At 70.0% G+C, this 56,387-nt stretch carries 55 protein-coding genes (1 of these 55 running past the window's edge); 41 read left to right on the forward strand and 14 right to left on the reverse strand.

The window, feature by feature from the left end; genetic code table 11:
- From J7I98_RS08700 to J7I98_RS08715, 4 genes are all read left to right on the forward strand, one after another.
- Positions 1-895 (forward strand): vitamin B12 dependent-methionine synthase activation domain-containing protein (locus tag J7I98_RS08700; RefSeq protein ID WP_285438008.1); only part of this gene is annotated, 895 nt, incomplete at its 5' end.
- Positions 896-994: 99 nt separating this feature from the next.
- On the forward strand, positions 995-1,696 hold the full coding sequence (locus J7I98_RS08705; RefSeq protein WP_214920031.1) for an HAD family phosphatase: 702 nt from the start codon (positions 995-997) through the stop codon (positions 1,694-1,696).
- Positions 1,697-2,194: 498 nt separating this feature from the next.
- Positions 2,195-3,796 (forward strand): ABC transporter substrate-binding protein, encoded by a 1,602-nt coding sequence (locus J7I98_RS08710; protein ID WP_214920032.1) that lies wholly within the window; start codon positions 2,195-2,197, stop codon positions 3,794-3,796.
- A gap of 81 nt (positions 3,797-3,877) precedes the next feature.
- Entirely contained in the window at positions 3,878-5,467 is a 1,590-nt protein-coding gene (locus J7I98_RS08715; protein ID WP_214920033.1) for an ABC transporter substrate-binding protein, read from the forward strand.
- 38 nt (positions 5,468-5,505) lie between these two features.
- Here the strand turns inward: J7I98_RS08715 and J7I98_RS08720 are convergent, their stop codons facing one another.
- The gene (locus J7I98_RS08720; RefSeq protein WP_214920034.1) at positions 5,506-6,177 is read right to left on the reverse strand and encodes a response regulator transcription factor; all 672 of its coding nucleotides are present in this window, start codon (positions 6,175-6,177) and stop codon (positions 5,506-5,508) included.
- 13 nt (positions 6,178-6,190) lie between these two features.
- A complete protein-coding gene (locus J7I98_RS08725) occupies positions 6,191-7,111 on the reverse strand; it encodes a RecB family exonuclease (RefSeq protein ID WP_214920035.1) in 921 nt (306 codons plus the stop codon).
- Positions 7,112-7,240: 129 nt separating this feature from the next.
- Here J7I98_RS08725 and J7I98_RS08730 point away from each other — a divergent pair, with 129 nt between their 5' ends.
- From J7I98_RS08730 to J7I98_RS08740, 3 genes are all read left to right on the forward strand, one after another.
- A complete protein-coding gene (locus tag J7I98_RS08730; protein ID WP_214920036.1) occupies positions 7,241-8,488 on the forward strand; it encodes a site-2 protease family protein in 1,248 nt (415 codons plus the stop codon).
- Positions 8,489-8,559: 71 nt separating this feature from the next.
- Positions 8,560-9,468, forward strand: a complete 909-nt coding sequence (locus tag J7I98_RS08735) for a tRNA (adenine-N1)-methyltransferase (RefSeq protein ID WP_214920037.1) — start codon at positions 8,560-8,562, stop codon at positions 9,466-9,468.
- A 161-nt stretch (positions 9,469-9,629) separates the two neighbouring features.
- On the forward strand, positions 9,630-10,193 hold the full coding sequence (locus tag J7I98_RS08740; RefSeq protein WP_214920038.1) for a hypothetical protein: 564 nt from the start codon (positions 9,630-9,632) through the stop codon (positions 10,191-10,193).
- A gap of 4 nt (positions 10,194-10,197) precedes the next feature.
- Here J7I98_RS08740 and J7I98_RS08745 read toward each other — a convergent pair whose 3' ends face one another.
- A complete protein-coding gene (locus tag J7I98_RS08745) occupies positions 10,198-10,518 on the reverse strand; it encodes a ferredoxin (RefSeq protein ID WP_214920039.1) in 321 nt (106 codons plus the stop codon).
- Positions 10,519-10,760: 242 nt separating this feature from the next.
- Here J7I98_RS08745 and arc point away from each other — a divergent pair, with 242 nt between their 5' ends.
- From arc to prcA, 5 genes are all read left to right on the forward strand, one after another.
- A complete protein-coding gene (arc, locus tag J7I98_RS08750) occupies positions 10,761-12,527 on the forward strand; it encodes a proteasome ATPase (protein ID WP_214920040.1) in 1,767 nt (588 codons plus the stop codon).
- A gap of 247 nt (positions 12,528-12,774) precedes the next feature.
- A complete protein-coding gene (gene dop / locus J7I98_RS08755; RefSeq protein ID WP_374225093.1) occupies positions 12,775-14,286 on the forward strand; it encodes a depupylase/deamidase Dop in 1,512 nt (503 codons plus the stop codon).
- 120 nt (positions 14,287-14,406) lie between these two features.
- Complete coding sequence (locus tag J7I98_RS08760) at positions 14,407-14,625, forward strand: ubiquitin-like protein Pup (RefSeq protein ID WP_214920041.1); 219 nt, start codon at positions 14,407-14,409, stop codon at positions 14,623-14,625.
- 168 nt (positions 14,626-14,793) lie between these two features.
- The gene (gene prcB, locus J7I98_RS08765) at positions 14,794-15,639 is read left to right on the forward strand and encodes a proteasome subunit beta (RefSeq protein ID WP_214920042.1); all 846 of its coding nucleotides are present in this window, start codon (positions 14,794-14,796) and stop codon (positions 15,637-15,639) included.
- 35 nt (positions 15,640-15,674) lie between these two features.
- The gene (gene prcA / locus J7I98_RS08770) at positions 15,675-16,421 is read left to right on the forward strand and encodes a proteasome subunit alpha (protein ID WP_214920043.1); all 747 of its coding nucleotides are present in this window, start codon (positions 15,675-15,677) and stop codon (positions 16,419-16,421) included.
- 55 nt (positions 16,422-16,476) lie between these two features.
- On the opposite strand, the gene J7I98_RS08775 is transcribed toward prcA, so the two are convergent.
- Positions 16,477-17,577 (reverse strand): LacI family DNA-binding transcriptional regulator, encoded by a 1,101-nt coding sequence (locus tag J7I98_RS08775; RefSeq protein ID WP_214920044.1) that lies wholly within the window; start codon positions 17,575-17,577, stop codon positions 16,477-16,479.
- 64 nt (positions 17,578-17,641) lie between these two features.
- Here J7I98_RS08775 and J7I98_RS08780 point away from each other — a divergent pair, with 64 nt between their 5' ends.
- The 13 genes from J7I98_RS08780 to J7I98_RS08840 all read left to right on the forward strand — a co-directional run bounded on the left by J7I98_RS08780 (position 17,642) and on the right by J7I98_RS08840 (position 31,082).
- Positions 17,642-18,913, forward strand: coding sequence for an MFS transporter (locus J7I98_RS08780; protein ID WP_214920045.1), 1,272 nt, complete (start codon positions 17,642-17,644; stop codon positions 18,911-18,913).
- A gap of 9 nt (positions 18,914-18,922) precedes the next feature.
- Positions 18,923-20,284: a Pup--protein ligase gene (pafA, locus tag J7I98_RS08785; protein ID WP_214920046.1), complete on the forward strand. Its 1,362-nt coding sequence runs from the start codon at positions 18,923-18,925 to the stop codon at positions 20,282-20,284.
- Between the two features lie 150 nt (positions 20,285-20,434).
- Positions 20,435-21,385 carry an FKBP-type peptidyl-prolyl cis-trans isomerase gene (locus J7I98_RS08790; protein ID WP_214920047.1) on the forward strand — a complete coding sequence of 317 codons (951 nt, stop codon included), beginning with the start codon at positions 20,435-20,437 and terminating at the stop codon, positions 21,383-21,385.
- 51 nt (positions 21,386-21,436) lie between these two features.
- The gene (locus J7I98_RS08795; protein ID WP_214920048.1) at positions 21,437-21,811 is read left to right on the forward strand and encodes an FKBP-type peptidyl-prolyl cis-trans isomerase; all 375 of its coding nucleotides are present in this window, start codon (positions 21,437-21,439) and stop codon (positions 21,809-21,811) included.
- Between the two features lie 117 nt (positions 21,812-21,928).
- Positions 21,929-22,885 carry a YafY family protein gene (locus J7I98_RS08800; RefSeq protein ID WP_214920049.1) on the forward strand — a complete coding sequence of 319 codons (957 nt, stop codon included), beginning with the start codon at positions 21,929-21,931 and terminating at the stop codon, positions 22,883-22,885.
- A gap of 16 nt (positions 22,886-22,901) precedes the next feature.
- The gene (locus tag J7I98_RS08805; RefSeq protein ID WP_214920050.1) at positions 22,902-23,858 is read left to right on the forward strand and encodes a YafY family protein; all 957 of its coding nucleotides are present in this window, start codon (positions 22,902-22,904) and stop codon (positions 23,856-23,858) included.
- Positions 23,859-23,872: 14 nt separating this feature from the next.
- Positions 23,873-24,127 (forward strand): phage terminase large subunit family protein, encoded by a 255-nt coding sequence (locus J7I98_RS08810; RefSeq protein ID WP_214920051.1) that lies wholly within the window; start codon positions 23,873-23,875, stop codon positions 24,125-24,127.
- A 17-nt stretch (positions 24,128-24,144) separates the two neighbouring features.
- Positions 24,145-24,342, forward strand: a complete 198-nt coding sequence (locus J7I98_RS08815) for a hypothetical protein (protein ID WP_214920052.1) — start codon at positions 24,145-24,147, stop codon at positions 24,340-24,342.
- Positions 24,343-24,553: 211 nt separating this feature from the next.
- Positions 24,554-24,853, forward strand: a complete 300-nt coding sequence (gene tatA, locus J7I98_RS08820; protein ID WP_214920053.1) for a Sec-independent protein translocase subunit TatA — start codon at positions 24,554-24,556, stop codon at positions 24,851-24,853.
- 110 nt (positions 24,854-24,963) lie between these two features.
- A complete protein-coding gene (gene tatC / locus J7I98_RS08825) occupies positions 24,964-25,875 on the forward strand; it encodes a twin-arginine translocase subunit TatC (RefSeq protein ID WP_214920134.1) in 912 nt (303 codons plus the stop codon).
- An 85-nt stretch (positions 25,876-25,960) separates the two neighbouring features.
- Complete coding sequence (locus tag J7I98_RS08830) at positions 25,961-28,786, forward strand: RNA helicase (protein WP_214920054.1); 2,826 nt, start codon at positions 25,961-25,963, stop codon at positions 28,784-28,786.
- Positions 28,787-29,016: 230 nt separating this feature from the next.
- Complete coding sequence (locus tag J7I98_RS08835) at positions 29,017-30,399, forward strand: cytochrome P450 (RefSeq protein ID WP_214920055.1); 1,383 nt, start codon at positions 29,017-29,019, stop codon at positions 30,397-30,399.
- Positions 30,400-30,431: 32 nt separating this feature from the next.
- Positions 30,432-31,082 carry a TetR/AcrR family transcriptional regulator gene (locus J7I98_RS08840; RefSeq protein WP_214920056.1) on the forward strand — a complete coding sequence of 217 codons (651 nt, stop codon included), beginning with the start codon at positions 30,432-30,434 and terminating at the stop codon, positions 31,080-31,082.
- On the opposite strand, the gene J7I98_RS08845 is transcribed toward J7I98_RS08840, so the two are convergent.
- The 3 genes from J7I98_RS08845 to J7I98_RS08855 all read right to left on the reverse strand — a co-directional run bounded on the left by J7I98_RS08845 (position 31,083) and on the right by J7I98_RS08855 (position 33,905).
- Entirely contained in the window at positions 31,083-32,030 is a 948-nt protein-coding gene (locus J7I98_RS08845; protein ID WP_214920057.1) for an ADP-ribosylglycohydrolase family protein, read from the reverse strand. It lies immediately after the preceding gene.
- Between the two features lie 61 nt (positions 32,031-32,091).
- Positions 32,092-32,934 (reverse strand): siderophore-interacting protein, encoded by an 843-nt coding sequence (locus J7I98_RS08850; protein ID WP_214920058.1) that lies wholly within the window; start codon positions 32,932-32,934, stop codon positions 32,092-32,094.
- Between the two features lie 65 nt (positions 32,935-32,999).
- The gene (locus tag J7I98_RS08855) at positions 33,000-33,905 is read right to left on the reverse strand and encodes a 5'-3' exonuclease (protein WP_214920135.1); all 906 of its coding nucleotides are present in this window, start codon (positions 33,903-33,905) and stop codon (positions 33,000-33,002) included.
- Positions 33,906-34,214: 309 nt separating this feature from the next.
- On the opposite strand from J7I98_RS08855, the gene J7I98_RS08860 reads away from it, so the two are divergent.
- Both J7I98_RS08860 and J7I98_RS08865 read left to right on the forward strand, forming a co-directional pair.
- Positions 34,215-34,796: a helix-turn-helix domain-containing protein gene (locus J7I98_RS08860; RefSeq protein WP_214920059.1), complete on the forward strand. Its 582-nt coding sequence runs from the start codon at positions 34,215-34,217 to the stop codon at positions 34,794-34,796.
- A gap of 13 nt (positions 34,797-34,809) precedes the next feature.
- Positions 34,810-35,517 carry a helical backbone metal receptor gene (locus J7I98_RS08865; RefSeq protein ID WP_214920060.1) on the forward strand — a complete coding sequence of 236 codons (708 nt, stop codon included), beginning with the start codon at positions 34,810-34,812 and terminating at the stop codon, positions 35,515-35,517.
- Here the strand turns inward: J7I98_RS08865 and J7I98_RS08870 are convergent.
- Positions 35,456-36,595: a TDT family transporter gene (locus tag J7I98_RS08870; protein ID WP_214920061.1), complete on the reverse strand. Its 1,140-nt coding sequence runs from the start codon at positions 36,593-36,595 to the stop codon at positions 35,456-35,458. The two genes, J7I98_RS08865 and J7I98_RS08870, sit on opposite strands and share 62 nt — an antisense overlap.
- Positions 36,596-36,767: 172 nt before the next feature.
- Here J7I98_RS08870 and J7I98_RS08875 point away from each other — a divergent pair, with 172 nt between their 5' ends.
- Both J7I98_RS08875 and J7I98_RS08880 read left to right on the forward strand, forming a co-directional pair.
- Positions 36,768-37,646, forward strand: a complete 879-nt coding sequence (locus tag J7I98_RS08875; protein ID WP_251020368.1) for a LysR family transcriptional regulator — start codon at positions 36,768-36,770, stop codon at positions 37,644-37,646.
- Between the two features lie 75 nt (positions 37,647-37,721).
- Positions 37,722-38,054, forward strand: a complete 333-nt coding sequence (locus J7I98_RS08880; protein WP_214920063.1) for a hypothetical protein — start codon at positions 37,722-37,724, stop codon at positions 38,052-38,054.
- A 14-nt stretch (positions 38,055-38,068) separates the two neighbouring features.
- On the opposite strand, the gene J7I98_RS08885 is transcribed toward J7I98_RS08880, so the two are convergent.
- The 3 genes from J7I98_RS08885 to J7I98_RS08895 all read right to left on the reverse strand — a co-directional run bounded on the left by J7I98_RS08885 (position 38,069) and on the right by J7I98_RS08895 (position 41,151).
- Positions 38,069-38,785, reverse strand: coding sequence for a gamma-glutamyl-gamma-aminobutyrate hydrolase family protein (locus J7I98_RS08885; protein ID WP_214920064.1), 717 nt, complete (start codon positions 38,783-38,785; stop codon positions 38,069-38,071).
- A gap of 33 nt (positions 38,786-38,818) precedes the next feature.
- Positions 38,819-40,300 (reverse strand): ethanolamine permease, encoded by a 1,482-nt coding sequence (gene eat / locus J7I98_RS08890; protein ID WP_214920065.1) that lies wholly within the window; start codon positions 40,298-40,300, stop codon positions 38,819-38,821.
- Positions 40,301-40,425: 125 nt separating this feature from the next.
- Positions 40,426-41,151: a FadR/GntR family transcriptional regulator gene (locus J7I98_RS08895; protein ID WP_214920136.1), complete on the reverse strand. Its 726-nt coding sequence runs from the start codon at positions 41,149-41,151 to the stop codon at positions 40,426-40,428.
- 142 nt (positions 41,152-41,293) lie between these two features.
- On the opposite strand from J7I98_RS08895, the gene J7I98_RS08900 reads away from it, so the two are divergent.
- Genes J7I98_RS08900 through J7I98_RS08910 form a run of 3 tightly spaced genes read left to right on the forward strand, consistent with a single transcriptional unit; the run spans position 41,294 to position 44,860 of the window.
- A complete protein-coding gene (locus J7I98_RS08900; RefSeq protein WP_214920066.1) occupies positions 41,294-42,658 on the forward strand; it encodes a glutamine synthetase family protein in 1,365 nt (454 codons plus the stop codon).
- Positions 42,659-42,666: 8 nt separating this feature from the next.
- Positions 42,667-44,043, forward strand: a complete 1,377-nt coding sequence (locus J7I98_RS08905; protein ID WP_251020353.1) for an aldehyde dehydrogenase — start codon at positions 42,667-42,669, stop codon at positions 44,041-44,043.
- A gap of 4 nt (positions 44,044-44,047) precedes the next feature.
- Positions 44,048-44,860, forward strand: coding sequence for a 3-oxoacyl-ACP reductase (locus J7I98_RS08910; RefSeq protein ID WP_214920067.1), 813 nt, complete (start codon positions 44,048-44,050; stop codon positions 44,858-44,860).
- 63 nt (positions 44,861-44,923) lie between these two features.
- Here J7I98_RS08910 and J7I98_RS08915 read toward each other — a convergent pair whose 3' ends face one another.
- Positions 44,924-46,126 carry an amino acid deaminase/aldolase gene (locus J7I98_RS08915; RefSeq protein ID WP_214920068.1) on the reverse strand — a complete coding sequence of 401 codons (1,203 nt, stop codon included), beginning with the start codon at positions 46,124-46,126 and terminating at the stop codon, positions 44,924-44,926.
- 895 nt (positions 46,127-47,021) lie between these two features.
- On the opposite strand from J7I98_RS08915, the gene J7I98_RS08920 reads away from it, so the two are divergent.
- Both J7I98_RS08920 and mycP read left to right on the forward strand, forming a co-directional pair.
- On the forward strand, positions 47,022-47,903 hold the full coding sequence (locus tag J7I98_RS08920; protein ID WP_214920138.1) for a hypothetical protein: 882 nt from the start codon (positions 47,022-47,024) through the stop codon (positions 47,901-47,903).
- Complete coding sequence (gene mycP / locus J7I98_RS08925) at positions 47,900-49,105, forward strand: type VII secretion-associated serine protease mycosin (RefSeq protein WP_214920069.1); 1,206 nt, start codon at positions 47,900-47,902, stop codon at positions 49,103-49,105. The genes J7I98_RS08920 and mycP overlap by 4 nt, the downstream gene beginning before the upstream one ends.
- Here mycP and J7I98_RS08930 read toward each other — a convergent pair.
- Positions 49,080-50,033 carry a serine hydrolase gene (locus J7I98_RS08930; protein ID WP_214920070.1) on the reverse strand — a complete coding sequence of 318 codons (954 nt, stop codon included), beginning with the start codon at positions 50,031-50,033 and terminating at the stop codon, positions 49,080-49,082. The two genes, mycP and J7I98_RS08930, sit on opposite strands and share 26 nt — an antisense overlap.
- A 95-nt stretch (positions 50,034-50,128) precedes the next feature.
- On the opposite strand from J7I98_RS08930, the gene J7I98_RS08935 reads away from it, so the two are divergent.
- Positions 50,129-50,878 carry an SseB family protein gene (locus J7I98_RS08935; RefSeq protein ID WP_214920071.1) on the forward strand — a complete coding sequence of 250 codons (750 nt, stop codon included), beginning with the start codon at positions 50,129-50,131 and terminating at the stop codon, positions 50,876-50,878.
- On the opposite strand, the gene J7I98_RS08940 is transcribed toward J7I98_RS08935, so the two are convergent.
- Entirely contained in the window at positions 50,869-51,231 is a 363-nt protein-coding gene (locus J7I98_RS08940) for a DUF1844 domain-containing protein (RefSeq protein WP_214920072.1), read from the reverse strand. The two genes, J7I98_RS08935 and J7I98_RS08940, sit on opposite strands and share 10 nt — an antisense overlap.
- Before the next feature lie 394 nt (positions 51,232-51,625).
- Here J7I98_RS08940 and infC point away from each other — a divergent pair, with 394 nt between their 5' ends.
- From infC to pheS, 6 genes are all read left to right on the forward strand, one after another.
- Complete coding sequence (gene infC, locus J7I98_RS08945; RefSeq protein ID WP_214920139.1) at positions 51,626-52,291, forward strand: translation initiation factor IF-3; 666 nt, start codon at positions 51,626-51,628, stop codon at positions 52,289-52,291.
- 122 nt (positions 52,292-52,413) lie between these two features.
- Positions 52,414-52,608: a 50S ribosomal protein L35 gene (gene rpmI / locus J7I98_RS08950; RefSeq protein ID WP_214920073.1), complete on the forward strand. Its 195-nt coding sequence runs from the start codon at positions 52,414-52,416 to the stop codon at positions 52,606-52,608.
- A 102-nt stretch (positions 52,609-52,710) separates the two neighbouring features.
- Complete coding sequence (gene rplT / locus J7I98_RS08955) at positions 52,711-53,097, forward strand: 50S ribosomal protein L20 (protein WP_214920074.1); 387 nt, start codon at positions 52,711-52,713, stop codon at positions 53,095-53,097.
- Positions 53,098-53,248: 151 nt separating this feature from the next.
- On the forward strand, positions 53,249-54,103 hold the full coding sequence (locus J7I98_RS08960; RefSeq protein ID WP_214920075.1) for an RNA methyltransferase: 855 nt from the start codon (positions 53,249-53,251) through the stop codon (positions 54,101-54,103).
- A 131-nt stretch (positions 54,104-54,234) separates the two neighbouring features.
- Positions 54,235-55,365 carry an ATP-binding protein gene (locus J7I98_RS08965; RefSeq protein WP_214920076.1) on the forward strand — a complete coding sequence of 377 codons (1,131 nt, stop codon included), beginning with the start codon at positions 54,235-54,237 and terminating at the stop codon, positions 55,363-55,365.
- A 114-nt stretch (positions 55,366-55,479) separates the two neighbouring features.
- Positions 55,480-56,387: the 5' portion of a phenylalanine--tRNA ligase subunit alpha gene (gene pheS, locus J7I98_RS08970; protein ID WP_214920077.1), read on the forward strand. Its footprint extends 232 nt past the window's final position; only the first 908 of its 1,140 coding nucleotides appear in the window; the start codon lies at positions 55,480-55,482; its stop codon lies off the right edge, out of view.

The raw sequence follows: 56,387 nt of genomic DNA on the forward strand, positions 1-56,387 counted from the left end.
CGAACTCAAACAACGCCGTGTGCCCAAGCGGGACACGCCGGTCCTCGATGTCCAGGAGCCCGAGGGCGCGTCGCGCTCCGACGTCTCCACCGACAACCGGATCCCGGAGCCGCCCTTCTGGGGCACCCGGGTCGTCAAGGGCATCGGCCTCAAGGAGTACGCCTCCTGGCTCGACGAGGGCGCGCTGTTCAAGGGTCAGTGGGGCCTCAAGCAGGCCAGGGCCGGGGACGGGCCGACGTACGAAGAGCTCGTCGAGACCGAGGGCCGCCCCCGCCTGCGCGGCTGGCTGGAGCAGCTCCACACCAGGAACCTGCTGGAAGCCGCCGTCGTCTACGGCTACTTCCCCTGCCACTCCAAGGGCGACGACCTGATCCTCCTCAACGACGACGGCTCCGAGCGCACCCGCTTCACCTTCCCGCGCCAGCGCCGCGGCCGCCGCCTGTGCCTGGCGGACTTCTTCCGCCCGGAGGAGTCGGGCGAGCCGGATGTCGTGGGCCTTCAGGTCGTCACCGTCGGCTCCAAGATCGGCGAGGCCACGGCCGAGCTGTTCGCATCCAACTCCTACCGTGACTACCTCGAACTGCACGGCCTGTCTGTGCAGTTGGCGGAGGCGCTCGCCGAGTACTGGCACGCCCGCGTACGAGCCGAGCTCGGCTTCGGGGGCGAAGACCCGGCCGATGTCGAGGACATGTTCGCGCTCAAGTACCGCGGCGCGCGCTTCTCGCTCGGGTACGGCGCCTGCCCGGACCTGGAGGACCGCGCGAAGATCGCCGAGCTGCTCCAGCCCGAGCGGATCGGGGTCCACCTCTCGGAGGAGTTCCAGCTCCACCCGGAGCAGTCCACCGACGCGATCGTCATCCACCACCCGGAGGCGAAGTACTTCAACGCGCGATAGGGACGGACCAGTCGTAGACTGGTGGGTCCAGCGCAGGCCGGTCGCCTTCCCCACTGGGAAGACGGCCGGCCTTCTCGTCCCTTCAGGAGGTGTGCCCGGATGACCAGCACGGTCCCCGCGCCCAGTACCCGTACAGCGGAAGGCTCTGCCCTCCAGGCCGTCTTCCTCGACATGGACGGCACCCTGGTCGACACCGAGGGCTTCTGGTGGGACGCCGAGGTGGAGGTCTTCGCGGCCCTCGGCCATCCGCTGGACGAGGCATGGCGCGACGTGGTGGTCGGCGGGCCCATGACGCGCAGCGCCGGCTACCTCATCGAGGTCACCGGCGCCGACATCACCCTCCCCGAGCTCACGGTGCTGCTCAACGACCGCTTCGAGCGGCGCATCGAACGCGGCGTACCCCTGATGGCGGGCGCTGCCCGGCTGCTCGCCGAGCTGGCGGCGCACGAAGTGCCGACCGCCCTGGTGTCCGCCTCGCACCGCCGCATCATCGACCGCGTCCTGGAGTCCCTCGGCCGGGAGATGTTCACGTTCTCGGTCGCGGGCGACGAGGTGGTCCGTACGAAGCCGCACCCCGAGCCGTATCTGCACGCCGCGACGCGGCTCGGCGCCGACCCGATGAGATGCGCGGTCGTCGAGGACACGGCGACGGGCGTGGCGGCCGCGGAGGCGGCGGGCTGCCGGGTGGTGGCCGTGCCGTCCGTCGCACCGATCGCGCCCGCGCGCGGCCGGGCCGTCGTGGGATCGCTCGAAGAGGTCAATCTCGCCTTCCTCAGGACCTTGATCACACGAATGAACTGATCCCGCACCGAGCGTGCATCCCTGAACGGAACGGAAACTCTGGGCATCGGGCCGTGCGTTGTGCGTGACACATGGGATGAGAAATTCACAGTGGATCAACGGCATTGATTGAGTGACCTTTGTCACTCTGAATGCCGTCGTCGAGGCCGTGCGGGGCTTCCCAGTCGCTCCGTGGTCCCGTTTTCGGCTCCCTTGTGTCCCTATTGGTGAGGTCCTGTACGAATCATTCCCGCCCAGGGCGGCGCCGTCCCGCCGTTCATGATCAACGGTCGGCGGCGGGCCGCCCGGTGCCCGGTCCAGCCGCAGCGGCGATTCGCACTAATCTCATCGCGAGAACTTCGCCGCAAACATCACGTGCCTCAGCGCTCGATCAGCTGCTGAGACCACCGACCCCGATCGCTCTGATCCCGGCCCGATCGCTCCGCCCCGACCGGGCGGCCGCGGCGGAGTGTCCCGTACACCGCTGAACTCAGTGCCGGATGAGGGAGAACGTCCAGGATGAACCGCAAGACTCTGGTGCTGCCGGCCGTGATCGGCCTGCTCGCCCCCGTGCTGGCCGCGTGCGGCGGGCCGGACATCGGGGGTAAGGGCGGCGACGCCATTGTTGTGGGCACCACGGACCAGTTCTCCGCCACGAAGGAAGCCCCCGCTCCCTTCGACCCGGCCTTCGCCTACGACGCCGGTGCCTGGAACGTCCTGAGGCAGACCCTCCAGACGCTGATGCGCGCGCCGCGCGGCGGCGGCGAGCCGGTGCCCGACGCGGCCTCCAAGTGCGGCTTCACGGACACCCAGAACGAGAGCTACCGCTGCACCCTGCGCAGCGGGCTGACGTTCGCGGACGGCGACGCCGTGACGGCCGAGGACGTGAAGTTCTCCATCGAGCGCGTCCTGAAGATCAAGAACGACAACGGTCCCGTCGCCCTGCTCTCCAACATCGACATGATCGAGACCAACGGCGACAGCGGAATCGTCTTCCACCTCAAGACGCCGGACGCCACCTTCCCGTACAAGATCGCGACGCCGGCCGCCGGCATCGTCGACTCCGACACGTACAAGGCGAAGCAGCTCCGCGACGGCGTCGAGGTCGACGGCTCGGGCCCGTACACGCTGGAGACGGAGACCGAGGGCGGCAAGGTCGTCAAGGCGGTCTTCACCAAGAACTCCGAGTACAAGGGCGACTTGAAGTTCCAGAACGACAAGGTCGAGCTCCGGTCGTTCCCGGACGCAGCGTCCATGGAGAAGGCCCTGCGGGACGGCGAGATCAGCCTGATGACCCGCACCCTCGACCAGGACCAGATCAAGAAACTCTCGGAGAACCCGGTCGAGGGCATCGACCTCATAGAGATGCCCGGCCTGGAGATCCGCTACCTCGGCTTCAACACCGAGGACTCCGTCGTGAAGAGCAAGGCGGTGCGCCAGGCGCTGGCCGCCGTGATCGACCGGGGGCAGCTGGCGAGCAAGGTCTACCCGGCCACGGCCGAACCGCTGTACTCGATCATCCCGAACACGATCGTCGGGCACCAGAACTCGTTCTTCAACAAGTACGGCGAGCCGAACCGGCAGAAGGCCGCGGGGTTCCTGCGCGCGGCCGGCATCAACACCCCGGTGAAGCTGACGCTGAACTACACGACCGACCACTACGGGACCGCCACGAAGGCGGAGTTCGAGGTGCTGCAGGAGCAGCTCAACGCCTCGGACCTCTTCGACGTCACCATCGAGGGCACCGAGTGGTCGAAGTTCCGTGAGAACCAGAAGCGCGGCGAGTACGCCGTCTACGGAATGGGATGGTTCCCCGACTTCCCGGACGCCGACAACTACGTCGCGCCGTTCCTGGACAAGGACAACTTCCTCAACTCCCCGTACGTGAGCGTCGAGACCCGGAACAAGCTCATTCCGGAGTCGCGACGTGCCACCGACCGGGGCTCGGCTGCGAAGCCGTTCGAGCGGATCCAGGAAATCGTCGCCAACGACGTACCGGTTCTGCCGCTGTGGCAGGGCAAGCAGTACGTCGCCGCGCGCGACGACATCACGGGCGTCGAGTGGGCGATCAACTCCTCGTCGGACCTGCAGTTGTGGGAGTTGGGCCGCGGCGTCTCCTGACGCCGGCAGTGCATTACCCGGCAGCGAAGACCGCGCCGCCGGCGGGCAATTCAGTTCTGTGAATCTGTGAGGCAAGGTTCTGTGAAAAGGCGTAACCAGTGGCTGACGGCACCGCTTGCGGCGGGTCTGGCGGCGGGTCTGCTCAGCGGTTGTGGCACCGAGGAGGGCGGCTCGGGGGGCACGGGTGACGCGGTGGTCATCGGGATGTCGGACGAAGTGCTGGCCACCGATCCGGCTTCGGGTTACGACCCGGGCTCCTGGCTGCTGTTCAACAATGTCTTCCAGTCCCTGCTCAGCTTCCCCAAGGGCAGCTCCGTGCCGCAGCCCGAGGCGGCCGAGCAGTGCGGCTTCGAAAAGGGCGGCAGCACTGTCTTCCAGTGCACCCTGCGCAGTGGCCTGAAGTTCAGCAACGGCAACAGCCTGACCTCGAAGGACGTCAAGTTCTCCTTCGAGCGCTCGCTGAAGATCAACGACAAGGCCGGCCCCGCGGCCGTCATGCTCGCCTCCATCGACACGGTCGAGGCGCCGGACGAGCGCACTGTCGTCTTCAACCTCAAGGTTCCCGACGCCACCTTCCCGAGCAAGATCGCGTCGGGCGCCGGCTCCATCGTCGACCACCGTGAGTACCCCGCCGACAAGCTCCGTACGGACAACAAGGCCGTCGGCTCGGGCCCGTACAAGCTGGACTCCTTCGGCGAGAAGGAGGCTGCCTTCTCGGTCAACGGGAGCTACAAGGGCAGCGCCAAGGTCAAGAACTCCGGCATCGCCATGAAGCTCTTCCACGGTGACCAGAAGGCCCTGGCCGCCTCCCTCAAGCAGGGTGACGTCGACATCGCCTACCGAGGCCTCACCGCCGGGGACATCGCGGAGCTCGACAACGCGGTGGCGAGCAACGACAAGGGCATCGACGTCATCGAAGGCACCAGCGCCGAGGTCCAGCACCTGGTCTTCAACATGAACGACCCGGTCGTCGGCAAGCTCGCGGTGCGCAAGGCCATCGCGTACCTCGTCGACCGCGACGCCCTGGTCCGGGACGTCTACCAGTCCACGGCCGAGCCGCTGTACTCGATCGTCCCGGCCGGCATCGGCGCCCACAACACGGCGTTCTTCGACACCTACGGCGGGACCCCGCAGCCCGACAAGGCCGAGAAGGCCCTGCGCGCGGCGAACATCACCGAAAAGGTGAAGCTCACGCTCTGGGCCACGCCCAGCCGCTACGGACCCGCCACGGTCCACGAGTTCGAGACCATAGCCAAGCAGCTCAACAAGAGCGGGCTCTTCGACGCGAAGGTCGAATCGGTCGGGATCGAGCAGTACGACAAGGACATCGCGGCCGGCAAGTACGGCGTGTACGTGAAGGGCTGGGTCCCCGACTACCCGGACCCGGACAACTTCACCCAGCCGTTCTTCGGCAAGGACAACGTCCTCGTCAACAACTACCAGAACAGCGAGATCACCGGCCGGATCATCCCGAAGGCCGCCGCCTCGGCCGACCGCACCAAGGTCGACGCGGACTTCGGCAAGCTCCAGGACACCGTTGCCGCGGAGCTGCCGATCATCCCGCTGTGGCAGGGCAAGCAGTACGCCGTGGCCCAGGACAGCATCTCGGGCCTCGAGTGGACCCTGGACACCTCGACGGTCTTCCGTTTCTGGGAGATCAGCAAGAACTGACGGCCCTCAACAGCCGGCCGGGCCGGGTCCGGCGTCCGCTACTGGGCGCCGGGCCTGACCAGGCCACTCTCGTACGCATACACCGCGGCCTGCACCCGGTCGCGCAGCCCCAGCTTCGTCAGCACATGACCCACATGCGTCTTGACGGTCGTCTCGCTCACGAAGAGATCAGCGGCGATCTCCGCATTGGACAGACCACGGGCCACCAGCTTGAGCACCTCGACCTCGCGGTCGGTCAGCGTGTGCAGCGTGTCCGGAACCTGCTCATCGCCGGACGGCAGATGATCCGCGTACTTGTCGAGCAGCCGGCGCGTGATGCTCGGCGCCAGCATCGCCTCGCCCGCCGCGACCACCCGGATCGCCTGCACGAGCTCATTGGCGGGCGCGTCCTTCAGGAGGAACCCGCTCGCACCGGCGCGCAGCGCCTCCACCACGTACTCGTCGAGGTCGAAGGTGGTCAGCACGAGCACCTTCGCCGGACCGTCGCGGCCGGGACCGGTGATCTGACGGGTCGCCTCGACACCGTCCATCCGAGGCATCCGGATGTCCATCAGGACCACATCGGGCTGCAGCGCCCGGACCTGGTCGAGTGCCTGCAGACCGTCTCCGGCCTCGCCGACGACCGCGAGATCCTGCTCGGCCTCCAGAATCATCCGGAAGCCGGTGCGCAGCAGCGGCTGGTCGTCGACCAGTAGGACGCGGATAGCCACGAAGTCTCCTTCTCTAGACCGGGCCCATTCTGCCCTGGACGTCCTGTGCCGGTTCGGCCGGGCGGTCCCGCACGGGTTCGTCCGGGCGATCGGACGCCGGGGCGATGCTCAGCGGATAGACCGGCGGCGTGCCGCCGAACTCCGGGCACACCGCCTGGTGATCGCACCAGCCGCACAGCTTCGTCGGACGCGGCCGCCAGTCACCCGTCTCAGTCGCTTCCTTGATCGCGTCCCACAGCGCCAGCAGCTTGCGCTCCACCCGCTCCAGGTCCGCCTCGACCGGGTCGTACGTCAGGACGTCGCCACTGCCGAGGTACACCAGCTGCAGCCGGCGCGGCACGACGCCCTTCCACCGCCAGATCACCAGCGCGTAGAACTTCATCTGGAACAGCGCGCCCTCGGCATACTCCGGCCGGGGCGCCTTGCCCGTCTTGTAGTCGACGATCCGCACCTCACCGGAGGGCGCCACATCGACGCGGTCGATGATGCCGCGCAGCCGCAGCCCCGACTCCAGCTCCGTCTCGACGAAGAGCTCACGCTCGGCGGGCTCCAGACGCGTGGGGTCCTCCAGCGTGAACCACCGCTCGACCAGCTCCTCGGCCTCCACCAGCCAGCGCGACAGCCGCTCGCCCTCCGGATCCTCGGCGAACAGCTCCGTCAGCTGGGGCTTCGACTCCAGCAGCCTGTCCCACTGCCCGGGCACCATCGCTCTCGCGCGCCCCGCCGTACGCTCCGCCGCCGGGTCGTCGAAGAGCCGCTCCAGCACCGCGTGCACCAGCGTGCCCCGCGTCGCCGCCGCGCTCGGCTTCTCGGGCAGCTTGTCGATCACCCGGAACCGGTACAGCAGCGGACACTGCATGAAATCGCTCGCCCGCGAAGGGGACAGCGACATGGGGCGCTGGGCGGCGTCGGCCCGACCGGGACTCGTAGTCATGACTCAAGACCCTACGGCCCGCCACTGACACTCCTCCGCATACCATCGAGCGCAGACCCCTCTCTCGCTGCATGGCCGGGTGACCGCCCGGCGCAGCGGCGAGTGAATGCGTACCGACGAAGGGAACCCGTGAACGACAGCGGCGAGAGCGGACGGCCGCAGGCCGGCGCAGGGGGAACGGGACCCGGCGCCTCGCCCGACGGCAAGAAGCCGCAGCGCCCGCGCGAACCGGGCGGCGGCCTTCTGATGGGCCGCCCGTTCGGAGTGCCGGTCTACGTCGCGCCCAGCTGGTTCCTCGTCGCGGCGCTCATCACCTGGGTCTTCGGCGGTCAGCTCGACCGCGTACTCCCCGAGTTGGGCAACGTCCGCTATCTGGTCTCCCTCTTCTTCGCCGTCGCGTTCTACGCCTCCGTACTTGTCCACGAGCTGGCCCACACCGTCGCAGCGCTGCGCTTCAAGCTGCCGGTGCGCCGCATCCAGCTGCAGTTCTTCGGCGGGGTGTCGGAGATCGAGAAGGAGTCGGAGACCCCGGGGCGCGAGTTCATCCTCGCCTTCGTCGGCCCGCTGCTCTCGCTCGTCCTCGCGGGAGTCTTCTACGCCGGCATGAGCGCGGTCGAGCCCGGCACCGTCCCCGGCGTCCTGCTGGCCGGCCTGATGATCTCCAACCTCATCGTGGCCGCCTTCAACCTGCTCCCCGGCCTGCCGCTGGACGGCGGCCGGATGCTCCGCGCCGTCGTCTGGAAGATCACCGGCAAGCCGATGAGCGGCACCATCGCCGCCGCCTGGGTCGGCAGGGCGCTCGCCGTCGCCGTCCTCATCGGTCTCCCGCTCCTCACCCACACCGGCGCCCTCGGCAACTCCACCGAGGACATCGGCGGCATGGAGACCGTCACCGACGCACTGCTCGCCGCCATCCTCGCCGCGATCATCTGGACCGGCGCCGGCAACAGCCTCCGCATGGCAAGGCTCCGCGAACACCTCCCCGACCTGCGCGCCCGTACGCTCACCAGGCGCGCGGTCCCCGTCGAGTCGGCCACCCCGCTCTCCGAGGCCCTGCGCCGCGCCAACGAGGCCGGCGCCCGCGCCCTGGTCGTCGTCGACAGCCAGGGCGAGCCCACCGGCCTCGTCCGCGAAGCGGCCATCGTCGGCGTCCCGGAACACCGCAGGCCCTGGGTCGCGGTGAGCGGCCTCGCGCAGGACCTCACGGACGACCTGAAGGTCGCGGCCGAGCTGGCCGGCGAAGCCCTCCTGGAGCGCCTGAGGGCCGCCCCCGCCACCGAGTACCTGGTCGTAGAGGAGACGGGCGAGATCTACGGCGTCCTGTCCACCGCCGACGTGGAACGCGCCTTCGTGGCGGCCATGGCCCGCCCGCAGTAGCCGGGCCCCCGGACCCGCCCGACGGCGGGAGGCGGCGAATCGGCCCCCGAAAAGACCGGTAGGCTGGTCACATGTCCGAACCGACCGGTGCCGCCCGACGTCGCGGCCCCTTCAAGGTCGGGGACCAGGTCCAGCTCACCGACCCCAAGGGACGCCACTACACGTTCACTCTCGAGGCCGGGAAGAATTTCCACACCCACAAGGGTTCCTTCCCCCACGACGAGTTGATCGGTGCTCCCGAGGGCAGTGTTGTCCGTACCACGGGAAACGTCGCCTACCTCGCGCTGCGCCCCCTGCTCCCCGACTATGTCCTGTCCATGCCTCGCGGTGCCGCCGTGGTCTACCCCAAGGACGCGGGGCAGATCCTGGCCTTCGCCGACATCTTCGCCGGCGCCCGCGTCGTCGAAGCGGGCGTCGGGTCCGGCTCGCTGAGCAGCTTCCTGCTGCGCGCCATCGGCGACCAGGGCATGCTGCACTCCTACGAGCGCCGCGAGGACTTCGCCGAGATCGCCACGCAGAACGTGGAGCGCTACTTCGGCGGCCCGCACCCCGCCTGGCAGCTCACTGTCGGCGACCTCCAGGACAACCTGTCCGACACGGACGTCGACCGCGTGATCCTCGACATGCTCGCCCCGTGGGAGTGCCTGGACGTCGTCTCCAAGGCGCTCGTCCCCGGCGGCATCCTCTGCTGCTACGTGGCCACCACCACGCAGCTGGCCCGCACCGTCGAGTCCATCCGGGAGATCGGCTGCTTCGCCGAGCCGACCTCCTGGGAGTCGATGATCCGCAACTGGCACGTCGAGGGCCTTGCCGTCCGCCCCGACCACCGGATGATCGGCCACACCGGTTTCCTGCTCACCGCCCGCCGCCTCGCGGACGGAGTGGAGGCGCCGCTGCGCCGCCGCCGTCCCGCCAAGGGCGCGTACGGCGAGGACTACACAGGCCCCGGCAGCGAGAGCGGGTCCGCCTCCCGAGGCTGACCCGACAACGAGCAAGCGCCGCCGCCGAGTTCCCCGACCGACCGGGGAACTCAGCGGCGGCGCTTTTCTGTTGCGGTACGGACCCCGGCGTTCCGCTCTGCTGTGACGTATGGCACGATGCTCGCCACCCCACCGGTACTGCCCCACAGGAGACAGCTCGCGTGCAGACCTCCGCCGTCCCGGACCTCGCACACACCCGGCCCCGCCCGGTGCACTGGCTTGCCACGGCCACGGCGATGGCCGCGGTCGTCGCGGCAGCCGGTTTGCTCCAGCCCGAGGCCGCCACCGCATCCCAGGCCGCCCCCGGTGCGGGCCCGGCCAGGGTCTCAGCCGCACCCGACGCGTCGAGTGCGACGTATCCGCTGGAGTGCCGCGGCCGCGGCGTGAAGCCTGTCGTGGTCAAGAAGGGCTCGGGCGATCTCGACGGCGACGGCCGGCCCGAGACCGTGGCGGTCGTGCGCTGCGCATCGGGAATCGGCACCCCGTCGAGCGGCGTCTACGTACTCACGGGGCCGGCACGCGTCGTGGCGACCCTGGTGGACCCGGCGGACGGGCTGAGCGTCAGCGATTTCGCCGTGCGCGAAGGCACGGTCGCGGCGACGCTGCTCGGCTACTCGTCGCCGGACGTCCCGCGCTGCTGCCCGGACAAGCAGGAGAAGGTCAAGTGGCAGTGGAAGGGCGGCAAGTTCGCCCGGTCCGTGCAGTCGGATGCGCGCAGTATGTGATCCGTCACTCTGCGTCGGGGCCGTAGACCTCTACCCTGTCCGAAACGCGGCGTACGTGGATGCAGTCGCCCGGGCACTCCTTCGCCGAGTCCACAACGTCGCGGAGAAGCGGCAGCGGTACGGGCGTTGTGGCGCCGGGGCTCTGCAACAGCTCGTCGTCGGCGCTCTTCACGTACGCCAGGCCGTCGATGTCGAGCTCGAAGACGTCGGGGGCGTACTGCACGCAGATTCCGTCGCCGGTGCAGAGGTCCTGGTCGATCCACACCTCGAGCGGGTCGCCGGTCTGCGCGCCTTCGACGGTGGGAGCCTTCTGCTGCACGGTCATTTCTCCTGCCGTTTCCTGCGCGGTTGTAGCAATTGGAGCCAGCCCTGACGGGTGTTGAACGCTTCGACGATACAACCGCCCGCTTTCCGATGTTGATGGGTGGGTATTCCCCAGAGGTGAGGGAGTACGCAAGGGTGAAGATCGGACACACCCCGACCGTCTTTGTGATCTAGGGGTTTCAACCAGCACCCGCCCAGGTAGGGTCAGGAAGCGTCCAGCTCCCCTTGGAGGAGGTGAGGACCGTGGCAGCCCACGACGACGACATCAACCGCGGCATCCGGCCGGGGCGAGGGTCTGAGGACCCCGCCGGCCAGGTTGCCTATCTCGAGCAGGAAATCGCCGTCCTGCGCCGCAAGCTCGCCGACTCTCCGCGTCACACGAGGATTCTCGAAGAGCGGATCGTCGAGCTGCAGACCAACTTGGCAGGCGTGTCCGCTCAGAACGAGCGGCTCGCCAACACGCTCCGCGAGGCCCGCGACCAGATCGTGGCTCTCAAGGAAGAAGTCGACCGGCTCGCGCAGCCGCCGGCCGGCTTCGGTGTCTTCCTCATGGCGAATGAGGACGGCACGGCCGACATCTTCACCGGTGGCCGCAAGCTACGGGTGAACGTCAGCCCCAGTGTGGAGCTCGAAGAGCTCAGGCGTGGCCAGGAAGTCATGCTCAACGAGGCCCTCAATGTGGTCGAGGCCATGGAGTTCGAGCGGGCCGGGGAAATCGTCACTCTCAAGGAGATCCTTGAGGACGGCGAGCGAGCCCTGGTGCTCGGGCACACCGACGAGGAACGGGTGGTGCGGCTCGCCGAGCCGCTGATGGACGCGACCATCCGCCCTGGTGACGCCCTCCTGCTGGAACCCAGGTCCGGCTACGTCTACGAAGTCATCCCGAAGAGCGAGGTCGAGGAGCTCGTCCTCGAAGAGGTCCCGGACGTCGACTACACCAAGATCGGCGGCCTGGGCAACCAGATCGAGCTGATCCGCGACGCGGTCGAGCTTCCGTACCTCTACCCCGACCTCTTCAAAGAGCACGAACTGCGGCCCCCGAAGGGCATCCTGCTCTACGGTCCGCCCGGTTGCGGCAAGACGCTGATCGCGAAGGCCGTCGCCAACTCCCTTGCCAAGAAGGTCGCCGAGGTGACCGGGCAGCCCGCGGGGAAGAGCTACTTCCTCAACATCAAGGGCCCCGAGCTCCTCAACAAGTACGTCGGTGAGACCGAGCGGCACATCCGCCTCGTCTTCCAGCGTGCCCGGGAGAAGGCGAGCGAGGGTACCCCCGTCATCGTCTTCTTCGACGAGATGGAGTCCCTCTTCCGCACCCGTGGCTCCGGTGTCAGCTCGGACGTGGAAAACACCATCGTTCCGCAGCTGCTCGCCGAGATCGACGGTGTGGAGGGCCTGGAAAACGTCATCGTCATCGGCGCCTCCAACCGTGAGGACATGATCGACCCGGCGATCCTGCGGCCGGGCCGGCTCGACGTGAAGATCAAGATCGAGCGTCCGGACGCCGAGGCGGCGAAGGACATCTTCGCGAAGTACCTCACGTCCACGCTGCCGCTGCACGCGGACGACCTGTCCGAGCACAGCGGCTCCAAGGACGCCGCGGTGCACGGCATGATCCAGTCGGTCGTCGAGCAGATGTACGCGGAGTCCGAGGAGAACCGCTTCCTCGAGGTCACGTACGCCAACGGCGACAAGGAAGTCCTGTACTTCAAGGACTTCAATTCCGGCGCGATGATCCAGAACATCGTCGACCGGGCCAAGAAAATGGCCATCAAGGCCTTCCTCGACCAGAATCAGAAGGGCCTCAGGGTCTCCCACCTCCTCCAGGCTTGCGTGGACGAGTTCAAGGAGAACGAGGACCTGCCGAACACCACGAACCCGGACGACTGGGCCAGGATCTCCGGAAAGAAGGGCGAGCGGATTGTATTCATCCGCACCCTTGTCACCGGAAAGCAGGGCGCGGACACCGGACGCTCCATCGACACCGTGGCAAACACCGGGCAGTACCTGTAGAAGGCAGACCGGCTGCGGGTGCCCGCACGGGCATCCGCAGCCGGTTGCTTTCTCCGGCACGGTGGCCACCACATCGACAACACAGAGCAATGACGGAATTGATCTCCCCACCAGCGCAAAGGCGTTCTAGGCTCTTCGGTACCGCCGGGTCGCGCAGTGCGGAGACGGGCACCGCACACGCACCGGAGAACCAGCGGTACTTGAGTGCCGCCCCCGTCCGGGGGCGTCGCCGGGCAAGGAGGGCCGCATGACCGTACGGCGAGTAATGGGCATCGAGACGGAGTACGGGATCTCCGTCCCCGGCCACCCGAACGCCAATGCCATGCTCACCTCATCTCAGATCGTCAACGCTTACGCGGCGGCGATGCACCGGGCGCGGCGTGCCCGGTGGGACTTCGAGGAGGAGAACCCGCTGCGGGACGCGCGAGGCTTCGACCTCGCCCGGGAAGCCGCCGACAACAGCCAGCTCACCGACGAGGACATCGGCCTCGCCAATGTCATCCTCACGAACGGCGCCCGGTTGTACGTCGACCACGCGCACCCCGAGTACAGCTCCCCGGAGGTCACCAATCCGCGGGACGCGGTCCTGTGGGACAAGGCCGGCGAGCGGATCATGGCGGAGGCCGCGATGCGCGCCGCCCAGCTGCCCGGGGCGCAGCCGATCCACCTCTACAAGAACAACACCGACAACAAGGGCGCGTCGTACGGCACGCACGAGAACTACCTGATGAAGCGGGAGACCCCGTTCTCGGACATCGTCCGCCACTTGACGCCGTTCTTCGTGTCCCGGCAGGTCGTGACCGGCGCGGGGCGCGTGGGAATCGGCCAGGACGGCCACGAGCACGGCTTCCAGCTCAGCCAGCGGGCCGACTATTTCGAGGTCGAGGTGGGCCTCGAAACCACACTCAAGCGCCCCATCATCAACACCCGCGACGAGCCGCACTCCGACGCCGAGAAGTACCGCAGGCTGCACGTCATCATCGGCGACGCGAACCTCTCCGAGATCTCGACGTACCTGAAGCTGGGCACGACGGCCCTGGTTCTTTCGATGATCGAGGACGGCTTCATCAATGTCGACCTCGCGGTCGACCAGCCCGTACGCACGCTGCACCAGGTCTCGCACGACCCGACGCTGCAGCGGCTGATCACGCTGCGCAGCGGCCGGACACTCACCGCAGTCCAGCTTCAGATGGAGTACTTCGAGCTGGCTCGCAAGTACGTCGAGGAGCGGTTCGGCGCCGACGCCGACGACCAGACGAAGGACGTCCTGACCCGCTGGGAGGACGTCCTGAACCGGCTGGAGAACGACCCGATGAGCCTGTCCGGGGAGCTGGACTGGATCGCCAAGCGGGAGCTCCTGGAGGGCTACCGCAGGCGCGACGCCCTGGACTGGGACGCCGCAAGGCTCCACCTGGTCGACCTGCAGTACGCCGACGTACGCCCCGAGAAGGGCCTGTACAACCGTCTGGTGGCCCGCGGCAAGATGAAGCGGCTGCTGGACGAGAACAGGGTCGAACAGGCCCGGACGAAGCCTCCTGAGGACACCCGGGCATATTTCCGCGGCCGCTGCCTGGAGCAGTACGCCGACGACGTCGCGGCGGCCTCCTGGGATTCGGTCATTTTCGACCTGCCGGGACGGGACTCGCTCCAGCGGGTGCCCACGCTGGAACCGTTGCGCGGTACACGCAATCACGTCAAGGAGCTCCTTGACCGCTGCCGGACCGCGGAGGACCTGGTCCGCGTGCTCTCGGGCGGCTGAAAGGGGCAGCGCCGGGGAATCATGGAGGTGGGCCCCGGACGTTGTGGAAACTGCGGGGCCTTTGTCGGACCCTGCTTGTAGGGTCTGATCTTGTACGTCACACCGAGCGGGGTGAGGGATATGGCGACCAAGGACACTGACGGCGGACAGCAGAAGGCCACACGTTCCACCGAGGCCACCGAGGAGCAGGCGCAGGACGCGCAGGCTTCGGAGGACCTCAAGGAGCGCCAGGAAAAGCTGTCGGACGATGTCGACTCCGTACTGGACGAGATCGACGACGTCCTCGAAGAGAACGCCGAGGACTTCGTGCGTTCCTTTGTCCAAAAGGGCGGAGAGTAACTCCCCCCAACTTCGTTGGGGACACCCCCGGTTGTCCGTCCCGGGGCCGTGGGCCGAGGCCGGCCGCACCGGGACGGATGACCGGCGGGCGTACGGGTATGGTCCGTGCAAGTTTGAAAGATCGGCCCGGCCCGAGTGGCGGGCCGCCGCCTATCCGGAAGGAAACGCGTGGAAGCCAACCCTCGTAGCACCGGGCGTCTGCCGGCTGCCTTCCTGACGCCCGGCTCGTCGTCATTCATGGACTTCCTGGGCGACCACTCGCCCGAGATGCTGCCGGGAAAGCGCGTCCTGCCGCCCGTGAAGGGCGTCATCGAGGCGCCGCACGGCACCACCATCGTCGCCGCCGCGTTCCCCGGCGGCGTGGTGCTCGCCGGTGACCGGCGGGCCACCATGGGCAACATGATCGCGCAGCGCGACATCGAGAAGGTCTTCCCGGCCGACGAGTACTCGGCCGTGGGGATCGCGGGCACGGCGGGCTTGGCCGTGGAAATGGTCAAGCTCTTCCAGCTGGAGCTCGAGCACTTCGAGAAGGTCGAGGGCGCCCAGCTCTCCCTGGAGGGCAAGGCCAACCGGCTCTCCACGATGATCCGCAGCAACCTGGGCATGGCCTTGCAGGGCCTGGCCGTCGTCCCGCTCTTCGCGGGCTGGGACGTCGACCGCGAGAAGGGCCGCATCTTCTCGTACGACGTGACGGGCGGCCGGTCCGAGGAGCACGGCTTCGCGGCCACCGGTTCCGGTTCGATTTTTGCCCGCGGGTCGATGAAGAAGCTGTTCCGTGACGATCTGACGGAGCAGCAGGCGACCACTCTGGTGGTCCAGGCGCTGTACGACGCGGCCGACGACGACTCGGCGACCGGCGGCCCCGACGTGGCCCGCCGTATCTACCCGATTGTCACCGTCATCACCGAAGACGGCTTCCGGAAGCTGACCGAGGCGGAGTCCTCCGAGCTCGCCCGAGCGATCCTCGAGCGCCGGCTGGAGCAGCCCGACGGCCCCCGGGCCGCGCTTCTCTGATGAATTCTCCACTGACAGAAAGGGACGGATAGCCGGTGTCGACGCCGTTCTATGTCTCACCCCAGCAGGCCATGGCCGACCGGGCGGAATACGCCCGGAAGGGCATCGCCCGCGGTCGCAGCCTTGTCGTGCTGCAGTACGCCGACGGCATCGTATTCGTCGGCGAGAACCCGTCCCGTGCGCTGCACAAGTTCAGCGAGATCTACGACCGGATCGGTTTCGCGGCCGCCGGCAAGTACAACGAGTACGAGAACCTGCGTATCGGCGGCGTCCGGTATGCCGATCTCCGTGGATACACCTATGACCGCGAAGACGTGACGGCCCGTGGGCTCGCCAATGTCTACGCGCAGACGCTGGGCACCATCTTCTCCAGTGCGGCCGAGAAACCGTACGAGGTGGAGCTGGTCGTCGCCGAGGTCGGGGCCGAGCCCGAGGGCGACCAGATCTACCGGCTGCCGCACGACGGCTCGATCGTCGACGAGCACGGCTCGGTCGCGGTCGGCGGCAACGCGGAACAGATCAGCAGCTTCCTCGACCAGCGCCACCGCGACGGTATGACGCTGGCAGAGGCGCTCAAGCTCGCCGTGCAGGCCCTCTCGCGGGACACCAACGGCAGCGAGCGGGAGATCCCCGCCGAGCGTCTCGAGGTCGCGGTCCTGGACCGCACGAGGCCGCAGCAGCGGAAGTTCAAGCGCATCGTCGGCCGTCAGCTGTCCCGCCTGCTGGAGGCGGACGGCGACGCGGCCGCGCCGACCGAGGCGCCTTCGGACACCGAGGAGTAACGCCGCACGGCTCGTCCTGTGCCCCGACCGCCCAGCCGGCCGGGGCACAGCCATGTCAGGCTCGGGCGGTGGAACCGCGGACGACCAGCTCCACCGGGAGGTCTCCGCCCTCGGGCTCGCGGCCGTCCAGGACGGCCAGCAGCGCCGCCATGCCCCGCTCGCCGACCTGCTCGGCGGGCAGCCGCACGGTGGTGAGTTCGGGCTCCACGGCCGTCGCGAGCGCGAGGTCGTCGAAGCCGGTGACCGAGACGTCCTCGGGCACCCGCAGACCGAGCCGCCGCACCGCCTTGCAGGCGCCCGCGGCGAGGATGTCGTCGTCGCAGACGAGCGCGGTCGGCCGGGGCCCGGGACCGGTGAGCGCCAGTTCGGCGGCCTCCCTCGCGCTGTGTACGTCGAGGGGCGCGGGCACGGTGCGTACCTCCGCGTCCGGGGCCGCGCGCAGCGCTTCGCGGAGCGCCCCGGCCCGTACATCGAAGGTCCAGGAGTCCACGGCCGAGGCGAGATGGACGAACCGGCGGTGGCCGAGGCCGAGCAGATGCTCCGTCACCTGCCGCATCCCGTCCGCGATGTCGAGGTTCACGTGCGCGGCGGCGCCCGGGTCCGCAGGGTCGCTGTCGAGCATCACGAGCGGCAGCCCCGCGCCCCGGATCGTGGCGAGCGCGCCGGCGGCCATCGAGGACGCGATGACGCCGTCCAGCGCGGCCCGCGCCGACGCGAAGGGGTCCCTGGCGGGGCCCGTACCGTCGGGGGAGGGGTAGAGGACGACGCCGAAATCGTGCTCGGCGGCCGTGCGGGCGGCGCCCGCGTAGACCCGGGCGAAGAACTCGTTGGTGAGCGCGGGCACTACGAGCAGCGCCGTCCTGGTCCTGCCGAGCCGCAGGCTCCGGGCGGCGAGATTCGGCCGGTACCCCAGCTCCCGCGCGGCCTCGCGCACCAGACCTGCGGTGCGCTCCGAGACCCGCCCGCGCCACTTGTCGCCGAGTACGAGCGACACGGTCGCCTGCGAGACCCCGGCGGCCCGGGCCACGTCCCTGCTGGTCGGCGTCCCGGAGGCCACCTCCGAAGTGGCGCCCCCGTGTGTGTCGTCCGGGCTGCTCACTCGTGCCTCCGTATCGATGCTCACTCTCCGCGAGGTAGACCCGCGAACTGCGCTCATGGTACGTATGACGCAGGACGTTATACGTAAAACTTCGGTTCGCGCCGGGGGAGAGGGGCACGACATGGCCGCGGGATACGCGGAACTCCTCAGGACGCGGCACGCCGCGCGCCTGCTCGCAGGCACCCTGGTCGGCCGGCTGCCCAACGCCACCGCGCCGATCGCGATCGTGCTCTTCACCCGCGCCGAGGGCGGCAGCTACTCCCTGGCGGGCGGCCTCGCCGCGGTGTACGGCCTCGGCAATGCCGTCGGGCAGCCGCTGCTGGGCCGTGCGGTGGACCTGTTCGGGCAGCCGCGCGTCCAGCTTCCCTCCGCCGTCCTCTCCGCCCTCGGCATGGTCCTGCTCACGCTCGTCGGCATCGACCCGCTGCTTCTCGCGTACGCCGCCGTGGCCGCCGCCGGTGTCTTCACCCCGCCGCTGGAAGGCGGCCTGCGTGCCCTGTGGCCCAGCGTGCTCGGCCGCGAGGACCGGGTGCACCGGGCGTACGCCCTGGACGCGGTGGCGCAGGAGGTGATGTTCACAGTCGGTCCGCTGCTGGTGACTCTGCTCGTGTCGCTCTGGTCGCCTGCCGCCGCACTGCTTGTCATCAACGCGATAGGGGTGCTGGGCGCGCTCTCCGTCGTACTCTCCGAGCCGTCGCGGGCCTGGCGCTCGGCGCCCCGTGAAGCCCACTGGCTGGGCGCCCTGCGCTCGCCGGGCCTGCTGGCCCTCCTGGGCTCGTTCTTCTTCGTCGGCCTCGCGCTCGGCTCGATCACCGTCGCGGGTGTCGCATACGCCGACGACCACGGCCGGGAGGCGGTGTACGGCTGGCTGATGGCGGCGCTGGGACTCGGCGCGCTGGCCGGCGGCATGGTGTACGGCGCCCGCGAGTGGGCAGGGGCCCCCGAACGGCGGCTGCGCGTCATCGTCGCTCTGCTCGCGCTCGGCTATCTGCCGTTGATGCTCACCCCGGGGATACCCGCCATGACGGTGCTCGCCGCCGTCTCCGGAGTCTTCCTGGCCCCCGCGCTCGCCTGCGCCTTCATCGTGGTCGACAGGCACGCCCCGCGCGGCACCGTCACCGAGGCGTTCTCCTGGCTGGTCACCACCTTCGGCGTGGGCGCGGCGGTCGGAACGGGTGCCGCGGGACCGGCAGTCGAGCACGGCGGCACCGTCGCGAGCTTCGCCGTCGCCGCGGGGGCGGGAGTGGCCGCACTGCTCGTCCTGTTGGCCACCCAGCGGGTTCTCACCATTCCCGATACCGCTCCCCTTCCCGCCGGGTCCGACGTAATCCCTTGCGAAAATGATCGAATCGGTGCGGCCGAACCCGGTTTCAGGACAGGCCATCAGGCGTAATGTTCAGTCATGGATCGCCGCATTTTCGGGCTGGAGAACGAGTACGGCGTCACGTGCACGTTCAGGGGACAGCGCCGACTGTCACCTGACGAAGTGGCGCGCTACCTCTTCCGCCGTGTTGTGTCATGGGGCCGCAGCAGCAATGTCTTCCTGCGGAACGGCGCCCGCCTCTACCTCGACGTGGGATCGCATCCGGAATACGCAACCCCCGAATGCGACAACGTGACCGAGCTCGTCACCCACGACAAAGCGGGCGAGCGCATTCTCGAAGGCCTGCTCGTCGACGCCGAACGCCGCCTGCACGAGGAGGGAATCGCCGGCGACGTCTATCTCTTCAAGAACAACACCGACTCTGCGGGAAACTCATACGGCTGCCACGAGAATTACCTGGTGGCCCGTCACGGAGAGTTCTCCCGGCTGGCGGACATCCTCATCCCGTTCCTCGTCACGCGCCAGCTGATCTGCGGCGCCGGCAAGGTGCTGCAGACCCCGCGTGGCGCGGTCTTCTGCGTCAGCCAGCGCGCCGAGCACATCTGGGAGGGCGTCAGCTCCGCGACCACCCGCTCCCGGCCGATCATCAACACCCGCGACGAACCGCACGCGGACGCCGAGCGCTACCGCAGGCTCCACGTCATCGTCGGCGACTCGAACATGTCCGAGACGACCATGCTGCTCAAGGTCGGCGCCACCGACCTCGTACTGCGCATGATCGAGGCGGGCACGGTCATGCGCGACCTCACCCTGGAGAACCCGATCAGGGCCATCCGTGAGGTCAGCCACGACACCACCGGACAGCGCAAGGTGCGCCTGGCCAGCGGGCGCGAGGCGTCCGCCCTCGAAGTGCAGCGCGAGTACTACGAAAAGGCTGTCGACTTCGTGGACCGCCGCGGCATTCGTACGGGCACGGTCGAACAGGTCCTCGAACTGTGGGGCCGCACGCTCGACGCGATCGAGGCCGAGGACCTCGACCGGATCGGCACCGAGATCGACTGGGTCATGAAGTACAAGCTCATCGAGCGGTACCGGGCCAAGCACAACATGACCATGTCGCATCCCCGGGTCGCGCAGATAGACCTCGCGTATCACGACATTCACCGTCGGCGCGGGCTCTACTACCTGCTGGAGAGGAAGGGGCAAGCCGCCCGTATCTGCAACGACTTGAAGATCTTCGAGGGCAAGTCGGTGCCGCCGCAGACCACCAGGGCGCGGCTGCGCGGCGACTTCATCCGGAGAGCTCAGGAGCAGCGGCGGGACTTCACCGTCGACTGGGTGCACCTCAAGCTCAACGACCAGGCGCAGCGCACCGTGTTGTGCAAAGACCCCTTCCGGTCGGTGGACGACCGGGTGGAGAAACTCATCGCCGGTATGTGAGCTGGTGTGTGAGCTGTTGATTCCGGATCTCTCCGGTCTCTCCCGGCTCTCCGGGAACGCGACTCGGGCCTCGCACGTTTCTCGTGCGGGGCCCGAGCCACGCCTTAGAGTGGCGGGCGACTACTGTGCCGTCTGAGATCTGAGGAACACGTGCGCCGACTTGCCGGCCTACTTGTCGTCCCCCTGCTGCTGCTCTCGACAGCGGCGTGCGGCAGCGATGACAAGGGCTCCGACTCCACCTCGTCAAAGAACGGACTGCCGGCGATCACCGCGGGCGCCAAGTTCGGCGAGAAGCCCACCCTCTCCAAGGGGGAGGGGGACCCGCCCAAGGAGCTGAAGACCGAGGTCATCAGCAAGGGCAAGGACGACGCTGCGACGCTCAAGAAGGGCGACGCCATCGAGGTGAACTACCTCGGTCAGCAGTGGGACTCCGACAAGCCCTTCGACAACAGTTTCGACCGCAAGCAGCCCTTCCCGCTGACTCTCGGCGCCGGCATGGTCATCCCCGGCTGGGACAAGGGCCTGGAGGGCCAGAAGGTCGGCAGCCGCGTCCAGCTCGTCATTCCGCCGGAGCTCGGTTACGGCGCGCAGGGCCAGCCGCCGTCGATCAAGCCCAACGCCACCCTGGTGTTCGTCGTGGACATTCTGAAGGCCAAGAGCATTCCGAGCTCCGCCAAGGGCAACGAGGTCGCGCAGGACAACATCGACCTGCCCAAGGTCGGCACGAACACCGACGGCAAGGCGCCGAAGGTCACCATGCCGAAGGACGCCGACGCGCCGAAGAAGCTCGTCTCCAGGTACGTGCTGGAGAGCGATGGCGCGAAGGTGAAGGACAGCGACACCGTGTCCGTCGCTTACCAGGGCCTGATCTGGAAGGGCGGCAAGCTCTTCGACAGCACGTACGCCCAGGGCAAGACCCAGCAGTTCGCGCTGCCGCAGGTCACGGTCAAGGGCCTCAAGGACGGTCTGATCGGCAAGAAGGTCGGCAGCCGCGTCCTCCTCGTCATCCCGCCGGACCAGGCTTTCGGTGACAAGAAGCAGGACGCCATCCCCGCCAACTCGACGCTGGTCTTCCAGGTGGACATCCTCGCGGTGATGTAAGGATGCGAGACTGTCCAGGTTGCCCAGTTCGTAGTTAAGAGGAGCATTTCCGTGAGCATCGAGAAGCCCGAGGTCGACTTCCCCGGTGGCGAGCCGCCGAAGGATCTGGAGATCGAGGACATCTGGGAGGGCGACGGCGCGGTGGCCAAGGCCGGCGACTTCGTCAAGGTCCACTACGTGGGTGTGGCCTTCTCCACGGGCGAGGAGTTCGACGCGTCCTGGAACCGCGGCAACCCGCTGGAGTTCAAGCTCGGTGCCGGCCAGGTCATCTCCGGCTGGGACCAGGGCGTGCAGGGCATGAAGGTCGGCGGCCGTCGCCGGCTGACCATCCCCGCGCACCTCGCGTACGGCGACCGCGGCGCCGGTGGCGGCGTCATCGCCCCGGGCGAGACGCTGATCTTCGTCTGCGACCTCGTCGCGGTCTGATCCGGCTCCAGCAGCACAGTACGAGGGCTCGTGCCGAACGGCATGGGCCCTCGGCTTTTGCCGCGACACCCCCGGGCGGTACGGTCAAGGGTCGTAGAGCAAGTAGAGAGGGTGCCGATGGCGATTGCCAAGGCCGAACGGTTGATGAATCTGGCGCTGTGCCTGCTCGGGACCCGGCGCCCGCTCAGCAAGCGGGAACTCCGGGGGTCCATCGAGGCCTACCTGGAAGCCGGCAGCGACGATTCTTTCAACCGGATGTTCGAGCGCGACAAGGATGATCTGCGCGAACTCGGTCTGGTCATCGAGACCGTCGAAAACCTCGACGGCGACGCCGGATATCTGGCCCGCCGAGACAGCAACCGGCTCCCCGCCATCACCCTGGACGCCGAGGAGGCCGCCGCCCTCGGCCTCGCCGCCAAGGTCTGGCAGCAGGCCCGCCTCGCCGGAGCCGCCAGTGGCGCCCTGCAGAAACTCCGCGCCGCCGGGATGCCGGAGGCGGAGGATCCGTTCGAAGGCCACCAGAGCGCCCTCGAACCCCGGATCCCCGTGCACGAGGCGGCCTTCGAGCCGCTGATGCTGGCCTGCCGCGACCGCCGCCCCGTCGTCTTCGACTACCGCAAGGGCAACGCCGCCCGCCCCGAGACCCGGCAGGTCGAGCCGTGGACGCTGGAGTGCTGGCGCGGCCACTGGTATCTGGCGGGCTGGGACCGGGACCGGGGCGCCGAGCGCGTCTTCCGGCTCTCCCGGATCACCGGCAAGGTCCGCTCCCGCGCCGGTTCCTTCACGGCCGAGGTGCCGGACGTCGTGACCGTACGCGAGACCGTCGAGACCTGGGCGGGCGAGACCGCGACCCGCAGCGCCCTGATCAAGCTGCGCCAGGGCTCCGGCTATCCGCTGCGGGCCAGGGCCACGGCCGTACGGGACCTGGGTGACGGCTGGGACGAGCTGGCGATTCCGTACGGGCACGGGCTCGACGCCTGGCTCGTCGAGCTCGGCCCCGAGGTCGTCGTACTGGAGCCCGCTGATCTGCGGGCGGACGTCGTGGACCGGCTGCGCGCCGTGGCCAAGGACTGAGGGGGACCACGACTTCATGGCCACGAACGCGATCGACCAGACCCGGCGGATGCTCTCCCTGGTGACGTATCTGCGCGAGCGCCCCGGCGCGCACGTCAGTGATGTCGCCCGCGCCTTCGGGATCACCGAGGACGAGCTGATCTCCGACCTCGACGTCCTGCCCATGTGCGGTACGAGCTTCCGGGGCGGCGATCTCCTCGACATCGACACCGACGGCGACAGGATCTGGTGGCACAACGCCGACGACATCGCGGCGCCGCTGCGGCTGGCCGCCGACGAGGCCACCGCGCTGCTCGTAGCCGCCCGGGCCGTCTCCACCCTCCCCGGCCTGCGCGAGGGCGACCGGCAGGCGCTGCTGCGGGCCACGGCGAAGCTGGAGACCGCGGCGGGCGAGGTGGCGGGCGCCAGCTCCCGGCTCTCGGTGACCTTCGAGTCCGAGGGCGGTGTCTTCGCCGACGTCGACCGGGCGATCTCGGAGCGGCGCAGGCTGTGGCTGCGGTACTACTCCCCGGCGCGTGACGAGCTGACCGAGCGCGAGGTCGACCCGATCCGGCTGTTCGCGGTCGGCCATACGTACATGGAGGCCTGGTGCAGGCTCTCCGAGGCGCGGCGTACGTTCCGCCTGGACCGGGTCGCCGAGATCAAGCTGCTCGACGAACCGTCCTCGCCGCCGGAGATCGAGCTGCGGGATCTGTCGGAGGGGCTGGTCCAGCCCTCGGTGGATGATCCCGAGGTGGTGGTGGAGGTCGGCCCCGGTGGCCGCTGGGTCGCCGAGTACTACCCGCACGACAGTGCCGAGGAGCTGCCGGACGGCGGCCTGCGGATCACGCTGCGCACGCCCGATCCGGCTTCGCTGCGGCGGCTCGCCCTGCGGCTCGGCGGGGACGGGCACATCGTGTCGCCACGGGATCTGGCGGTCAGCGCGCGGGAAGCGGCCCGTGAGGCGCTTGAGGCGTACGAGAGCCAGGCGTAAGGAGATTGGTGGATATGTCGCTATTGCCCGGTATTCCCACTCAAGTGGGCCCGGTCCTCTTCAAAGCGGCCTGCCCGGACTGCGGCGCCCGCTTCGAACTGTCGGCGGGAGCACTGCGGTTGGCGATCGGCGCCAGCCGCCGTACGACCTTCTACTCCTTCACCTGCCCCGAGTGCGACGCCGCGGTGCGCAAGCCGGCGGGCGAGCGGATCGTTGAACTGCTCACAGGCGGCGGCGTGCGGACGCTGCGCCTCCACTCCACCGTCTGACCGTCTAGGCTCTGCGCATGCTCTGGCCGATGCTCGCAATTGCTCTGGGTTTCTGTGGTCTCGCCGTACTCGGCGTCCTGGCGGTCAGGGTCTTCACCGAAGTCCAGCGCCTCGGACGCCAAGTCGCGCACGCCTCACGGGAGATCAGTCAGGCCGCGGAGAACCTGGAGAGCGCGGCGGAAGACCTGGCGCGCACTGGCGAAGCGTTGCGCTAGGAAGCGCGCCCTCCGCCACGAGGCCGTCCGGACGGTACGCTGCTGAAAGCGGCCTCTGGAGCGAGGCGCGGGCCGCAATCCGGTGTACGCACGGGCATTGCCCTGCGTTTACTCCCACGGGTTACGATCGCTGCGAGCGCGGCGACCGGACAAGTGTCCGGCCGGTCGGGCATCAGACTCCCTGTCGCCTCGGTGAAGAAGGTAAAAAGCTATGGGTAGGCTCGGCCCCACCGAGATCATTCTCATCCTCGTCATCATCATCCTGCTGTTCGGTGCCAAGAAGCTTCCGGACATGGCTCGTTCGCTGGGCAAGTCGGCCCGCATCCTCAAGAGCGAGGCCAAGGCGATGAAGAAGGACGACGACCAGAGCGCTCCGGCCGACCCGCCGCCGCACGTGACGGGCGTGGCCCAGGACCAGGCCACACCCGCGCCGCGCACGATCAAGGCAGCTCCGGGTGACGTGACGAGCTCGCGCCCCGTCGCCGAGTCGACCGACACGACCAAGCGCTGACACCTGGGCCGCCGCAGGCACCGCGAAGATCGGTGACCGCCTGCCGCACGAGATGAGGACGTGGGTTGCTCAAGTCTGCCCCCAAACTGGAGAAGGACCCCGAGGGGCGTATGCCTCTCGTGGAGCACCTGCGTGAGCTGCGCAACCGGCTTGCCAAGGGTCTGCTCGCGATCATGGCGGTCACGATTGTGGCCCTCGTGTACAGCGAGGAGCTCATGGCGTTCCTGACGCAGTCGGTGCCCAAGTGCGATAAGGGCGAAACGAGCGACGGCGGTAACTGCGCGATTGTCTCCTTCAACACGCTGATGGCTCCCTTCAGCGTGACGATCCAGGTCAGCCTCACCGCCGGTCTCGTCCTCGCGAGCCCTGTCTGGCTGTACCAGCTCTGGGCCTTCGTGGCGCCCGGGCTGCACAAGACCGAGAAGAAGTACACGTACGCCTTCGTCGGGGCTGCGGTGCCGCTGTTCTCGGCCGGCGCCTATCTCGCGTACCTCATCCTTCCCATCAGCGTGAAGGTGCTCATCAGCCTGACGCCGGAAGGCTCCGCGAACATCCTGTCCCTGGGCGACGTGCTCGACTTCACCCTGCGGATGGTGCTCGTCTTCGGCCTCGCCTTCGAACTGCCGCTGGTGCTGGTGATGCTCAACCTCACGGGCGTCCTCAGCGGCCGCCGCATGCTCCGCTGGTGGCGGGGTGTGATCATGGGCGTCTTCGTCTTCGGCGCGATCATCACGCCCACGACCGACCCGGTCGGCATGCTGGCCCTGGCCGGGCCCATCACCGTCCTTTACTTCCTGGCGGTCGGGTTCTCGCTGCTGAACGACAAGCGCCGGGAGCGGAACAACCCCGACGCGGAGCTGGACGACGACGAGGCGTCCGCGCTCGACCTCACGCCCGAGGCGATCGGCGAGATCGAGACGGTCTCCGCATCGCGTGCCGCGCTGCCCGAGCAGGCCGGCAGCGAGAGCGGCGGGTCCAGGCCGGCGCCGAAGCAGCTGAACGGTTACGACGACATCACCTGACCTTCTGGGGCCCGGCCGGGGTTCTTGTCCGGTGAAATAAAGATCGGGCTGAGTGTCAGACGTGGCGGGTAGGCTCGAAGACAAGATGACAGAGGACCTTTCCCCAGCTGAGCGATACGCCGCCGCCCGGACCCGCGCCGTCGAGCAGGCCACCGCGCTCGCGCCATTCCGCGAGCTGTACGACTTCGAGCTGGACCCTTACCAGGTCGAGGCATGCCAGGCACTTGAGGCCGGCAAGGGCGTGCTCGTCGCTGCCCCGACCGGGTCGGGCAAGACGATCGTCGGCGAGTTCGCCGTGCACCTCGCCCTCGCCGAGGGCCGCAAGTGCTTCTACACCACGCCGATCAAGGCGCTGTCCAACCAGAAGTACCAGGACCTCGTCAAACGCTACGGCGCCGGCAAGGTCGGCCTGCTCACCGGTGACAACAGTGTCAACGGCGACGCCCCGGTCATTGTCATGACCACCGAGGTCCTGCGGAACATGCTGTACGCGGGATCGCAGGCCCTGCTCGGGCTCGGCTACGTCGTGATGGACGAGGTGCACTACCTCTCCGACCGCTTCCGGGGCGCTGTCTGGGAAGAGGTGATCATCCACCTCCCCGAATCGGTGACGCTGGTATCACTGTCGGCGACCGTGTCCAATGCTGAGGAGTTCGGCGACTGGCTGGACACCGTCCGCGGCGACACCGAGGTGATCGTCTCCGAGCACCGGCCCGTGCCGCTGTGGCAGCACGTGTTCGCCGGACGCAAGATGCACGACCTCTTCGAGGAGTCCGACGACGGCAGGGGCGGCAGGCGCGAGGTCAACCCCGACCTGGTGCGCATGGCGCGGATGGAGAGCGGCAGCCCGCACCAGTCGCGCGACCGCCGCCGCGGCAGGAACATGCGGGAGGCAGACCGGGAGCGGGAGCGCAGAGAGCGCACCCGTATCTGGACGCCTTCGCGGCCCGAGGTCATCGAGCGGCTGGACAACGCGGGCCTGCTGCCCGCGATCACCTTCATCTTCAGCCGGGCCGGCTGCGAGGCCGCCGTACAGCAGTGTCTGTACGCGGGACTGCGGCTCAACGACGAGGACGCGCGCCGGCTGGTGCGCGAGATCGTCGAGGAGCGGACGGCATCGATTCCCGGCGAGGACCTGCATGTCCTCGGGTATTACGAATGGCTCGAAGGCCTGGAGCGGGGCATCGCCGCACACCACGCGGGCATGCTGCCGACCTTCAAGGAGGTCGTCGAAGAGCTCTTCGTCCGGGGACTGGTCAAGGCCGTCTTCGCGACCGAGACGCTGGCGCTCGGCATCAACATGCCTGCCCGCTCCGTGGTCCTGGAGAAGCTCGTCAAGTGGAACGGCGAGCAGCATGCCGACATCACACCCGGCGAGTACACCCAGCTGACCGGCCGGGCCGGGCGGCGTGGCATCGACATCGAGGGCCACGCGGTCGTGCTGTGGCAGCGCGGCATGGACCCGGGCGCGCTCGCGGGGCTGGCCGGGACGCGTACGTATCCGCTGCGGTCCAGCTTCAAACCGTCGTACAACATGGCGGTGAACCTGGTGCAGCAGTTCGGGCGGCACAGGTCGCGTGAGCTGCTGGAGACCTCCTTCGCGCAGTTCCAGGCCGACAAGTCGGTCGTCGGGATCTCCAGGCAGGTCCAGAAGAACGAAGAGGGCATCGCGGGCTACCGGGAGGGCATGACCTGCCATCTCGGGGACTTCGAGGAGTACGCGCGGCTGCGCCGCGAGCTCAAGGACCGCGAGACCGAACTGGCCAAGCAGGGCGCGGTCCAGCGGCGGGCCGCGGCGGCCGCGTCGCTGGAGAAGCTCAAGCCGGGCGACGTCATCCACGTACCCACCGGCAAGTTCGCCGGGCTGGCGCTGGTGCTCGACCCGGGGCTGCCGGCCGGGCGTGCCAACGGGCACCGGGGCTTCGATCAGCACGACGGGCCGCGGCCCCTGGTGCTCACGGCCGAGCGGCAGGTCAAGCGGCTCGCGTCGATCGACTTTCCGGTGCCGGTCGAGGCTCTGGAGCGGATGCGCGTCCCCAAGTCGTTCAACGCGCGCAGCCCGCAGTCGCGTCGCGACCTGGCCTCCGCGCTGCGGACCAAGGCGGGGCACATCGCGCCCGATCGGCACCGCAAACAGCGGGCGGCCGCGGCCGACGACCGTGAGATCTCCCGGCTGCGCTCCGAGTTGCGGGCGCACCCGTGCCACGGCTGTGACGAGCGTGAGGACCACGCCCGCTGGGCCGAGCGATACCACCGGCTGCAGCGCGACACGAAGCAGCTGGAGCGGCGCATCGAGGGCCGGACGAACACCATCGCCCGTACCTTCGACCGGATTTACGCGCTGCTGACCGAGCTCGACTATCTGCGTGGGGACGAGGCCACCGAACACGGCAAGCGGCTGGCCCGGTTGTACGGGGAGCTCGACCTGCTGGCGTCCGAGTGCCTGCGGGCCGGTGTGTGGGAAGGGCTCAGCCCGGCCGAACTGGCTGCGTGCGTCTCGGCGTTGGTGTTCGAGGCGCGGCAGTCGGACGATGCGGTCGCGCCGAAGCTGCCCACGGGTCCGGCCAAGGCAGCGCTGGGCGAGATGGTCCATATCTGGGGCAGGCTCGATGCCCTGGAGGAGGACTTCAAGATCAACCAGGCGGAGGGTGTCGGGCAGCGCGAGCCCGATCTCGGCTTCGCCTGGGCTGTGTTCATGTGGGCCTCGGGCAAGGGGCTCGACGAGGTGCTGCGCGAGGCCGAGATGCCGGCCGGTGACTTCGTCCGCTGGTGCAAGCAGGTCATCGACGTACTGGGGCAGATCGCGGCGGCCGCGCCGTCCACGCCCGACGGCAGTACGGTCGCCAAGAACGCGCGCAAGGCGATGGATGCGGTGCTGCGGGGTGTTGTGGCGTACTCGTCGGTGGGCTGACCGGCGTACGCGCGTACGTAGTAACCGGGCTTTACCTGTGCGTCGCTCCCCTCGCGGGGGCGGCGCACTGCACGTGTGTGGGGGTGGTGCGTGTGGGGTCAACGAGGCTGGTGTGACAGGTCTTTGGGGGTTATCCACAGGGGTGGTGCGGTGTCGGACCTGTGCGCTTCCATGGGGTCAGGCGTAGCGCACGACTCGGAGCGCGCCACCTGAGCAGGGGGGGACCCGTCATGACCACGGACACCGGAGCGGCCGTCGAGGCACAGCGACAGGGGCGGGGGACCACTGTGGCTGGTCCGCGCGGGGTGCCGTTCCTCGGGAATCTGCCTCAGTTCGGGAAGGATCCGCTCGCTTTCTTCGAGCGGCTGCGGGAGCACGGGGACCTGGTGCGCTGGCGGTTCGGACCCAAGCCGTCGCTGTTCCTCGCCGACCCGCGGCACATCGGTGAGCTGCTGACCGAGACGGAGCGGACCTTCGACCAGCCGGAGCTGGGGATCGCGTTCCGCACGGTGATGGGCAATGGGGTGGTTGTGGCCCGTGGACCGGACTGGCGGCGCAAGAGGTCGCTGGTGCAGCCGTCCGTGCGGCCGAAGCAGGTGCGGTCCTACGCCTCGACGATGGCGGGGTGCGCGGTGGAGCTCGCCGACCGGTGGTCGGACGGTGAACGGGTCGACATCAAGAGGGAGATGGCCGCCCTCACGCAGCGGATCGCCGTCCGCACCATTTTCGGTGCGGACACCGACACCGACACCGACGCCGATGCCGAGGCGATCGGCAGAGCGATGGATGTCGCGCAGCGGGAGATAGGCGCGGAGTTCAGCGGTATCGGAGCGCTGCTGCCGGACTGGGTGCCGACCAGGGGGAGGGCCAGGATCAGACGGGCCGCAGCGGTCATCGATGCCGAGGTCGCCCGGGTTGTCGCCCGGCACAGGCAGGGCGACGGGGAGCGCCCCGATTTGCTGAGCCGGCTGCTCGCCGCGCAGGACGAGACCGGGGCGCGGCTCTCGGACGAGGAGATACGCGACGAGACCGTCACCCTGTACATCGGAGGGCACGAGACGACCAGCAGCACCCTGGTGTGGGCGTGGTACCTGCTCGCCCGCAATCCACGGGTGCGGGAAGCTCTCGCCGGGGAACTGGACCGGGTGCTCGGCGACCGTGAGCCGGGCTTTGAGGACTATGCGCGACTCACCTACACCCAGGCGGTGGTGAAGGAGACACTGCGGCTGTATCCGACGATCTGGCTGATCACAGGGGTGGCCAAGGAGGGAGCGCAGATCGGCGGGCTGCCGCTGACGCCGGGGACCCGGGTGTGGAGCAGCCAGTGGGTCACTCAGCGCGACGCCCGGTGGTTCCCGGAGCCGGAGGAGTTCCGGCCCGAGCGGTGGGACGCCGTAGGAGGCGACGAGATGCCGGAGTACGCGTGGTTCCCGTTCGGTGGCGGGCCTCGCGTGTGCCTCGGGGCGCGGTTCGCCATGGTCGAGTCGGTGCTCGTACTGGCTGTCCTGGCACGGCGGTTCGAGCTGGACGTCGACCCCGGTGAGATACGGCCCGTGCCTGCGCTCACGCTTCAGCCGGACAGGGAGGTGCTGGCGAGCGTCCGGGCGCGGTAGCGGCGGTGGACGGATATGCGACGATCAGCGCCATGAGCACCACAGTGAGGCGGGTCGGCAGGCCGCGCGCCGAAAAGCGGCCGGACAGCGGGATTTCGCCCCGTGAGGAACTCCTCACGGCGGCAGCGGAGTTGTTCACCACCCGCGGGTACGCGGCGACGACCACCCGTGCCGTCGCCGAGCGGGCGGGAATGCGACAGGCGACGATGTACCACTATGTCGCGGGCAAGGAGGAGCTCCTCGCCGACCTCCTGGAGTCCACCGTCACGCCGTCCCTGGCGCTTGCACTGCGCCTGCTCGCCGACGACACGGCATCGGCCGAGGCCCGGCTCTGGCAGCTCTGCCGTTCCGACGTCGAGCTGTTGTGCGCCGGGCCGTACAACCTGGGTGCGCTCTATCTGCTGCCCGAAGTACGCACGCCGACCTTCTCCGGCTTCCACCGGGCACGGGCCGGTCTGAAGGACGCCTATGGGCAGCTGCTGGCCTCGACGGAGGCCTGCCGAGCGCTGGACGAGGGCGAACTCGCGCTCCGTACGGACCTGGTCTTCGGCCTCATCGAGGGCGTGATCCTGATCCACCGCTGCGACCCGGACCGCCCGCCCGCCGCCTTCGCGACGGCCACGGCGGACGCGGCCCTGCGCATCGCGGGCATCACGGAACGCCCGGCGTCCCCGGCGGCCTGATCACGTGTGCCGGTCGTGCGGCCCGGCTTGCTCCAGCCGCTCCGCGAGGCCGGCGAGTTCGGGTGTACGGAGCACCCGCCCCCCGAATCCGGGGAGCGGTACATGGAGTGGCCCGGTCCACCGCTCAGGGACGGCCGACACCCCGTACACCGCCCCGGCGAGGCCGCCGGTGACCGCGGCCACGGTGTCCGTGTCCCCGCCGAGGTCGATCGCGGCGCACAGCGCGTCCTCGAAGCGGCTGGTTGTGCGCAGTGCCCACAGGGCCGAGCCCAGGCACGGCCACACCGCGCCGTTGAACTCGGTCGCGTGGTCCGGGTGCCAGTCCGGAGCGAGCACAGTGGACCACCGGACCCGATGATCGGGGTGTACGAGGGCGAGGGCGTCAGGTACGGCGGCGAGCGGGTCACCGCCGTCCAGCGCGACGCGTACCAGCGCATGGAGGACAGCTGTGCCCTCCCATGCGGCGCGGTCCCCGTGCGTGAGTGCCGCGATGCGCCGGGCGGCGTCCATCGTGCCCTCGTGGCCCGCCCCCGCGAAGTACACGGCGGAGGTGGCTGCCCGCATGAGCGAACCGTTGCCTGCCGCACGTCCGTTCAGCTGGAAATGAAGTGCGGCCGCGACGTCCCAGGGCTCACCGTTGGTGAGGACATCCTCGGTCTGGAGCCCTATGTCCTTCGGCTCGCCGGCCGCCCAGTGCTGGAACCGCCGGAAGATGTCCTGGAGTTCGAGTCCGCCGCACTCCAGCAGCGATTCGCAGACGAGCACGGCCATCTGCGTGTCGTCCGTCGCCTCGCCGGGATCCCAGCCGCCGCCCCCGCACATCGTGGCGACGCCGTCCGGGAAGCGTTCGGAGAGCGCCCCCGCGAGCGCGAACTCGAAAGGGGCGCCCAGGGCGTCGCCCACCGCTGAACCGACGACTGTTCCGACCACTCGGTCTCTACGGTGCATGGGGCAAGCGTAGAGATACGTCGCTGCCGGTCCGGGGCGTGAGGCTGCTTGGGCCGGACTGTCAGGTGGCCGACTCCTGTTCGCGTTCTACCTGCTCGTTCCACTCGCGCTTCACCGCGCGCCACGCGTCGTCGTCCTGGCCGAGGCGCCAGTAGCCGGAGATCGAGAGGCGCTCGCGCGCGATTCCGCGGTCCATCCGCAGGTAACGGCGGAGGTCCTTCACGAAGCCGGCCTCGCCGTGGACGAAGGCGTGTACGTCCCCGGCCGGGAATTCCAGGCCGCGCACGGCGGCGATCAACGCCTCGCCCACCGGGCGGTCGCCCCGGTGCAGCCAGGTGATCGCGACACCGTCCGGGGTGACAGTCTTCTGCTCCTCCTCGGGGCCCGCCACCTCGACAAAGGCGTGTACGAGGGCCCCTTCCGGCATGCGCTCCACCGACGCGGCGATCGCGGGCAGCGCACTCTCGTCGCCGACCAGCAGGTGCCAGTCGGCCGCCGGGTCCGGCGCGTAGCCGCCGCCCGGACCGAGGAAACGCATCGTCTCGCCCGGCTGGACACGGGCCGCCCACGGTCCCGCCAGGCCCTCGTCGCCGTGCACCACGAAGTCGACGGTCAGCTCGCGCTGCACCGCGTCCCAGTTGCGCACGGTGTACGTCCGGGTGACCGGCCACTGCTCCGCCGGGAACTCCTCCCGGATGCGGGCCATGTCGAACGGCTCCGGGTAGGTCACGCCCGCAGCCGGGAAAAGCACCTTGATGTAGTGGTCGGTGAACTCGTCCGCCGCGAAGCCGTCCAGGCCGTCACCGCCCAGGACGATGCGCACCATGTGCGGAGTGATCCATTCGGTGCGCATCACCTGAGCCTCGCGGGCCTTCGGTGCCTTGCGGGCCGGTCGTTCTGCCACGGCGCTCTCCCCTGACTGTCGTGTTGCACAGGCATGTACTGCTTAGGCTTACCTAAGTTAACAGTCTAGCCGTGCAGAGTGGTGAGCAATCGCTGCAGAGCTCCGCCGAGGCCCCACCGTGCCGCCAGCTCGTCCAGCGACGCCGGGTCGCGCGGCTCGGTGGGCAGTGCGGGGTCGAAGTCCGGCAGCGGTACGTCGGAGGCGACGCGCACGACCTTCGGTGCGACCGCGATGTAGTCCCGCGCCTCGTCGAGCCGCTTGCGCTGCGAAGGCGTCAGCTTCGACGCCGGGTCGCCGACGGCCGCCATGATCCCGGCCAGGTCCCCGTACGTGGCGAGCAGCTTCGCCGCCGTCTTCTCGCCGATGCCGGAGACGCCGGGCAGCCCGTCGCTCGGGTCGCCGCGCAGCAGCGCCAGGTCGACGTACCCCGGGCCGTCCACGGCGTACTTCTCGCGGAGCCACGCCTCGTCGGTGACCTGGAGCGTGCCGACACCCTTGAGCGGGTACAGCACGCGAATTCCGCGGGCGTCGTCGACCAGCTGGTAGAGGTCGCGGTCGCCCGTGACGATGTCGACGGGGCCGGTGGCGCGGCTCACGAGCGTGCCGATCACATCGTCGGCCTCGTACGGCTCGACGCCGACCCGGGCGATCCCGAGCGCATCGAGCACGTCCTCGATGATCGGCACCTGCGGCGAGAGCGTGTCCGGGATTTCCTCCTCGTCCGGGCCCGTCGCGGTGAACTCCGCGACGCGGTGGGCCTTGTACGAGGGGATCAGCTCGACCCGCCAGTGCGGCCGCCAGTCGGCGTCCATGCACGCGACGAGGTCGTCGGGGTGGTGGTCCTGGACGAGCCGGGTGATGAAGTCCAGCAGCCCACGTACGGCATTGACGGGCGTACCGTCCGGAGCCCGCACGGAATCCGGGACTCCGAAATACGCGCGGAAGTAGAGGGAAGCGGTGTCGAGGAGCATCAGGCGTCGCGTCACACCCCGATCATGCCGTACGCCGTGAAAGCGGCCGGGGCACCGGCCCGCCCCTCGCGGCTGTCCGCCCCAGCTGTGCCGTCCGCACGCCAATGACCTGCGCATACGCGCGGACGCCACGCCCGCGGGGCGCGGCAGCTGCTGTACTGGGACACACTGCGGCCCGTACGCTCCTCATGTTGTCCGGCCGGACAGACGAGGGGACCTTCCCTGACGTATGTACGAAACCGTCGTGTGAAGCTGCGTAGGCTGCACACTGCCGTCTGAGGACCACGAGACAGGGAGGGAGGCGGACCGATGGACGACAAGGAAGCACTCCGGGTCGGTACGGCCGTCCGCAGGCGCCGCAAGTCCATGGTGCTCACCCTCGCCACGGTCGCGGCCCGCAGCGGACTCTCGGTGCCCTTCCTCAGCCAGATCGAGAACGAGCGGGCCCGGCCCAGCACGCGCTCGCTGGAGCGGGTCGCCGAGGCCCTGGAGACGACCGCGGCCGAGCTGATCGCCGCCGCCGACTCCGGCCGCACGGTCGACGTCGTACGGGCCACAGAGGAAGAGGGCGCCCGTGACGGCGACGCGACAGGCGTGCGGTGCGTGGTGCGCGGGCGGCATCAGCTGCGCGCCACCGAGTACACCGGGGAGCAGGACACCGGACGCGAGTTCCAGCACCACGGCGACGAACTGATGTACATCGCGGACGGCGCGGCCGAGGTCGAGGCCGAAGGACGGGCGTACCGGCTGGAGCGCGGCGACACGCTGTTCCTGTCCGGCGGCGTACGCCACCGGTGGCGGGCCACCGTGCCCGGCACCCGGATTCTCGTCGTCGCGGCGGCCGGCACCGTAGGCCACGAAGCCCCCGGCATCGTCGGCCACGAAGCCTGAGGACCGGCCTGCCTTGCGCGTCGTCTCGCTCGTGCCGTCCCTGACCGAAGCGATCGCCGTCAGCGCGCCGGGGCTGCTCGTCGGTGCGACCGACTGGTGCAGCCACCCGGCGCATCTCGACGTCGTACGGGTCCGGGGCACCAAGAACCCCGACGTGGAGGCCATCGTCCGGCTGCGGCCCGATCTGGTCGTCGCCAACGAGGAGGAGAACCGCGAGCCCGACCTCGCTGCCCTGCGGCAGGCCGGGCTCACGGTCATGGTCACGGTGATCCGGGACCTGCCCGAGGCCTTCGCCGAGCTGGAACGGGTTCTGGTCGCCGGGTGCGGGCTGGGCGCACGCCCGGCCTGGCTCGACGCGGCGGAGGAAGCGTGGGGCGGGGAGCGGCCGGGCCCCCGGCTGAAGGCGATCGTGCCCATCTGGCGCAGGCCCTGGATGGTGCTGGGCCGCGACACCTTCGCCGGGGACCTGCTGGCCAGGCTCGGTGTCGACAACCTCTACGCAGGGCACGCCGAGCGCTATCCGCGCATCCCGGTCGACGAGTTGCGCGCGGCCGGGGCCGATCTGGTGGTCCTGCCGGACGAGCCGTACCGCTTCGCGGCCGACGACGGCCCCGAGGCGTTCCCCGGGCTGCCCGCCGCACTCGTCAGCGGCCGCCACCTCACCTGGTACGGGCCGTCACTGGCCGAGGCGCCCGGGGTGCTGCGAGCAGCGCTCCGCTGACCAGGCCTCGCAGCGTACGGAATCCGGCGACCGCCCAGGCGACGACCAGCACGGCGTACAGGGCGGCGGCGAGGGCGCTGAAGGCGTCGAGCCCGGTGTGGCGCGCGAGCCCGGCGGCGCCCGTGACGCACGTACCGACGGGGAAGGTGAATGCCCACCACGTCATGGCGAACGGCATCCCGTCCCTGGCCGCGCGGACCACCATCGCCGCGGCGAGCGCCAGCCACAGCAGTGCGAAGCCCATTACGGGAACGCCGTAGAGGACGGCGAACGCGCCGAGTCCGCTCGCGTACGGCGCTCCGATCGCGTCAGGTGCCACGTCCGCGAGCGTGTTGACCGCGGTCGCGGACTGGCCGAGCGGTCCGAGGACGAGAAAGAGGGTCGGCGTCAGCGCGAGCGGCAGCGGGCCCTGGTGGACGAGCCGGGCGAATATGAGCGGCAGCATCAGCAGGGTGGCGAGCAGGCTGACGCCGAACATCGCGTAGCAGGCGAGCAGCATCGACTCCTGCCACTGACCGTCGGGCAGATGCGGGATCAGCTGCGGCCCGATTGCGGCCGACACCATGGGCGGGACGACGGCCAGCAGCCACACGGCGGAAGCGCTGCCGGGCTCGACCCGATGCCGTACGACCATGAGATACGGGATCGCGACCGCGCACGCCAGCCCGATGACCGTCCCGACGCACCACAGCACGGCGCCGCCCGCCAGGGCGGCTTCCGGCCCGATGACGTCCCGGCCGAGGGCCACCGTGCCGCTGCCGACCGAGAGCAGGGCCATCGCGACACAGCCGTAGAAGGGGGCGACCGCCGGGTCGAGGAGATGAGCGCCCGCCTGATCGCGGTGGTACGCCCAGTGGCCCGCGCGGGCGAGCAGCAGTGCGCAGAGCAGCAGTGCGGAGAGCGCCCACACAACGGTGCAAGCGGGGCGGAGCCCGGGGAGGGCGAGGGGCACGGTGACGCCGGCATTGGCGACGATGGCGGTGCCCATGACCGTGGCGTACCAGTTGGGCCCGAGATGGCGCAGCGCGGGGAGCCGGGGGCCGACAAGGAGGGGGCGGGGCTGCGCACAGGTGGCCATACGCCCACCTTCTGCGTAAGCCGGGGCCCCCACCAGGGACGATTTATGTATGGCCCCATAAACTGGCCTTATGACGCAGTCCGCTTCTGCTTCCGGCCCCGGTTCCGGCTTCGGCCACCCCGTCCATGGCGACCGGGGGCCGCTGGCGCAGCGCGTGCCGGATCTCGGGGCCATGGAGTTGCTGCTCGCCGTTGCCCGGCTCGGCAGTCTCGGGCGGGCCGCGCGCGAGCTCGGGATCACGCAGCCCGCCGCCAGCAGCCGGATCCGCACCATGGAGCGGCAGCTCGGGGTCGCCCTCGTCGACCGCTCGCCCCGCGGCTCCCAGCTCACCGAAGCGGGTGCGCTCGTCACCGACTGGGCGCGGCGCGTGGTGGAGGCGGCCGAGGCGTTCGATGCCGGGGCGCAGGCGCTGCGCGGGCGGCGGGACTCCCGGCTGCGGGTCGCCGCCAGCATGACGATCGCCGAGTACCTCCTGCCCGGGTGGCTCATCGCCCTGCGCGGTCAGCGCCCCGGCACAGCGGTGTCGCTGCTCGCCGGCAACTCCGCAGTGGTCGCGCAGCGGCTGCTGGCGGGCGAGGCCGACCTGGGCTTCGTCGAGGGTCTCGCCGTACCGGAGGGGCTCGACGGCGTCGTCATCGGCCACGACCGCCTCGTCGTGGTCGCGGCCCCGACCCACCCCTGGGCACGCCGCCGCAAGCCGGTCGGCGCCGGGGAACTGGCCGGAGCCCCGCTCATCCTGCGCGAACAGGGCTCCGGCACCCGCCAGGTCCTGGACGCCGCGCTCGTCGGGTACGGCGGCCTCGCCGACCCGCTGCTCGAACTCGCCTCCACGACCGCGGTGAAGGCGGCGGCGGTCAGCGGCGCAGGCCCCAGCGTGCTCAGCGAGCTCGCGGTGGGGGAGGAACTGGGCTCGCGCCGCCTCGTCGAGATCCCCGTCGAAGGCGTCCGGCTGCGCCGCGACCTGCGCGCCGTATGGCCGACGGGGCCGCGCCCCACGGGACCGGCCCGCGACCTGCTGTCGCTCACGCGCCCGGCGCCGGAGAGAGCCTGACCACTTGTCACGGCCCGTTGTCGCGTCTGTTCCTCGCGGCCGTTTGTCATGGCCGCGAGCGGATACCCGGGGGCCATGACTGAACAGAGCAAGAACACCAAGCCCAAGACCAACGCCACAGCCGCCCGCACCTCCGCCACCGAAGCCACCGGCCGTGCCGCGAACGCGGCCGGCTCGGCAAAGGGCGCCGGAATCAAGGGAGTCGAGGCGGGACGCCAGGCGTTGGAGGCCGCTTCCGGGAAGGTCGCTGCGACCGCGTCCACCGCCTGGGTGCTGCTCAACTCGCGCAAAGCCGCCATAGCGGGCGCGGGCGCGGTGGCGCTTGGCGCCGCCTCCTTCGTGGCCGGCCGCAGGGTCGAACAGCGCAGCAGGGGGCCGCTCGTCCGCCTGCTGGCCGGCCGTAACTGAGTCCGCGGGGCAGCTCAGGTCTGGAGCTGTGGCTCACGGGGCGCAGGCAGCCTTACGGCGGCCGCCGCCACCAGTGCCTCCATCACCCGCAGGTCCTCGCCCATCTCCGGATGCCACTGGACGCCCAGCACCCAGTGTGCGCCGGGCAGTTCGACGGCCTCGGGCGTCCCGTCCGCCGCGTACGCCGACACCACCAGGCCCTCGCCCAGCCGGTCGGCCGCCTGGTGGTGATACGTCGGTACGCCGTCCTCCTCCGGCACGATCGACGCGTAGCGCGTGCCCGGCACCGGCTTCACCGTGTGTTCGCCGAGTACGCCGACCCCGCCGGTGTGGCCGTCCAGGTGCTGGACGAGCGTGCCGCCGAGTGCGACGTTCAGCAGCTGCATGCCGCGGCAGATGCCGAGCAGCGGCGTACCGGAAGCCAACGCCGCCTCGATCAGGGCCAGTTCCCACGCGTCCCGTTCCCGGGCGGGCGGCCCGGTGCGCGGGTGGCGCTCGGCTCCGTACCGTACGGGTTCGACATCGGCCCCGCCCGCGACGACCAGCCCGTCGACGCGGGCCACCACATCGGCGGCGGACGAGGGCGAGTCCGGCGGCAGCATCGCCGCCAGCCCGCCCGCCGCCCGTACGAGACGCGGATAGCCGGCCGGGAGCAGCGCGGCGGGCATCTCCCAGACCCCCCACTTGGCGCTGTCCAGGTACGTACTGATGCCGATGAGCGGCTTGGACACAGATCCTCCGGTCAGGTCAGGGTCGGGTTTTAGTCAGCTGCGTTCGAGTTCGGCCTCGGCCTCGGCCAGCGCGGCGAATTCCTCTTCGGGAGCCGAGGCCACGAGCCGGTGCCGACTGTAGAGGGCGAAGTAGGCGAGAGCGACGACGTAGACGCCGAGCGCTGTGAACGCCGCGTCCTTGTCCACCAGGAACGTCGCCACCAGCGCGGACAGCGCCAGTACGAAGGCCACGGACGAGGTGAGGACGCCGCCCGGCGTCCGGTAGGGGCGATGCAGCCCGGGCTCGCGGCGCCGCAGCACGATGTGGGAGAGCGCCATCAGGGCGTACGAGATGGTGGCGCCGAAGACCGCGATGTTCAGCATCCGGGCGCCGTTGCCGGTCCCCGCCGCCAGCGCGAAGCCGATCGCACCGGGGATCAGCAGCCCGAGATACGGGGCCTTGCGGCGACTGGTCAGCGACAGGAAGCGGGGCAGATACCCGGCGCGGGAGAGCGCGAACAGCTGCCGGGAGCCGGCATAGATGAGCGAGAAGAAGGAGGCGACGAGGCCCGCCAGGCCCGCGTAGTTGACGAACCGGCTGAGCGGCGTCGGATCGCCGTCCCCCTGGAGCGCCACGACCAGCGGATTGCCCACGTCCTGGACGGCGGCCGAGCCGCGTGCGCCGGTGGCGGCGAAGAAGGTGATCAGGGCGAGCAGTGCGAGGACGGCCATCGAGATGGACAGGGCGCGCGGCATCGAGCGCACCGGGTCCTTGGCCTCCTCGGCGGCCAGTGGCACCCCTTCGACGCCGAGGAAGAACCACATGCCGAACGGGAACGCCGCCCAGATGCCCAGCAGGCCGAACGGCAGCCAGGAGTTGGCGCCGAAGGCGTCCTTGTCGACGGGGATGTCGTTGAGGCCGTCCGCGCTGAACTCGGTGAACGCGCCGACCGCGAAGATCAGCAGCGCGGCCACCGCGATGGCGGTCACGACGAGGCTGAAGCGCAGCGCCTCGCCGACGCCCCACAGATGGATGCCGATGAAGACGGCGAAGCAGGCGAGGATGACCGGCCAGCCGGCGGTGAGCCCGAAGAGGCCGAGTGATTCGACGTACTCGCCGATGAAGATGGAGATGGCGGCGGGCGCCAGGATGTACTCGATGAGGATGGCGGTGCCGGTGAGGAAGCCGCCCCAGGTGCCGAGCGCGCGCCGGGCGAAGCCGTAGCCGCCGCCCGCCGTGGGCAGGATGGCGGACAGCTCGGCGAGTGCGAAGACCAGGCAGGCGTACATCACGCCCATGAGCAGGGTGGCGATGGCGAGGCCGCCGAAGCCGCCCTCGGCGAGGCCGATGTTCCAGCCCGAGAAGTCTCCGGAGACGACGTACGCGACGCCGAGTCCGGTGAGCAGCAGCCAGCCGGCGCTGCCGCGGCGCAGGGTGCGCCGCTGGAGATAGGCGGCGTCGGCGTCGGGGGAGGCTGCGGTGTCGGTGGACCCCGGTGCGGGTGGTGGGGTGATCGCGTCGGTGCTGTCGGCCATGAGCCGCTCCTGCCTCGGTTTAATGCCTCGGGTTAATGGTGGGTGGCCATACCTTTGTGGTCGGGTCGGTCCCAGCGCAAGACCCGTGCGTTAAGCCGTTGTAACGGTTCTCCTCTTCCGGTCCGTCACGTGAGGAAGCCCCGCAGCAGGGCTGCCGTGCCCGAGCAGTGCTCCCGCATCACCTCGCGCGCACCGTCCGCGTCGCCGTCGAGCACCGCCTCGACCAGTGCGATGTGCTGCTGCTGGGAGTGCTCCAGGTTGCGTACGAGCAGGGGGATGCAGTCCAGGAGACCGTTCACCGTCGCCCGTACGGCGGCGTACTGCGCGGTCAGTGTGGGCGATCCGGACAGCTCGGCGAGCGTGAGATGCAGCAGTGTGTCGAGCCTGCGGTAGTCGTCCAGTGGCGCGTCGTGCGTCGCCGCGAGGGCCGCCCGCAGCCGCTGTGCGCCGTCGTCGGTCAGCCCGTGCGCCGCGCACAGTCCGGCCGCGCCGACCTCGAGAACCTCGCGGAAGCGCAGCGTGTCCTCGACGTCGACGGACTCGACGCGCCGGCGCAGCTCGCCCTCCCCGGAGGCGTCGGGGCGCGGCAGCACGAACGTACCGCCGTACCTGCCGCGCCTGCTGTCGACGAGGCCCTGGTCCTGGAGGACCTTCAGGACTTCGCGCAGCGTGACCCGGCTGATCCGCAGCCGGTCGGCCAGCTCCCGCTCGGCGGGCAGCCGTTCGCCGACGGGCACCAGGCCGAGACGCAGGATCTGGAGGATCTGTTCCAGTGCCTCCTCGAATCCGTTCCCGGCACGCACCGGCCGCAGTACGGGCGCCAGGTTGTCCGCGGGGTTCATCGGGTTCATCGGGTTCGTCAGGGGCGCCGGGTCCGCCCGGTCCGCCGAGTCCGCAGCATCGATTTCACTCGCCACTTGCCGTTTCCCCTTCCCAAGCAATGGTCTTCAGCAATACCTTATGGCTTCCGGCTGACCCAAGGAGGAAATTTCCGTGGCAGACCGCACACCCCCTCTCGCGCTCCAGGAGCTCCGTGCCCTGGTTGCGAGCGGCGACATAGACACAGTCGTCCTGGCCTTCCCCGACATGCAGGGTCGCCTCCAGGGCAAGCGGTTCGCCGCCCAGTTCTTCCTCGACGACGTCCTGGACCACGGCACCGAAGGCTGCAACTACCTGCTCGCCGTCGACACCGAGATGAACACCGTCGACGGATACGAGATGTCCTCCTGGGACCGCGGCTACGGCGACTTCGCCATGCACGCCGACCTCTCCACGCTGCGCCGCGTCCCCTGGAACGACGGCACGGCCATGCTCATCGCCGACCTCGCCTGGAACGACGGCTCGCCCGTCGTCGCCGCGCCCCGGCAGATCCTGCGCCGCCAGCTGGAGCGCCTCGCCGAACACGGCTACACCGCCCATGTCGGCACAGAGCTCGAATTCATCGTCTTCAAGGACACCTACGAGCAGGCCTGGGACCGCGGCTACAAGGACCTCGTACCCGCGAACCAGTACAACATCGACTACTCGGTCCTCGGCACCGGCCGCATCGAGCCCCTCCTGCGCCGCATCCGCAACGACATGACGGCGGCCGGCCTGACCGTCGAGTCGGCCAAGGGCGAGTGCAATCCCGGCCAGCACGAGATCGTCTTCAAGTACGACGAGGCCCTGGTCACCTGCGACCAGCACGCCATCTACAAGACCGGGGCCAAGGAGATCGCCTCCCAGGAGGGCGTCTCGCTCACCTTCATGGCGAAGTACAACGAGCGCGAAGGCAACTCCTGCCACATCCACCTGTCCCTCCAGGACGCGGACGGGAACAACGCCATGGCGGGCGAAGCCCCCGACAGCATGTCCCCCGTGATGCGGCACTTCCTCGCCGGTCAGCTGGCCGCGCTGCGCGACTTCTCCCTGCTGTACGCGCCGAACATCAACTCGTACAAGCGCTTCCGGCCGGGCTCCTTCGCCCCGACCGCCGTCGCCTGGGGCATCGACAACCGCACCTGCTCCCTGCGCGTCGTCGGCCACGGCCGCTCCATGCGCTTCGAGAACCGGCTGCCGGGCGGCGACGTCAATCCGCACCTCGCCGTCGCGGGCCTGGTCGCCGCTGGTCTGTACGGCATCGAGCACAAGCTCGAACTCCCCGAGGTCTGTACGGGCAACGCCTACACCGGCGACTACGAGCACGTTCCCACCACCCTCCGCGAAGCCGCCGAGCTCTGGGAGAACAGCCCCATCGCCAAGGCGGCCTTCGGCGACGAAGTCGTCGCGCACTACCGCAACATGGCGCGGGTCGAGCTGGACGCCTTCGACTCCGCGGTGACCGACTGGGAGCTCCGCCGCTCCTTCGAACGCATGTGAGGCCGACCTTGTCCCGTGAGCAGCCCATTGAGCATCAGGTCCTCAACCCGGCTACGGAAGAGGTCATCGCCACCGTCGCGGCCTCGACCGTCGCCGACGTCGACGCGGCGGTCGTACGAGCGGCCAGAGCGCAGCGGGAGTGGGCGGCAGCAGCCCCCGCCGACCGTGCCCGCCTGCTGCGCCGCTTCGCCGCAGTTGTCGACGAGCACGCCGAAGAACTGGCCCGGCTGGAGGTCCGCGAGGCCGGCCACACCCTCGGAAACGCCCGCTGGGAGGCGGGCAACGTCAGCGATCTGCTCGACTTCGCCGCCGGGGGAGTGGAGCGCCTCAGCGGCCGCCAGATCCCCGTCGCGGGCGGCCTCGATGTCACCGTCCTCGAACCCCTCGGCGTCATCGGCGTGATCGCGCCGTGGAACTTCCCGATGCCGATCGCCGCCTGGGGCACGGCTCCCGCGCTCGCCGCGGGCAACGCCGTCGTCCTCAAGCCCGCCGAGACCACACCGCTGACCGCCCTGCGCCTCGCGGAACTCGCTCTCGAAGCCGGTCTTCCCGAAGGCCTCTTCCAGGTACTGCCGGGCGCGGGCGACGTCGCGGGAAACGCACTCGTCGAGCACCCCGGCGTAGCGAAGATCGTCTTCACCGGCTCCACGCGCGTCGGCAAGCAGATCATGGCCAGGTGCGCCGACCGCGTGAAGCGTGTGACCCTCGAACTCGGCGGCAAGAGCCCCAACATCGTCTTCGCCGACGCCGACATCGAGGCCGCCGTCACCGCCACCCCCATGTCCTTCCTGGACAACTCGGGCCAGGACTGCTGCGCCCGTACGCGCATCCTCGTCCAGCGCACCGTGTACGACCGCTTCGTGGAGCTCCTCGCCCCCGCGATCGAGGCCGTGGTCGTCGGCGACCCGCTGGACGGCAAGACGCAGATGGGTCCGCTGATCTCCAAGTCCCAGCTGGAGCGCGTACGTTCGTACGTCCCCGAGGGCGTGACGGCCATCCGGGGCAGCGCTCCCGAGGGTCCCGGCTTCTGGTTCCCGCCGACCGTACTCGTCGGCGTCGATCCGGGCTCGGCCGTCGCGACGGAGGAGGTCTTCGGCCCCGTCGCCGTCGTCATCCCCTTCGACGACGAGGCGGACGCGATCCGTCTCGCCAACGCCACCGAGTACGGGCTCGCGGGCTCCATCTGGACCCGTGACCTGGGCCGCGCCCTGCGCGTGTCCCAGGCGGTACGGGCAGGCAACCTGTCCGTCAACTCCCACAGCAGCGTGCGCTATTCGACCCCGTTCGGCGGCTACAAGCAGTCCGGCCTGGGGCGCGAACTGGGCCCCGACGCCCTCACCGCTTTCACCGAAACCAAGAACATCTTCATCAGCACGGAGGCCTGAGACCATGACCGAGACTGACCGGACCGAGACTGCCCGGACCGACGCCGTCGTCTGCCGCCGCCTGGTCGGCCGAACCGCCGTCATCACCGGCGCCGGCAGCGGCATCGGCCTCGCCACCGCCCGCCGTCTCGCCTCCGAGGGCGCGAACGTCGTCTGCGGCGACATCGACGAGACCGCGGGCAAGGCCGCGGCCGAGGAAGTCGGAGGCACGTTCGTACGGGTCGACGTCACCGACGCCGAGCAGGTCGACGCGCTCTTCAAGACGGCGTACGACACCTATGGATCTGTCGACATTGCCTTCAACAACGCGGGCATCTCGCCGCCCGACGACGACTCGATCCTGACCACGGGCCTCGATGCGTGGAAGCGCGTCCAGGACGTGAACCTCACCTCCGTCTACCTCTGCTGCAAGGCCGCCATCCCCTACATGCAGCGCCAGGGCCGCGGCTCCATCATCAACACCGCGTCCTTCGTGGCGATCATGGGTGCGGCCACCTCCCAGATCTCGTACACCGCGTCCAAGGGCGGCGTCCTCGCGATGTCCCGCGAGCTGGGTGTGCAGTTCGCCCGCGAAGGCATCCGCGTCAACGCGCTCTGCCCGGGGCCGGTCAACACGCCGCTGCTGCAGGAGCTGTTCGCGAGCGACCCGGAGCGGGCCGCGCGGCGCCTCGTACACATCCCGGGCGGCCGTTTCGCGGAGGCGGAGGAGATCGCAGCCGCGGTGGCGTTCCTGGCCAGCGACGACTCGTCGTTCATCAACGCGACCGATTTCCTGGTCGACGGGGGGATCGCCGGGGCGTACGTCACCCCTCTCTAAAAGTGTCCGCCCCGAGGTCCCGTCCCCAGAACACCGGGGGGCGGGACCCGGGGCGCACGCCGTCTAGAGGAACGTACGGCCCTCGCCCCGGTACGTCGGGACGGTGGCCGTCACCCGGTCGCCCTCCACCAGCTGCAGCTCGTCGAACCGCTCGCACATCTCGCCCGCCTTCGCGTGCCGGAACCACACCTTGTCGCCGATCAGCAGATCGTCGGCGGGGGACCCGAGCAGCGGCGTCTGCACCTCACCGGCCCCCTCCTGGGGGTCGTACCGCAGTCCCTCCGGGAGATAGGGGACGGGCACCCGGTCGGGACCGGCGGCGCCGGAAGCCGGGTATCCACCACCGAGCACCGTCACCACACCCACGCCCGGCCTGCGGACGACGGGCTGCGCGAAGAGTGCGGCCGGGCGGCCCGTGAACGACGAATAGTTGTCGAAAAGCCGGGGGAGGTAGAGCCCGGACCCGGCGGCGATCTCGGTCACCGCGTGCTCGGCGGCCGTGTGCTGGACGCTGCCGGTGCCGCCGCCGTTGACGAATTCGAGGTCCGGCGCCACGCTCCGCACCGCCCGCACGACCGCCGCACGCCGGGCGGCCAGCTCCTTGCGGGCGGCGTTCTGCATCAGCCGGATGGCGCGGGAGCGCACGGGCCGCCCCGCGACGGCGTCACCGACCCCGGCGACGTGACCTTCGTACGCCATGATGCCGACCAGCCGGAACCCGGGCCGACGGGCCACCGAGCGGGCGAGCTCGGCGAGTTGGGCGGGCTCGCGCAGCGGGGAACGGCGCGCGCCGATCCGTATGCGGCCGCCGAGCAGCTGCAACGACGTGTCCAGCTCCAGGCAGACCCGGATCTCCTCCCGGCCGCCGTCGCGGGCACGGTCGATCAGCTCCAGCTGCGCCAGGTCGTCGACCATCACGGTCACGGCGGCCGCGAGCTTCGGGTCCCCGGCCAGCTCCGCGAATCCGCCACGGTCCGCCGACGGATACGCGAGCAGCACATCCTCGAATCCCGACCGTGCGAGCCACAGGGACTCTGCCAGCGTGAACGACATGACGCCCGCGAATCCGTCCCGCGCCAGCACCCGCTCCAGCAGCGCCCGGCAACGTACGGACTTGCTCGCCACCCGGACCGGCTTGCCCGCTGCCCGGCGGACCAGATCGGCGGCGTTGTCGTCGAAGGCCTCCAGATCGACGACGGCGACGGGAGCGTCGAGATGGGCAGTGGCCCGGTCGTACCTGGCCCGGTCGTCAGCGCGCGGTGTCATGGCCAGAGCTTGCCAGAGCGGTTTACGGCTGGGTAGGGGGATCATCCGGTCAGATCCCCACGAGCCTGCGGGCTGGTTCCCGCGGGGCTCGCGACAGCCCGTAGAGTACGAACGGACCTGCCCCGGAGGGCTGTCGGGCACCCCGGAGAACAGGTCCAGAGCGAGCGGAATCACGAGTAGTGGGGGGCGGATGAGCACCGAAGCGCACGGTGCCCTGCCGCACCCGCAGACACCCCCGGTCCCCCAGGCGTGGCGAGCAGCCCCCACGCCCCCCCGCCCGAAAACACCACCCCCAGCCGCACCCCCCACCCAGGCAACGCCCCCGGGACCACCCCCCGCTCAGCCCGCTGCCCCGCAGCAGCGCCCGGCCGAGCAGACGGCTCCGGCATCGGTATCGCAGCCGCGCCACACCGGCCCGGCGGCCCCCGTCTCCGCACCGCAGCAACCGGGCGGTCCGGTGGCGCCCGTGTCCGCATCACAGCACCACCCCACCGGCCCAGCGGCCGCAGTGTCGGCATCGCCGCAGCCGCAGCCCCAGCCGTCCGCCCGCCCGGCGGCTTCGGTGTCCGCATCGCAGCAGCGGTCCGGCGGCTCCGTGGCCCCAGTGCCGGGTTCCGCCGCGCAGCCGTTCGCGGCGGCGGTGCCCGATCCGCGAGACGGCGGTTCCCCGGCCCGGCCTTCGGCCACCCGTTCCGCGGCGCAGCGGTCCTCCGCCCAGGGCGGGGCGGGCGTGCCGGCCGTTGAGACCACCGCGCGGCTGCGCCCCATCCCCGCGCGTCGCCCGACCACCCCCGGTCCCGGCCCCCTCCCCGCCGAGGTTCCGCCGACTCCGGCAGGCCCTCCCGCAGGCCCCCCGGCGAGCTCCGCGCGGCGTCGGCCCGTCGGCGCCGTCGACATGACACCCCGGTCCGGCGCACCCCGGCCCCCCGCCGCCTTCGCCGCGCAGCGGCAGCCGCACTGGCCCGCGCCCGAGAGGCCCGTCGAGACCACCACCCGGCTGCGCCCCGTCCGCACCCGCCGCCCCGCCCGCGTCGTGGGCGCCGCCGCCTGTCTCGTACTCGGGATCGGGCTCATCGGCGGCGCCGTCACCGGGAGCTGGCTGACCGGGGCCCCCGACGCGGAGGCCACCGCCCCCAGCGGATACGCCGAGGCACGCGGCCTCTGGCACAACACCTCCGTCGACACGCTCTTCCCGCGCACGCTGACCGGCGACGGAGCGGGACCGGGAGGCGCCGACCGGGTATGGACGCGTGTCGCCGTCGCCCCCGACAGCGGCTGCACCAAAGCCCTCGATCCGCTGCTGCTCAAGGCCCTCGAACCGGTCGGCTGCGTGCGCCTCCTCCGCGCCACCTACACCGACGCGACCAGCAGCAGCGTCACCACCGTCGGGATGGTGTTCACCGAGGCCGACGCCCCGGCCATGGAGGCCCTGCGCACCCGCTTCACCCGCGAGGGCCTCGCCGAGCGCGCGGACCTGATCCCCCGCACCTACCCCGCCAAAGGCTCCGTGGCAGCGGGCTTCGGCGACCGGCAGCGCGCGAGCTGGACGGTGAGCGTGCTCACCGACGTCCCCGTCGTCGTGTACGCCGTCTCCGGCTTCGCCGACGGCCGCACCGTCCCCGACCCGCAACCCGCGGGCGAGGCCACCGCCGAGGGCGCGACGACCGCCCCCGCCCAGTCCGGCCTCGGCCACGAGGCGAAGGGTGTCGCCGACCGCGTCGAGCGCGCCCTGCGCAAGACGGCCGCAGGCCCCGCGGCCACGGAGAAGCCCCGATGACCCCCCGCCCGACCGGCACCCCCGGCCGCACCCCCACCCGAGCCGTCGCCACCCTCGCGGCCACCGCTCTCCTCCTCCTGCCCGCCGCCACCGCCCGCGCCGACGCCATTCGGCCACAGCAGTGGGGGCTCGACGCGATGCATACCGAGCAGGTGTGGCGTACGACCAAGGGCGAGGGCATCACCGTCGCCGTCCTCGACACCGGCGTGGACGGGTCACACCCCGACCTCGAAGGACAAGTGCTCCCCGGCAAGGACCTCATCGGCTTCGGCGCCAAGAAGGGCGACCGCGCCTGGGCCCGCCACGGCACCGCGATGGCCGGCATCATCGCCGGTCACGGGCACGGCCCCGGCCGCGCCGACGGCGTACTCGGCATCGCGCCCGAGGCGAAGATCCTCCCCGTACGCGTCATCCTCGAAGGCGGCGACGCGGCCCGCAAGAAGGCCCGCACCACCCGGGGCAACGCCCTCGCCGACGGCATCCGCTGGGCCGCCGACAACGGTGCGGACGTCATCAACCTCTCCCTCGGCGACGACAGCAAGTCCGCGCACCCCGAGCCTGCCGAGGACGCCGCCGTCCAGTACGCCCTCGCCAAGGGCGCCGTCGTCGTCGCATCGGCCGGCAACGGCGGCGAAAAGGGCGACCACATCTCGTACCCCGCCGCCTACCCCGGCGTGATCGCGGTGACGGCCGTCGACGAGTTCGGCACGCACGCCGCCTTCTCCACCCGCCGCTGGTACGCCACCGTCTCCGCCCCCGGCGTGGACGTGATCATCGCCGACCCCGACCGCCGTTACTACGAGGGCTGGGGCACCAGCGCCGCCTCCGCCTTCGTCTCCGGCGCGGCCGCCCTCGTACGCTCCGCGCACCCCGGCCTGACCCCCGCCCAGGTCAAGAAGCTCCTCATGGACACCGCCCGCAACGCCCCCGACGGCGGCCGCGACGACTCGCGCGGCTACGGCTTCGTGGACCCGGCGGCCGCGGTCAAGGCGGGCGGCAAGCTGCGCCCGGCGGGCCTGCGCCCGAGCTCGGCGGCGTACGGCAAGAAGTACTTCGGCACGGGACCGGGCCCGAAGCGCGCGGACAGCGAACCGGCCGGCTGGCTCGCCCCGGTCGCCGGAGGCCTCGGCGCCATCCTGCTGGCCGGCGCCGTGGCCCTCTGGAGAGGCGCCCGGGTCAGCGCGCCCCGCCGACAGCCTTGACGGCCGTACGCGCCACGTCCTCGACGAGCGCGATGCCCGCCTCCTTGGTGGTGTGCCCGTCCGACAGGACGGCGACCAGCCAGACCCGTCCCTCCACCGTCACCCGCCCGATGCTGTTGATGTCCCACAGACCGGTGGCACTGCGCGGCAGCCACCCGTTCTTGAGCGCCCAGCCGCCCCCGGCCGCCGAAACACCCCAATCCTGACCAGCGGCTATCCGCTTCATCAGGCCCTGGACGTACGTACGCGAGCCCTCGCCCAGTTCGGACTCTTCGCCGAACACAGCCTTCAGCAGGGCGAGTTGATCCTTCGCCGTGGTCTGCGTCAGCCCCCACCGCTCGCCGTGGCCGCCCTGGGTTGAGGTGAGCCCCAGCCGTGCGTTCGCGGCATCGAGACCCCCGCTCCCGCCGATCGCGTTCCACAGGGCGGTCGCCGACGTGTTGTCGCTGTTCACGATCATGTTCCTGGCGTGCGTCTGCTCCTGCGCGGTCAGCACCCGCCCCGCGTCCTGCGCTCGCAGCAGCAGCGCCGCCAGGATGTCGACCTTGACGATGCTCGCGGTGTCGTACGCGTCTTTGCCGTAGGCCGCCGCGTCGCCGCTCTCCAGATCGAGTACGCCGACGGACACCGATGCGTCCGTGGCCGCCGCGACCGGACCGACAGCCTTGGCCAGCACCGCATCGAGATCCACCGCGGGCTCCTCAACCGGCTCCTCGTCCGGCTCCTCCACGGGCGCCACCTGGGGCTCTTCTTCGGGCTCCACAGTCATCCGCTCTGTCTGGGGCACGTGGTCCGACTCCGACTCTGATGCAGACGCCGCCGCCGACACCGGATCCGGCGGCTTCCGGTCCACGAGATTCGTGTTCGCGGCGACCGTACAAGCCACCAGAATCGTGGCCGTCAGCAAGGAGGCTCTCTGTCGAGGCATGCGCCGGACGCTAGGAACGCAAACTTGGCGTCGGCTGTGCCGAAGGTTAAACCCCGGTGAGAAAACCCTCACCGCCCGGCGGCTAGGCTCGGCGCGTGGCGCTAAAGAACATCCCGGATCCCGGTTTCTCCGACGACGACGGCACCGCCGACCCGCAGCTGACCGCGGCTCTCGCCGCCTGGTCCACGGACCGGTCGGCCGAACCGCAGGTCCTCCAGGCGCTCAAGGGCGCCCGGCTGCTGGTCCCCGTCGTCGCCGTACTCGGCGAGGTCGAGACCGACGAGAACGGCCTGCGCCGCGAGAAGACCAGCGACATGGCCGTGCCGACCCTCCGGGCGGGCGACCGCCGCGCCCTGCCCGCTTTCACCTCGATCGCCTCGCTGGCGCTCTGGAATCCCGAGGCCCGTCCGGTCGCCGTACCCCTGCACCAGGCGCTCCAGGCCGTGGCGCACGAGAAGGCGGACACGCTCGTCCTCGACCTGGCCGGCCCCGTCCCGTTCCAGCTCACGGGGTCCGCACTGCTCGCCGTAGCCGAGGGCCGTACCAGTGCGTCGCCGATCGACGACCCGGCCGTCACCGAGGCGGTACGAGCCGCTGTCGCCGCGGAGCCCACGGTGCTCCGCGCCCACCTCGGCCCCGGTCAGGCCGACGGCACCCTCGCGCTGGTCCTCGCTCCCGGAGCGGAGCCCGCCGATGCGGCCCGCCGCATCGCAGGGGCCCTCGCCGCCGACGAAACACTCAGGGCCCGCCTGGTGCGCGGTCTCGACCTGGCACTGCTGCCGACCGATGCCACGCCTCCGGGCGAGCCCTTGTTCGTACGGGGAAAGTCGCCGGATCAGCCGTAAACGGGCCCGGTGTACTTCTCGCCGGGACCCTGGCCCACCTCGTCCGGCACGGTCGAGGCCTCACGGAAGGCCAGCTGCAGTGACTTCAGGCCGTCGCGCAGCGGCGCCGCGTGGAAGGAGCTGACCTCCGTCGCGCTGGCGTCCAGCAGACCGGCCAGCGCGTGCACCAGCTTCCGTGCCTCGTCGAGGTCCTTGTGCTCGTCGCCGTCCTCTGTCAGCCCGAGCTTCACGGCGGCCGCACTCATCAGGTTGACCGCGACCGTGACGATCACCTCGACTGCGGGGACTTCCGCGATGTCACGCGTCATGGCGTCGAAGTCGGGGGATTCATTGGGGGAGGTCGCGTCACTCATGACGCACACGATATGCCCAGGCCCGCAGCACCCGGCCCACGGGTTCGCCCACCGCCCCGCCCGCGCGTTCGCCGCTCCCCGGCAGAGCTGATAGCCTTGTGTAACGACCGGCCGGACACGTGTGTGCCCGGCCCACAAGTGGAGGCTCCGATCTCCCACCTGGCTGTCCTCGCGGACGGCGGGTCACCGGTCAGACGGTCCCCATCGTTCCGTACGGACGATGGAGCCGTCCGATGCGCCCCGCGGTTGATACGTGGTGGTGCTCCGGTATTTCCAGGAGCCCCGCCTGTGTCCCGTCCGGGGCATTTTTCATGGCTCCCCACGGTTGGTCCCAGGAAACAGACGTTACGCGGCTGTCTGCCAGACAGTCGTGTGGTGCTACTGAGGAGGATCCATCAGCGCCGAGCCCCGCATCAACGACCGGATTCGCGTTCCCGAGGTGCGACTTGTCGGACCCAGCGGCGAGCAGGTCGGCATTGTGCCGCTTGCCAAAGCCCTGGAGCTTGCACAGGAGTACGACCTCGACCTGGTCGAGGTCGCGGCGACAGCCCGTCCGCCCGTGTGCAAGCTCATGGACTACGGGAAGTTCAAGTACGAGTCGGCCATGAAGGCCCGTGAAGCGCGCAAGAACCAGGCGCACACGGTCATCAAGGAGATGAAGCTCCGGCCGAAGATCGACCCGCACGACTATGACACCAAGAAGGGTCACGTCGTTCGGTTCCTCAAGCAGGGCGACAAGGTCAAGATCACGATCATGTTCCGTGGTCGTGAGCAGTCCCGCCCCGAGCTTGGCTTCCGACTGCTGCAGCGTCTGGCGTCGGACGTCGAGGACCTTGGCTTTATCGAGTCGAATCCCAAGCAGGACGGCCGGAACATGATCATGGTTCTCGGCCCGCACAAGAAGAAGACCGAGGCCATGGCCGAGGCTCGCGAGGCCCAGGCGGCCCGCAAGGCCGAGCGCCAGGGCTACGCGACCGACGACACCGTGTCGACGGACGAGGTCACCGAGGTTGCCGAGGCTCCGGCCGAGGCACAGTCCGAGACCCCTTCCGAAGCGTGATGCACGGGGCTGCCACCCAGGCGGCCCCGGGTCCCGCCCGGAAACCCACACCAAAGATCTGGCGCTCCCGCAGTCCGGTGCCCGCACCGGGGGAGCGTCACTGACGAGGAGAGAACGGCGCGATGCCGAAGAACAAGTCGCACAGCGGTGCCAGCAAGCGTTTCAAGCTCACGGGCTCCGGCAAGGTCATGCGCGAGCGCGCCGGTAAGCGCCACCTGCTCGAGCACAAGTCGTCGAAGAAGACCCGCTCCCTGACGGGTGCGGTCGTCGTGTCCCCGGCCGACGCCCCGAAGATCAAGAAGCTTCTCGGCAAGTGATGTCGCGGCTCCGGGTGACCGGGGCGCGACGTCGAAGACCGAGACCAATTCACTTCCGGGTCGTGTGAGTACCACCACGGCCCCGCTACAAGGAGTTAACAAGTGGCACGCGTCAAGCGGGCAGTCAACGCCCACAAGAAGCGCCGGGCAATTCTCGAGGCGGCCAAGGGCTACCGCGGTCAGCGCTCGCGTCTGTACCGCAAGGCCAAGGAGCAGGTCACCCACTCCCTGGTCTACAACTACAACGACCGCAAGAAGCGCAAGGGCGACTTCCGTCAGCTGTGGATCCAGCGCATCAACGCCGCTGCCCGCGAGAACGGCATGACGTACAACCGCCTCATCCAGGGTCTGAAGGCCGCCAACATCGAGGTGGACCGCAAGATCCTCGCCGAGCTGGCCGTCAACGACCGCAACGCGTTCGCCGCGCTCGTCGAGGTTGCTCAGAAGGCGCTCCCGAGCGACGTCAACGCTCCGAAGACCGCTGCCTGATCTCAGGCAACCCCGTCTTCCCGACCGGACCCGCAGGCCTTCGCCGCCTGCGGGTCCGGTGCGTTGTGCACCACCATGTGTTCCATCACGTGCTGCACGACCAAGTGCTCGACCCCTTTCGCCGTACGCAGAGAAGTGAGCCGCCGACACCATGGGCACCCCCGAGCTGATCTCCCCGCGATCCCCGCGCGTCACCGCCGCCAAGCGGCTGGCCAAGCGCAGTTTCCGCGGCAAGGAGCGCCGGTTCATCGCCGAGGGGCCGCAGGCCGTCCGTGAGGCGGTCGAGCACCGCAGCGACGGCGAACCGACCCTGATCGAGCTGTTCGCCACCGTCGACGCCGCCGAGCGGTACGCGGACATCGTCGACGCCGCCCACGCCGCCGGCGCCCGCGTCCACCTCGCGCCCGACGAGGTGCTCGCCGAGGTCTCCCAGACCGTCACCCCGCAGGGCATCGTCGGCGTCTGCCGCTTCCTGGACTCGCCGTTCGAAGAGATCCTCGCCGCGAAGCCCAGGCTCGTCGCCGTCCTCGCGCACGTCCGCGACCCCGGGAACGCCGGCACGGTGCTGCGCTGCGCCGACGCCGCCGGAGCCGACGCGGTCGTCCTCACCGACGCCTCCGTCGACCTGTACAACCCCAAGTCCGTCCGGGCGTCCGTCGGCTCGCTCTTCCACCTGCCGGTCGCCGTCGGCGTCCCCGTCGAGCAGGCCGTCAGCGGGCTGAAGGGCGTAGGCGTACGCATCCTCGCGGCCGACGGCGCGGGCGACGACGACCTCGACGACGAGCTTGACGCGGGCACCATGGGCGGCCCCTCGGCCTGGGTCTTCGGCAACGAGGCCTGGGGCCTGCCGGAGGAGACCCGCGCGCTCGCGGACGCCGTGGTGCGCGTTCCGATCCACGGCAAGGCGGAAAGCCTCAACCTCGCCACCGCCGCCGCAGTGTGCCTCTACGCGTCCGCGCGTGCGCAGCGCGCTTCCGGAGGGTGCCGCAGCGTCACCTCCAGCTAGTAGTGTGGCGGGCTCGGGGCCCTCCCCAGGCTCTCGGCTTCTCCCCCAGGTTCTCGGCTCCGCCCGAGCAGGGGGGAACCCCATGAGCAGGGAGGTACCCCACCGCTAGTCCGAGAGGTGGGATACGGGGAATGTCTGTCGGAACGAGCGGTCCGTCACAGGTGAGCGGTTCTACGGAGAGCCGGTCCGCAGGATCCGACTGCTGCGGGATCGATCCCGACGATCTCCCCGACGGCCTCGCCGTCGCCGACGAGAACGGCCGCGTCATCTGCTTCAACGCCGCCGCCGCCCGGATCACCGCCATCGCCAAGGACGCCGCACTCGGCAGGCCCCTGGAGCTCGCGCTGCCGCTCGAAGACCTCGAAGGCCGCCGCTGGTGGACGCTGACCGATCCGTACGGCGGACTCGCCATCCGCGTCGGCCAGCCCGAACGCAATCTGCTGCTGCCCGGCGGCCGCGAGGTGCTCGTCTCCGCACGGTACGTACGCCGCGAGCCGACCGGGCCTGTGCGCCGGGTCGTCGTCACCATCCGCGGCACCGAGGCCAGGCGCCGCACGGAGCGCAGCCACGCCGAGCTGATCGCCACCGTCGCCCACGAGCTGCGCTCCCCGCTGACCTCCGTCAAGGGGTTCACGGCGACGCTGCTCGCCAAATGGGAGCGGTTCACCGACGACCAGAAGCGGCTGATGCTGGAGACCGTCGACGCCGACGCCAACCGCGTCACCCGGCTCATCGCCGAGCTCCTCGACATCTCCCGCATCGACTCGGGGCGCCTCGAAGTGCGCCGCCAGCCCGTGGACATACCGGCGGCCGTCGGACGGCACATCCACGCACACACCTCCAACGGACAGGCCCCGGACCGCTTCCTGGTCCGTATCCAGCAGCCGCTGCCCGATCTCTGGGCAGACCCGGACAAGATCGACCAGGTGCTGGGCAACCTGCTGGAAAATGCGGTGCGGCACGGCGAGGGAACCGTCACCATCGAGGTGGCATCCGCCCAGACCAAGAACGCCGAGAATCCAGCGAAGGGAACGGCCGTCACCGTGACCGACGAAGGCCCCGGTATCCCCGAGGACTCGATGGGCCGCGTCTTCACCCGCTTCTGGCGGGGCAGCAAGCGCGGCGGAACCGGCCTGGGGCTGTACATCGTCAAGGGCATCGTCGAGGCGCACGGCGGATCGATCACCGTCGGCCGCGGACCCGGCGGCGGCGCGGAGTTCCGATTTATTCTGCCCGTCGGCGCCCCGGCCTACCTGGCCTGAGCAGCCCACGGGCTTCTTCACCCCTCGCGGCCTTTAGACTCGACCTTTGGCACCTTTGCGTCCTCAGTGGTCGAGCGGGGCCGCGCCACCAGCCAATCGGAAGTACGGGAAGAGATGTCCGCACCCAATAAGTCGTACGACCCTGTCGAGGTCGAGGCGCTGAAACCGGAAGAGATCGAGCGCATGCGGGACGAGGCACTCGCCGCCTTCGCCGCCGCAGGCGACCTCGACGCGCTCGCCCACGCGAAGACCGCGCACACCGGAGGCACCTCGCCGCTGGCCCTCGCGAACCGGGAGATCGGCGCGCTGCCCCCGCAGGCCAAGGCCTCGGCCGGCAAGCTTGTGGGCATGGCGCGCGGCGCCGTGAACAAGGCCCTCGCCGCCCGCCAGACGGTGCTCGAGGCCGAGCGCGACGAGCGGGTCCTGGTCGAGGAAGCGGTGGATGTCACGCTGCCCTACGACCGCACCCCGGCCGGCGCCCGCCATCCGCTGACCAGCTTCATGGAGCGCGTCTCGGACGTCTTCGTCGCCATGGGCTACGAGGTCGCGGAGGGCCCCGAGGTCGAGGCGGAGTGGTTCAACTTCGACGCCCTGAACTTCGTGCCCGACCACCCCGCGCGCCAGATGCAGGACACCTTCTTCGTCCAGGGCACCACCGCCGACGGCAAGCCCACCACGGGCGACGAGTCCGGCGTCGTACTGCGCACGCACACCTCGCCGGTCCAGGCCCGCGCCCTGCTCGACCGGGAACCGCCCGTGTACGTCGTCTGCCCCGGGCGGGTCTACCGCACCGACGAGCTGGACGCCACGCACACCCCGGTCTTCCACCAGATCGAGCTGCTCGCCGTCGATGAGGGCCTCACCATGGCCGACCTGAAGGGCACCCTCGACCACATGGTCGAGGCACTCTTCGGCGAGGGCATGAAGACCCGGCTGCGCCCGAACTACTTCCCGTTCACCGAGCCGTCCGCCGAGATGGACATGGTCTGCTACGTCTGCCGCGGCGAGTCCGTCGGCAACCC

Origin of the sequence: Streptomyces sp. ISL-98 (genome assembly GCF_018614055.1) — a bacterium.
GTDB lineage: Bacteria > Actinomycetota > Actinomycetes > Streptomycetales > Streptomycetaceae > Streptomyces > Streptomyces spiramyceticus.

Coding starts and splice junctions, on each gene's coding strand:
- J7I98_RS08870 (WP_214920061.1), bottom strand. CDS start 36,595: ATGGCCACCTGTGCGCAGCCCCGCCCCCTCCTTGTCGGCCCCCGGCTC.
- J7I98_RS08725 (WP_214920035.1), bottom strand. CDS start 7,111: ATGACTACGAGTCCCGGTCGGGCCGACGCCGCCCAGCGCCCCATGTCG.
- J7I98_RS08710 (WP_214920032.1), top strand. CDS start 2,195: ATGAACCGCAAGACTCTGGTGCTGCCGGCCGTGATCGGCCTGCTCGCC.
- J7I98_RS08940 (WP_214920072.1), bottom strand. CDS start 51,231: ATGAGTGACGCGACCTCCCCCAATGAATCCCCCGACTTCGACGCCATG.
- J7I98_RS08880 (WP_214920063.1), top strand. CDS start 37,722: ATGACTGAACAGAGCAAGAACACCAAGCCCAAGACCAACGCCACAGCC.
- J7I98_RS08840 (WP_214920056.1), top strand. CDS start 30,432: ATGAGCACCACAGTGAGGCGGGTCGGCAGGCCGCGCGCCGAAAAGCGG.
- tatC (WP_214920134.1), top strand. CDS start 24,964: ATGCCTCTCGTGGAGCACCTGCGTGAGCTGCGCAACCGGCTTGCCAAG.
- mycP (WP_214920069.1), top strand. CDS start 47,900: ATGACCCCCCGCCCGACCGGCACCCCCGGCCGCACCCCCACCCGAGCC.
- J7I98_RS08775 (WP_214920044.1), bottom strand. CDS start 17,577: ATGAGCGCAGTTCGCGGGTCTACCTCGCGGAGAGTGAGCATCGATACG.
- J7I98_RS08930 (WP_214920070.1), bottom strand. CDS start 50,033: ATGCCTCGACAGAGAGCCTCCTTGCTGACGGCCACGATTCTGGTGGCT.
- J7I98_RS08910 (WP_214920067.1), top strand. CDS start 44,048: ATGACCGAGACTGACCGGACCGAGACTGCCCGGACCGACGCCGTCGTC.
- J7I98_RS08745 (WP_214920039.1), bottom strand. CDS start 10,518: ATGACCGTGCAGCAGAAGGCTCCCACCGTCGAAGGCGCGCAGACCGGC.
- J7I98_RS08860 (WP_214920059.1), top strand. CDS start 34,215: ATGGACGACAAGGAAGCACTCCGGGTCGGTACGGCCGTCCGCAGGCGC.
- J7I98_RS08845 (WP_214920057.1), bottom strand. CDS start 32,030: ATGCACCGTAGAGACCGAGTGGTCGGAACAGTCGTCGGTTCAGCGGTG.
- J7I98_RS08960 (WP_214920075.1), top strand. CDS start 53,249: ATGGGCACCCCCGAGCTGATCTCCCCGCGATCCCCGCGCGTCACCGCC.
- eat (WP_214920065.1), bottom strand. CDS start 40,300: ATGGCCGACAGCACCGACGCGATCACCCCACCACCCGCACCGGGGTCC.
- J7I98_RS08760 (WP_214920041.1), top strand. CDS start 14,407: ATGGCGACCAAGGACACTGACGGCGGACAGCAGAAGGCCACACGTTCC.
- J7I98_RS08875 (WP_251020368.1), top strand. CDS start 36,768: ATGGAGTTGCTGCTCGCCGTTGCCCGGCTCGGCAGTCTCGGGCGGGCC.
- J7I98_RS08830 (WP_214920054.1), top strand. CDS start 25,961: ATGACAGAGGACCTTTCCCCAGCTGAGCGATACGCCGCCGCCCGGACC.
- J7I98_RS08800 (WP_214920049.1), top strand. CDS start 21,929: ATGGCGATTGCCAAGGCCGAACGGTTGATGAATCTGGCGCTGTGCCTG.
- J7I98_RS08855 (WP_214920135.1), bottom strand. CDS start 33,905: ATGCTCCTCGACACCGCTTCCCTCTACTTCCGCGCGTATTTCGGAGTC.
- tatA (WP_214920053.1), top strand. CDS start 24,554: ATGGGTAGGCTCGGCCCCACCGAGATCATTCTCATCCTCGTCATCATC.
- J7I98_RS08835 (WP_214920055.1), top strand. CDS start 29,017: ATGACCACGGACACCGGAGCGGCCGTCGAGGCACAGCGACAGGGGCGG.
- rpmI (WP_214920073.1), top strand. CDS start 52,414: ATGCCGAAGAACAAGTCGCACAGCGGTGCCAGCAAGCGTTTCAAGCTC.
- J7I98_RS08805 (WP_214920050.1), top strand. CDS start 22,902: ATGGCCACGAACGCGATCGACCAGACCCGGCGGATGCTCTCCCTGGTG.
- J7I98_RS08920 (WP_214920138.1), top strand. CDS start 47,022: ATGACACCCCGGTCCGGCGCACCCCGGCCCCCCGCCGCCTTCGCCGCG.
- J7I98_RS08915 (WP_214920068.1), bottom strand. CDS start 46,126: ATGACACCGCGCGCTGACGACCGGGCCAGGTACGACCGGGCCACTGCC.
- pafA (WP_214920046.1), top strand. CDS start 18,923: ATGGATCGCCGCATTTTCGGGCTGGAGAACGAGTACGGCGTCACGTGC.
- dop (WP_374225093.1), top strand. CDS start 12,775: ATGACCGTACGGCGAGTAATGGGCATCGAGACGGAGTACGGGATCTCC.
- J7I98_RS08895 (WP_214920136.1), bottom strand. CDS start 41,151: ATGAACCCGATGAACCCCGCGGACAACCTGGCGCCCGTACTGCGGCCG.
- J7I98_RS08815 (WP_214920052.1), top strand. CDS start 24,145: ATGCTCTGGCCGATGCTCGCAATTGCTCTGGGTTTCTGTGGTCTCGCC.
- J7I98_RS08965 (WP_214920076.1), top strand. CDS start 54,235: ATGTCTGTCGGAACGAGCGGTCCGTCACAGGTGAGCGGTTCTACGGAG.
- J7I98_RS08705 (WP_214920031.1), top strand. CDS start 995: ATGACCAGCACGGTCCCCGCGCCCAGTACCCGTACAGCGGAAGGCTCT.
- J7I98_RS08780 (WP_214920045.1), top strand. CDS start 17,642: ATGGCCGCGGGATACGCGGAACTCCTCAGGACGCGGCACGCCGCGCGC.
- J7I98_RS08735 (WP_214920037.1), top strand. CDS start 8,560: ATGTCCGAACCGACCGGTGCCGCCCGACGTCGCGGCCCCTTCAAGGTC.
- J7I98_RS08810 (WP_214920051.1), top strand. CDS start 23,873: ATGTCGCTATTGCCCGGTATTCCCACTCAAGTGGGCCCGGTCCTCTTC.